Annotated in this window: 44 protein-coding genes, 2 tRNA genes, 1 other RNA gene and 1 pseudogene (1 of these 48 running past the window's edge); 20 read left to right on the forward strand and 28 right to left on the reverse strand. The window is 70.0% G+C overall.

The features are described from left to right. Both QMK34_RS07575 and QMK34_RS07580 read right to left on the reverse strand, forming a co-directional pair. On the reverse strand, positions 1 to 1,122 hold the 5' portion of the coding sequence (locus tag QMK34_RS07575; protein WP_326412944.1) for a DNA polymerase III subunit gamma and tau. The gene continues 921 nt to the left of window position 1, outside the view; 1,122 of the gene's 2,043 nt are visible here — the first part of the coding sequence; its start codon is at positions 1,120 to 1,122; the stop codon falls past the left edge of the window. Between the two features lie 49 nt (positions 1,123 to 1,171). Then, positions 1,172 to 2,758, reverse strand: a complete 1,587-nt coding sequence (locus tag QMK34_RS07580) for an ALF repeat-containing protein (RefSeq protein ID WP_326412946.1) — start codon at positions 2,756 to 2,758, stop codon at positions 1,172 to 1,174. Positions 2,759 to 2,957: 199 nt separating this feature from the next. Here QMK34_RS07580 and QMK34_RS07585 point away from each other — a divergent pair, with 199 nt between their 5' ends. Continuing rightward, positions 2,958 to 3,785, forward strand: coding sequence for a spermidine synthase (locus QMK34_RS07585; RefSeq protein ID WP_326413013.1), 828 nt, complete (start codon positions 2,958 to 2,960; stop codon positions 3,783 to 3,785). Positions 3,786 to 3,798: 13 nt separating this feature from the next. On the opposite strand, the gene ffs is transcribed toward QMK34_RS07585, so the two are convergent. After that, an RNA gene (ffs, locus tag QMK34_RS07590) (signal recognition particle sRNA small type) lies at positions 3,799 to 3,895 on the reverse strand. Positions 3,896 to 3,938: 43 nt separating this feature from the next. Between ffs and QMK34_RS07595 the strand changes: the two genes are divergently transcribed. Then, complete coding sequence (locus tag QMK34_RS07595; protein WP_326412948.1) at positions 3,939 to 4,838, forward strand: threonine/serine dehydratase; 900 nt, start codon at positions 3,939 to 3,941, stop codon at positions 4,836 to 4,838. 17 nt (positions 4,839 to 4,855) lie between these two features. Here the strand turns inward: QMK34_RS07595 and QMK34_RS07600 are convergent, their stop codons facing one another. The 6 genes and pseudogenes from QMK34_RS07600 to QMK34_RS07620 form a co-directional block, all read right to left on the reverse strand. Further along, on the reverse strand, positions 4,856 to 5,848 hold the full coding sequence (locus QMK34_RS07600; RefSeq protein ID WP_326412950.1) for a YncE family protein: 993 nt from the start codon (positions 5,846 to 5,848) through the stop codon (positions 4,856 to 4,858). Positions 5,849 to 5,972: 124 nt separating this feature from the next. Further along, positions 5,973 to 6,472, reverse strand: a pseudogene (locus QMK34_RS07605) (glycosyltransferase family 39 protein); the annotation flags it as partial. Then, the gene (locus tag QMK34_RS47725; RefSeq protein WP_442785110.1) at positions 6,473 to 6,625 is read right to left on the reverse strand and encodes a hypothetical protein; all 153 of its coding nucleotides are present in this window, start codon (positions 6,623 to 6,625) and stop codon (positions 6,473 to 6,475) included. Then, positions 6,622 to 8,118, reverse strand: coding sequence for a sensor histidine kinase (locus QMK34_RS07610; RefSeq protein WP_326412952.1), 1,497 nt, complete (start codon positions 8,116 to 8,118; stop codon positions 6,622 to 6,624). The genes QMK34_RS47725 and QMK34_RS07610 overlap by 4 nt, the downstream gene beginning before the upstream one ends. After that, complete coding sequence (locus QMK34_RS07615) at positions 8,096 to 8,842, reverse strand: response regulator transcription factor (protein ID WP_326412954.1); 747 nt, start codon at positions 8,840 to 8,842, stop codon at positions 8,096 to 8,098. The genes QMK34_RS07610 and QMK34_RS07615 overlap by 23 nt, the downstream gene beginning before the upstream one ends. A gap of 64 nt (positions 8,843 to 8,906) precedes the next feature. Next, positions 8,907 to 9,203, reverse strand: coding sequence for a LysR family transcriptional regulator (locus QMK34_RS07620; protein WP_326412956.1), 297 nt, complete (start codon positions 9,201 to 9,203; stop codon positions 8,907 to 8,909). A gap of 107 nt (positions 9,204 to 9,310) precedes the next feature. Between QMK34_RS07620 and QMK34_RS07625 the strand changes: the two genes are divergently transcribed. The 4 genes from QMK34_RS07625 to QMK34_RS07640 all read left to right on the forward strand — a co-directional run bounded on the left by QMK34_RS07625 (position 9,311) and on the right by QMK34_RS07640 (position 12,184). After that, complete coding sequence (locus QMK34_RS07625; protein WP_326412958.1) at positions 9,311 to 9,940, forward strand: hypothetical protein; 630 nt, start codon at positions 9,311 to 9,313, stop codon at positions 9,938 to 9,940. 127 nt (positions 9,941 to 10,067) lie between these two features. Continuing rightward, a complete protein-coding gene (locus QMK34_RS07630; RefSeq protein ID WP_326412960.1) occupies positions 10,068 to 11,246 on the forward strand; it encodes a sensor histidine kinase in 1,179 nt (392 codons plus the stop codon). After that, positions 11,243 to 11,899 (forward strand): response regulator transcription factor, encoded by a 657-nt coding sequence (locus QMK34_RS07635; RefSeq protein WP_326412962.1) that lies wholly within the window; start codon positions 11,243 to 11,245, stop codon positions 11,897 to 11,899. The genes QMK34_RS07630 and QMK34_RS07635 overlap by 4 nt, the downstream gene beginning before the upstream one ends. Before the next feature lie 81 nt (positions 11,900 to 11,980). Beyond that, positions 11,981 to 12,184: a hypothetical protein gene (locus tag QMK34_RS07640; protein WP_326412964.1), complete on the forward strand. Its 204-nt coding sequence runs from the start codon at positions 11,981 to 11,983 to the stop codon at positions 12,182 to 12,184. Positions 12,185 to 12,186: 2 nt separating this feature from the next. On the opposite strand, the gene QMK34_RS07645 is transcribed toward QMK34_RS07640, so the two are convergent. Next, the gene (locus QMK34_RS07645; RefSeq protein ID WP_326412966.1) at positions 12,187 to 12,645 is read right to left on the reverse strand and encodes a nitroreductase family deazaflavin-dependent oxidoreductase; all 459 of its coding nucleotides are present in this window, start codon (positions 12,643 to 12,645) and stop codon (positions 12,187 to 12,189) included. A 129-nt stretch (positions 12,646 to 12,774) separates the two neighbouring features. On the opposite strand from QMK34_RS07645, the gene QMK34_RS07650 reads away from it, so the two are divergent. Next, positions 12,775 to 13,455, forward strand: a complete 681-nt coding sequence (locus QMK34_RS07650) for a TetR/AcrR family transcriptional regulator (RefSeq protein WP_326412968.1) — start codon at positions 12,775 to 12,777, stop codon at positions 13,453 to 13,455. A 6-nt stretch (positions 13,456 to 13,461) separates the two neighbouring features. On the opposite strand, the gene QMK34_RS07655 is transcribed toward QMK34_RS07650, so the two are convergent. Together QMK34_RS07655 and QMK34_RS07660 are read right to left on the reverse strand one after the other, a co-directional pair. Beyond that, complete coding sequence (locus QMK34_RS07655) at positions 13,462 to 13,692, reverse strand: cold-shock protein (protein ID WP_326412970.1); 231 nt, start codon at positions 13,690 to 13,692, stop codon at positions 13,462 to 13,464. Between the two features lie 10 nt (positions 13,693 to 13,702). Next, positions 13,703 to 14,332, reverse strand: a complete 630-nt coding sequence (locus QMK34_RS07660) for a TetR/AcrR family transcriptional regulator (protein WP_326412972.1) — start codon at positions 14,330 to 14,332, stop codon at positions 13,703 to 13,705. Positions 14,333 to 14,549: 217 nt separating this feature from the next. On the opposite strand from QMK34_RS07660, the gene QMK34_RS07665 reads away from it, so the two are divergent. Beyond that, complete coding sequence (locus tag QMK34_RS07665; protein WP_326412974.1) at positions 14,550 to 16,076, forward strand: 3-hydroxyacyl-CoA dehydrogenase; 1,527 nt, start codon at positions 14,550 to 14,552, stop codon at positions 16,074 to 16,076. 81 nt (positions 16,077 to 16,157) lie between these two features. Here QMK34_RS07665 and QMK34_RS07670 read toward each other — a convergent pair whose 3' ends face one another. The 3 genes from QMK34_RS07670 to QMK34_RS07680 form a co-directional block, all read right to left on the reverse strand. After that, positions 16,158 to 16,733, reverse strand: coding sequence for a L,D-transpeptidase (locus QMK34_RS07670; protein WP_326412976.1), 576 nt, complete (start codon positions 16,731 to 16,733; stop codon positions 16,158 to 16,160). Positions 16,734 to 16,836: 103 nt separating this feature from the next. Further along, a complete protein-coding gene (locus tag QMK34_RS07675) occupies positions 16,837 to 19,662 on the reverse strand; it encodes a PQQ-dependent sugar dehydrogenase (protein WP_326412978.1) in 2,826 nt (941 codons plus the stop codon). A 69-nt stretch (positions 19,663 to 19,731) separates the two neighbouring features. Beyond that, the gene (locus QMK34_RS07680; protein ID WP_326412980.1) at positions 19,732 to 20,367 is read right to left on the reverse strand and encodes a L,D-transpeptidase; all 636 of its coding nucleotides are present in this window, start codon (positions 20,365 to 20,367) and stop codon (positions 19,732 to 19,734) included. A gap of 240 nt (positions 20,368 to 20,607) precedes the next feature. On the opposite strand from QMK34_RS07680, the gene QMK34_RS07685 reads away from it, so the two are divergent. After that, positions 20,608 to 21,123: a hypothetical protein gene (locus QMK34_RS07685; protein WP_326412981.1), complete on the forward strand. Its 516-nt coding sequence runs from the start codon at positions 20,608 to 20,610 to the stop codon at positions 21,121 to 21,123. A 25-nt stretch (positions 21,124 to 21,148) separates the two neighbouring features. Here the strand turns inward: QMK34_RS07685 and QMK34_RS07690 are convergent, their stop codons facing one another. Next, complete coding sequence (locus QMK34_RS07690) at positions 21,149 to 22,042, reverse strand: serine/threonine-protein kinase (protein WP_326412983.1); 894 nt, start codon at positions 22,040 to 22,042, stop codon at positions 21,149 to 21,151. Between the two features lie 15 nt (positions 22,043 to 22,057). Then, entirely contained in the window at positions 22,058 to 23,842 is a 1,785-nt protein-coding gene (locus tag QMK34_RS07695; protein WP_326412985.1) for an N-6 DNA methylase, read from the reverse strand. A 76-nt stretch (positions 23,843 to 23,918) separates the two neighbouring features. Here QMK34_RS07695 and QMK34_RS07700 point away from each other — a divergent pair, with 76 nt between their 5' ends. Both QMK34_RS07700 and QMK34_RS07705 read left to right on the forward strand, forming a co-directional pair. Continuing rightward, positions 23,919 to 24,659: a PP2C family protein-serine/threonine phosphatase gene (locus tag QMK34_RS07700; protein ID WP_326412987.1), complete on the forward strand. Its 741-nt coding sequence runs from the start codon at positions 23,919 to 23,921 to the stop codon at positions 24,657 to 24,659. 53 nt (positions 24,660 to 24,712) lie between these two features. Beyond that, a tRNA-Ser gene (locus QMK34_RS07705) sits at positions 24,713 to 24,797 on the forward strand. 440 nt (positions 24,798 to 25,237) lie between these two features. Here the strand turns inward: QMK34_RS07705 and QMK34_RS07710 are convergent. Further along, the gene (locus tag QMK34_RS07710) at positions 25,238 to 26,362 is read right to left on the reverse strand and encodes an FAD-dependent oxidoreductase (protein WP_326412988.1); all 1,125 of its coding nucleotides are present in this window, start codon (positions 26,360 to 26,362) and stop codon (positions 25,238 to 25,240) included. Positions 26,363 to 26,914: 552 nt separating this feature from the next. On the opposite strand from QMK34_RS07710, the gene QMK34_RS07715 reads away from it, so the two are divergent. Genes QMK34_RS07715 through QMK34_RS07730 form a run of 4 tightly spaced genes read left to right on the forward strand, consistent with a single transcriptional unit; the run spans position 26,915 to position 30,605 of the window. Beyond that, positions 26,915 to 27,175 (forward strand): hypothetical protein, encoded by a 261-nt coding sequence (locus tag QMK34_RS07715; protein WP_326412989.1) that lies wholly within the window; start codon positions 26,915 to 26,917, stop codon positions 27,173 to 27,175. Between the two features lie 5 nt (positions 27,176 to 27,180). After that, entirely contained in the window at positions 27,181 to 27,429 is a 249-nt protein-coding gene (locus QMK34_RS07720) for a hypothetical protein (RefSeq protein WP_326412990.1), read from the forward strand. A 57-nt stretch (positions 27,430 to 27,486) separates the two neighbouring features. Continuing rightward, positions 27,487 to 30,234 (forward strand): FtsK/SpoIIIE domain-containing protein, encoded by a 2,748-nt coding sequence (locus tag QMK34_RS07725; protein WP_326412991.1) that lies wholly within the window; start codon positions 27,487 to 27,489, stop codon positions 30,232 to 30,234. Then, complete coding sequence (locus QMK34_RS07730; RefSeq protein WP_326412992.1) at positions 30,231 to 30,605, forward strand: hypothetical protein; 375 nt, start codon at positions 30,231 to 30,233, stop codon at positions 30,603 to 30,605. The genes QMK34_RS07725 and QMK34_RS07730 overlap by 4 nt, the downstream gene beginning before the upstream one ends. Positions 30,606 to 30,710: 105 nt before the next feature. Here the strand turns inward: QMK34_RS07730 and QMK34_RS07735 are convergent, their stop codons facing one another. The 6 genes from QMK34_RS07735 to QMK34_RS07760 all read right to left on the reverse strand — a co-directional run bounded on the left by QMK34_RS07735 (position 30,711) and on the right by QMK34_RS07760 (position 36,632). Further along, positions 30,711 to 31,166, reverse strand: a complete 456-nt coding sequence (locus tag QMK34_RS07735; protein ID WP_326412993.1) for an SgcJ/EcaC family oxidoreductase — start codon at positions 31,164 to 31,166, stop codon at positions 30,711 to 30,713. Between the two features lie 200 nt (positions 31,167 to 31,366). Next, positions 31,367 to 31,849 carry an SgcJ/EcaC family oxidoreductase gene (locus tag QMK34_RS07740; protein ID WP_326412994.1) on the reverse strand — a complete coding sequence of 161 codons (483 nt, stop codon included), beginning with the start codon at positions 31,847 to 31,849 and terminating at the stop codon, positions 31,367 to 31,369. 28 nt (positions 31,850 to 31,877) lie between these two features. Further along, positions 31,878 to 32,348, reverse strand: coding sequence for an SgcJ/EcaC family oxidoreductase (locus QMK34_RS07745; protein ID WP_326412995.1), 471 nt, complete (start codon positions 32,346 to 32,348; stop codon positions 31,878 to 31,880). Positions 32,349 to 32,443: 95 nt separating this feature from the next. Further along, a complete protein-coding gene (locus QMK34_RS07750; protein WP_326412996.1) occupies positions 32,444 to 34,021 on the reverse strand; it encodes a GMC family oxidoreductase in 1,578 nt (525 codons plus the stop codon). Positions 34,022 to 34,039: 18 nt separating this feature from the next. Continuing rightward, positions 34,040 to 35,221 carry an acyl-CoA dehydrogenase family protein gene (locus QMK34_RS07755; RefSeq protein WP_326412997.1) on the reverse strand — a complete coding sequence of 394 codons (1,182 nt, stop codon included), beginning with the start codon at positions 35,219 to 35,221 and terminating at the stop codon, positions 34,040 to 34,042. Between the two features lie 28 nt (positions 35,222 to 35,249). Next, positions 35,250 to 36,632, reverse strand: coding sequence for an aminotransferase family protein (locus QMK34_RS07760; RefSeq protein WP_326412998.1), 1,383 nt, complete (start codon positions 36,630 to 36,632; stop codon positions 35,250 to 35,252). A 286-nt stretch (positions 36,633 to 36,918) separates the two neighbouring features. Here QMK34_RS07760 and QMK34_RS07765 point away from each other — a divergent pair, with 286 nt between their 5' ends. Continuing rightward, the gene (locus QMK34_RS07765; protein WP_326412999.1) at positions 36,919 to 38,046 is read left to right on the forward strand and encodes a nucleotide disphospho-sugar-binding domain-containing protein; all 1,128 of its coding nucleotides are present in this window, start codon (positions 36,919 to 36,921) and stop codon (positions 38,044 to 38,046) included. Between the two features lie 173 nt (positions 38,047 to 38,219). Here QMK34_RS07765 and QMK34_RS07770 read toward each other — a convergent pair whose 3' ends face one another. Next, positions 38,220 to 39,017 carry a TIGR03084 family metal-binding protein gene (locus tag QMK34_RS07770; RefSeq protein ID WP_326413000.1) on the reverse strand — a complete coding sequence of 266 codons (798 nt, stop codon included), beginning with the start codon at positions 39,015 to 39,017 and terminating at the stop codon, positions 38,220 to 38,222. Positions 39,018 to 39,158: 141 nt separating this feature from the next. On the opposite strand from QMK34_RS07770, the gene QMK34_RS07775 reads away from it, so the two are divergent. Both QMK34_RS07775 and QMK34_RS07780 read left to right on the forward strand, forming a co-directional pair. Continuing rightward, on the forward strand, positions 39,159 to 40,040 hold the full coding sequence (locus tag QMK34_RS07775; protein ID WP_326413001.1) for a class I SAM-dependent methyltransferase: 882 nt from the start codon (positions 39,159 to 39,161) through the stop codon (positions 40,038 to 40,040). 271 nt (positions 40,041 to 40,311) lie between these two features. Continuing rightward, the gene (locus QMK34_RS07780) at positions 40,312 to 40,917 is read left to right on the forward strand and encodes a response regulator transcription factor (protein WP_326413002.1); all 606 of its coding nucleotides are present in this window, start codon (positions 40,312 to 40,314) and stop codon (positions 40,915 to 40,917) included. Between the two features lie 105 nt (positions 40,918 to 41,022). Here the strand turns inward: QMK34_RS07780 and QMK34_RS07785 are convergent, their stop codons facing one another. Continuing rightward, complete coding sequence (locus QMK34_RS07785) at positions 41,023 to 42,501, reverse strand: SagB family peptide dehydrogenase (RefSeq protein ID WP_326413003.1); 1,479 nt, start codon at positions 42,499 to 42,501, stop codon at positions 41,023 to 41,025. Between the two features lie 58 nt (positions 42,502 to 42,559). Next, a complete protein-coding gene (locus QMK34_RS07790) occupies positions 42,560 to 44,830 on the reverse strand; it encodes a TOMM precursor leader peptide-binding protein (RefSeq protein WP_326413004.1) in 2,271 nt (756 codons plus the stop codon). A gap of 252 nt (positions 44,831 to 45,082) precedes the next feature. Between QMK34_RS07790 and QMK34_RS07795 the strand changes: the two genes are divergently transcribed. After that, positions 45,083 to 45,155 (forward strand) — tRNA-Lys (locus QMK34_RS07795). Between the two features lie 582 nt (positions 45,156 to 45,737). Continuing rightward, complete coding sequence (locus QMK34_RS07800; protein ID WP_326413005.1) at positions 45,738 to 45,911, forward strand: hypothetical protein; 174 nt, start codon at positions 45,738 to 45,740, stop codon at positions 45,909 to 45,911. Positions 45,912 to 46,408: 497 nt separating this feature from the next. Here the strand turns inward: QMK34_RS07800 and QMK34_RS07805 are convergent. Then, a partial coding sequence (locus tag QMK34_RS07805; protein ID WP_326413006.1) for a Z1 domain-containing protein occupies positions 46,409 to 47,571 on the reverse strand: 1,163 nt, incomplete at its 5' end.

The raw sequence follows: 47,571 nt of genomic DNA on the forward strand, positions 1-47,571 counted from the left end.
CATGGCAGCTTCACCCTCAGCCACCGACGGCAGCAGCATCCGGGCGCACAGCAACTCCAGCACCAGCCGGGGCGAAGTAGCCCCCCGCATCTCCAGAAGTCCACTGTGGACAATCTCGGCGTACCGGGACAGGGTGCCGAGCCCGATCCGCTCGGCCTGCGCGACCATCCGGTTGAGCTCTTCCTCAGGAGCAGCCACCAGCCCGCGACCAGCCGCATCAGGCACGGAACGGAGAAGCACCAGGTCACGCAGGCGGTCGAGCAGGTCGGTGGCGAACCGACGGGGGTCGTGCCCGGCTTCGGCCAGCCTCTCGACCGTGCCGAACACCGTGGTCGAGTCGTCCGCGGACAGCCCGTCGACCATGTCGTCGATCAGGGCGACGTCGGTGACGCCGAGCAGCGCGACGGCGCGGCTGTAGTCGATGCCGTCGGGCCCGGCGCCGGCGAGCAGCTGGTCGAGCACGGATTGGGTGTCCCGCGCGGAGCCTCCGCCGGCGCGGATGACCAGCGGGTAGACCGCGGCTTCCACCTTGGCGCCCTCGGCGGCGACGTTGCGTTCGAGCAGCGCGCGCATGGCGCCCGGCGGGATCAGCCGGAAGGGGTAGTGGTGGGTACGCGAGCGGATGGTGGCGAGCACCTTGTCCGGCTCGGTGGTGGCGAAGATGAAGATGACGTGCTCGGGCGGCTCTTCCACGATCTTCAGCAGGGCGTTGAAGCCCTGCGTGGTGACCATGTGCGCCTCGTCGATGATGAACACCCGGTAGCGCGCGTCGGCGGGCGCGTAGAACGCCTTGTCACGCAGCTCACGGGCATCGTCGACGCCGCCGTGGCTGGCCGCGTCGAGCTCCGTGACGTCGATGCTGCCGGGCCCTTCGGGGGCGAGCGCCTTGCATGAGTTGCACTCGCCGCAGGGGTCCGGTGTCGGCCCCTTGGCACAGTTGAGCGAGCGCGCCATGATGCGCGCGCTGGAAGTCTTGCCGCAGCCGCGCGGCCCTGAGAACAGGTACGCGTGGTTGATCCGGCCTGCGGTCAGAGCGGTGCGCAGAGGTTCGGTCACATGCTCCTGGCCGACGACCTCGGCGAAGGTCGCCGGACGGTACTTGCGGTACAGCGCGAGAGCCACGCCGCGAGACTACCGGCACCGTCCGACAACCTTCGCCGCTGGGAGCGGGTTACTTCGCCGACGCGGCGGACCGCGCGGCTTGCGCGACGACGCCGTTGACCGTGGCCACGTGCGCGGCCATCACCTCGTCACGCTTCTTCGCCTTGGCGAGCGGGCCCTGCAGCGCGGGTGCCAGACCGGAGTCCGGCCCGTCCAGCACCGCCTGCGCGACGGCGTTCACCTCGGGACCGCCCGCCGACATGGCCTGCCCGACCACGATCCGGTTGTCGATGCCCCGCGCCCAGTACTGGGTGCTCTCGAGGAACGTGCGGACATCGGCCGGGGTGCCCTCGAGCGCCTTCTGCGCCTCACGGTTGAGGACGTTGCCGCCGACGCTCATGAGCTGCCCGACCGCGATGCGGTCGTCGTGGACACGGCCGGGGTAGTTCTTCGTGCGCAGGAACTCGACGACCCCGGCGTACGGACCGGCGAGCGCGTCCTTGGCGGCCTGGCGCAGGCCGGGCTTGCCGTCACCGTTGGCGATGGCCCCGACGGCCGCACGGTCGTCGGTCTCCTGCGCGGTGGGCAGGCCGGTGCGGACGAAGCCGGGCACGGCGTCGTCCGCACCACGGAGGGCGGCCGCGGCGGCGGCCTTGACCGCGGTGCCCGCGTTCTTCACGAAGTAGATCGCGACCTTGCGCCCGTCGGTGAGCGCGACAGCCTGGTCCGTGCCGGGCGCGAGGGCCTCGGCGAGCTGCTGGTCCTTGCTCTCCTTGGCCTTCGCTGCCTGGTCGGCGTCGTATTTGACCCTGGCCGCGGCGTCGGCTTCGGCCTGGTTGGCGGCCCTGGCGTCCTGCGTGGCCTTGTCCATCTGGGCGTCCAGCCGGACCTTGTCCGCGGCGCGAGCGTCGCTCGCGATCTTGGCGGCGGCGTTCGCGGCGGGCAGCGCGACGGACTTGAACTTGTTGCGCGCGACCAGCGCCTTCTGGGCGACGGCCGCGGTCTCGCGGTCGGCGTCCGCGGCGACCTTGTTCCCGATGGCCAGGAAGTATCGGACGTCCTCGGCAGTACCGCCCAGCGCCGCCTTGGCCGCGTTCTTCACCATGGTGCCGCCCGCGGACATGAGCTGCGTGGCGGTGACCTGGTCGTCCTCGGCCTTGGCCTTGGCGAGCCCGGTCGTCAGGAACGCCCTGACGTCCTCGACCGAACCGTCCAGCGCCTTCTGCGCGTCCCGGTTGACGGCCACGCCGCCCGCGGACATCGCCTGGCCGACCCGGATGCGGTCGTCCGACTGCCGTGCCAGCTCCAGGCCGGTGGCCAGGAACTTCCGGATGTCGTCCGGAGTGCCGTCCAGCGCCTTCTGCGCCGCCCGCTTGACCACGGGGCCGCCGGCGGACATCGCCTGGAGAGCCAGGACCCGCTCGTCGACCTCCCTGGCCCGAATCTGGCCGGTCGCCACGAACTCGCGCAGGTCGTCCGCGGACCCCAGGAGTGCCTTCGCCGCCCGGTCCGAGAGCGTCGGCCCCCCGGTTTCCAGCAGCGTGACGGCCTGCGCGCGGTCGGTGAGCACGTCGGCCCCCGCGGGCGGCGTCGCGAACATCCCGGCGGCCAGCGCCAGCGCGGTCGCCGTCGTGGCGACGCGCAGCCTCGTGTTCATCAAGAATTCTCCCCCACACCTGATCTTCGAAGATCCATCCACCGATCCATCGCCGAAGCCGGGAAAACGTTTCCGGTTCCGGCGAGAATTCACGGACAGCCCGCCTGCACGTACGCTCGGTGCGCCCCCGCCGCGAAAGGAACCCCAGGTGAGTCACGCACGATCGGGACGCAAGAGCCCGGCCCGCGCGTCCGGGCCGGTGCCGGGCCGGTATCCGGTGCGGTTCGGCACCGCCGAGCTGCTGCGCGACGCCGACCGGGCCAACGCCTGGATGATCTCGGTGGACGGGGTCGCGCAGTCCTACGTCGATCTCGACGACCCGGAGAACCTGGAATTCGACTACGTCCGCAGGCTCGGCGACGTGCTCGACTGCCTCACTGACGGCCCGCTGGACGCCCTGCACGTCGGCGGCGCGGGCTGCACGCTGCCGCGCTACCTCGCCGTCACCCGGCCGGGTTCGCGCCAGCTGGTGTTCGACGCCGACGGCGAGCTGATCGAGCTCGTGCGCGAGCAGCTCGAGCTACGCGGCGTGCCGAAGCTGCGGGTCCGGGTGTCCGGCGGCCGCGAGGGCGTCGCGAGCAGGCACGACGCGTCGGCCGACCTGATCGTGGTGGACGCGTTCGAGCGCGCCACCATGGCGGGCGGGCTGGCGACCGTGGAGTTCACCGCGGACGCGGCCAGGGTGCTCAAGCCGTCCGGCAGTTACTTGGCGAACATCACCGACGGCCCGGGGTTGCCGTTCGCCCGGCGGTTCTTCGCCACCCTTGCCGAGGTGTTCGAGCACGTCGTCCTGCTGGTCGAGCCGAGTGTGCTGCGGGGACGGCGGTTCGGGAACCTGGTGCTGGCGGCGTCGAAGAACGAGCTGCCGGTGGCCGAGCTGGCTCGCCGGGCGGCTTCCTCGGCCTACCCGGCGCGGTGCGTCTCGGGCGCTGAGCTCACGAAGCTGCGGGGCAAGGCCGAGCCGGTGTACGACGCGGCGCCGATGGCCTCGCCGGAGCCGCCCAAGGACGTGCTCGGCGTGTTCTGAGGTGGCCCGGACAGGAAAGCGGACCCCGCGCACCCGTCAGAGCCTGCTTATCCTTGCTGCCTTCCGGCCCTGGGGAAGTTCACAGGGTGGACGCCGCGCGGGGTCCGTGGACCAGTGTAGCGATACCGCTCCGGTGCGGTGAAAGGTGGAGGCATGACGAACCCGATCGCCACTCCCGGCCCGGCCGACGTGCGGGCCGCGCAGGCCGCGATCCGGCCTTATGCGCGCCGGACGCCGGTGCTGCGCGCCGAGCTCGGCGGCCGCCCGCTCGTGCTCAAACTGGAACATCTGCAGCTCAGCGGCGCCTTCAAACTGCGGGGTGCGCTGAACTCGATGATCGGCGGGCCACGTCCGGCCAGGGTGGTGACGGCGTCCGGCGGCAACCACGGCCTCGGGGTGGCGATGGCGGCGGCGCTGCTCGGGCTGCCCGCGACCGTGTACGTGCCGGAAACGGTCCCCGAGGCGAAGGCTGTCCGGATCGAGGCCGCGGGCGCCGAGCTCATCCGGCACGGACGGACCTACGGCGAAGCGGCCGCGAGGGCGCTGGACGCGGCGGGCGAGCCGGGCACCCGGTACCTGCACGCCTACGACGAGCCGCTGGTGATCGCCGGGCAGGGCACGGTCGGCGCGGAGATCGTCGAGGACGTGCCCGAGGTGGACGCGGTGCTGGTCGCCGTCGGCGGTGGCGGGCTGGCGAGCGGGGTTTCGCTGGGCATCGGCGAGCGGTCAGTGTTCGCCGTCGAGCCGGAGCACTGCCGGGCGCTGAACGCGGCGCTGGAGGCGGGCGAGCCGGTGGACGTCGAGATCGATTCGGTGGCGTCCTCGGCGCTGGGCGCCACCCGGGTGGGTGAGCTCCCGTTCCGGCTGCTGAACTCGCCGCGGGTGACGTCCGTGCTGGTCAGCGACAAGGAACTGCGCACCGCCCAGTACCTTCTGTGGGACGAGTTCAGGCTCGTCGTGGAACCGGCCGCGGCGGTGCCCTTGGCGGCCTGGCTCGCGGGCCGCGTCGACGCTTCGCTGCCCTGTGTCGTGCTCTGCGGGGCGAACGTCTGACAGCAGGATTCCGGGCGTCAGGGGTCGATGAGCTGCAGGACTCCGTCAGCGGTGCCGGTCACGAACAGGCGGCCGGTGCCGGGATCGACAGCGACGGTGTTCGGCTGCCGGACGGTCGGGAACCGCGCGATCTCCTTCGGCGTGCCACCGGACAGATTTAGCCCGACGACCTCGTTACGCGCGGTCAGCGTCACCCACATGTGGTCACGCGCCGGGTCGTAGGTGATCCCGTACGGCGTGCCGGGCAGGTCGAGTTTGGCGATCTGCTTGGTCTCCGGCGAAAGCGTGTAGATCAGCACGGCGTTGCCCCGCGTGTCCGAGACCGCGAGATGCCCGCGCTTGTCGGCCACGACGTGCGTCGGCCCGGCCCCGGCCGGGACGCGCGCGACCTGCTCGAGCCGGTTCGCGTCGTACACGGTGAGGTCGTTCTGCCGGACGTCGACCAGCCCGACGAGGTCACCCACCGGGGCGAGCCCGGCAGGCTGGGTGACGTCGGGGAACGTGTGCACGATCTTGCCGTCGCGTACGACGACGACGCTCTTGCCGAGCTCGTTCGCGACGAAGTACGAGCCGTTGCCCGCCTTGGTCGCGTCGTGCGGGACGACGCCGGTCATCACGGTGGAGGTGACCTCGCCGCCCGGCAAGGTCACGGTCAGCAGCGAGTTCGACGTCTCGTCGGGCACCAGCACCGGGCCGCCGGGCGAGGCGAGCTGGAGGTGACGCAGGAAGCCGGGCAGCGGCACCTTCTTGACGATCGCGCCGGTCCGCCCGTCGACCAGCGCGAGCGCGTTCGGCTCCCGCACGCCGACCGAAACCAGATGCGTGACCCCGTCCGCGACCACTCCTTCGGGTGACGCCGCCAGCGGCACCACCCGGCCCGCCGGGGTCACGGTCAGCGCGGGGGCGGCCGCGGGTTCGGCGGGCGGTGGCAGCTCGGCGGGTTTTTGCGGCGCCGGGCTCGAACAGCCCGCGACCAGCAAAACGACCACGCACCAGCGAAGAACACGCACCAGAGATCCTTCCCGCTCGGTGCGCCCAACCTAGGGCCTCCCGGTTCGCCGACCGTCCATTCGAGACGGGCCGTAAGAGACCCGCAAGATCCCCGACGCGATGAACGGTCCGTTCATCTCAGGCGAACACCGGCAGCACCAGGAACGCCTGCAGCATCTTGTCCAGGAAGCCGAAACCGATCGCGACCCCGGCCAGCAGCAGCCATTTCGTGCTCGCCGTCTCGGTGGCACGCACGACGCAGTAGGCGCCCGCGACCATCAGCAGCACGAGGACGGCGTCCGGGTTGTTGAAGCGGAACACCATCACCGCGACCGGGGTCAGCGCCAGCGCCGCGCCCGCGATCAGCCCGGCCACCGGGCCGGACACCCGCCGCACGGCCGCGTAGAGCAGGCCGACCGACGCCACGCCCGCCAGCACCTCCGGGATCAGCATGCTCCAGCTGGAGAACCCGAAGATCCGCCAGGAAAGCCCCTCAGCCACAGCTACGCGGGCGGTTTGTCGACCCTCACCACGTTGCCGGGGTCGAGCGAGCCGAAGAACCACGCCTGCCAGTTCTCGCTGCCCGCCTGCCCGGCCATCGCGTAGAAACTTTTGCCCCAGCCGGAATCCGCCAGGTTCCACAGCTACAGCGCCGCCGTCGCGAGCAGGAGGACCGCACCCGCATTGACCCTGAGCAGGGTCAATGCGGGTGCGCTCGTCATGGTCACCAGGTTCGCGAACCTGGTTGTGCCGGTGATGCGGTGCCGCTGCGTCCTCGCTGTGAAGCGCCAGGTCACCTGGCGGGCGCCTCGGCGAACCTGACCGCGAACTCCGTTCGCCCCGGACGGCTGGTAACGCCGACGTGGCCGCGGTGCGCGCCGACGACGGCCGCCACGATCGCCAGGCCGAGCCCGGTGCTCCCGGCCGCCCGCGAGCGGGAGTTGTCGCCGCGGGCGAATCGCTCGAACACCTCGGGCAGGATCCCCGGCGGGATGCCGGGCCCGTCGTCGGCGATCGTCAGCGTCACCACTGAGTCCTTTGCAGACAGCGAGGTGGTGACCGTCGTGCCGGGCGGGGTGTGCGTGCGGGCGTTGCCGAGCAGGTTGATCACGACCTGATGCAGCTGGTCGCCGTCGCCGAGCACGCCGATCGGCTCGCCGGGCACGTCGAGGCGCCACTTGTGGCCCAGCCCGGCGACGTGCGCGTCGGCGACGGCGTCGGCCACCAGTCGCGAAAGATCCACGGGCTCGTGCACCACGGCACGCCCGGAATCCAGCCTGGCCAGCAGAAGCAGGTCCTCGACCAGAGTGGTCATCCGCGCCGACTCCGATTCCACCCGGCTCATCGCGAAGGCGATGTCCGGCGGGACCTGCTCGGCGCTGCGCCGGGTCAGCTCCGCGTAGCCGCGGATGGCCGCGAGCGGCGTCCGCAGTTCGTGGCTGGCGTCGGCGACGAACTGGCGCACCCGGCTTTCGCTGGCCTGGCGCGCGGTCAGCGCGCTGGCGATGTGGCCGAGCATCTCGTTGAGCGCGTGGCCGACCTTGCCGACCTCGGTGCGCGAGTCGGTGTCCACATCGGACACTCGTTCGGACAGCGCGACCTCGCCGCGGTCCAGCGGCAGCTCCGCCACCCGCGACGCCGTCGCGGCCAGCCGGTCCAGCGGTTCCATCGTGCGCCGGATGGTCACCGCGCCGACCGCACCCGCCAGCACGATCCCGCCCAGCGCGACGCCGCCGAAGATGAAACCAAGGCTCCACAAGGTGTCCGAGACGTCCTTGGCGGGCAGGCCGGTGATCGAGATCCCGCCACCGGCGCTCGGTTTGGACACCACCCGGTACTCGCCAAGCCCGCTGCCGAGATCCACCGTCCGACGCGTGTTGACGGGCACCGAGAGCAGGGTCTGCGCCTGGGGCTTGGTGATGGCGTCATGGGGAAAGGGTTCGGCGACCTTGGCGTCCTGTGCCGACCTCTGCACCGCACCCAGCACGGTGCCGTCCGGGGTGACGTCGACGAACAGCGAGTCGATGCTCTGTCCCGCCGCCCGCAGGCCCGCGGGCACCCGCCCGCCACCGGGCCTGCCGCCGGGCGGCGGTTTGTTGCCGCGTTCGCTCGTCGCGAGCAGGCGGGAGTCGAGCTGGTTGATGAGGAACTCGCGTAGCGCGAACTCGGTCACCACGCCCACGACCAGGCAGACCAGTGCGAGCAGCGCGGCGAGCTGGACGATCAGCCGACGGCGTAGCGACCACGGGCTCCGGCCGCGGGCACCGTCAGCCGGCGGGCTTGAGGACATACCCGGCGCCACGCATCGTGTGGATCATCGGCTCCCTGTCGGCGTCGATCTTCTTGCGCAGATAGGAGATGTACAGCTCCACGATATTCGCCTGGCCGCCGAAGTCGTAACTCCACACCCGATCGAGGATCTGGGCCTTGCTCAGCACCCGCTTGGGATTGCGCATGAGGTAGCGCAGCAGCTCGAACTCGGTCGCGGTCAGCGGCACGGAAGAGCCGCCGCGGTACACCTCGCGGCTGTCCTCGTCGAGCGTCAGATCGCCCACGACCAGCGTCGAACCGCTCGGCCCGGTCACGCCGCCCGCGCGGCGAAGCAGCGCGCGCAACCGCAGCGCGACCTCCTCCAGGCTGAACGGCTTGGTCACGTAGTCGTCGCCGCCCGCCGTCAGCCCGGCGATGCGATCCTCGACGGCGTCCTTCGCGGTGAGGAACAGCACGGGCAGCTGGGGGACCTCGGCGCGCATGCGGCGCAGGACCTCGATGCCGCTGAAGTCCGGCAGCATGACGTCCAGCACCACCGCGTCCGGCCGGAACTCGCGCGCCAGCCGGATCGCCTCGGTGCCGTTGGGCGCGCTGCGGATGTCCCAGCCCTCCATCCGCAGCGCCATGGACACGAGCTCGGCCAGCGTCACCTCGTCGTCGACCACGAGCACGCGCACGGGAGTCCCGTCCGCGCGGCGGAGATCGACCTTCCCGGAGCCCGAGGTGGCGTTCATACTGGTCATCGTGCCATCTTCACCGGCAGGAGTGGGGCTCCGCTGTGCGGTGGCTGTGCCCTTCCTGTGAATGTCACACGAGTCGGTGACCCCCGTCGACGTGCAGGACGGTGCCGGGATCCACTCCGGCACGCCGTTGAGCAGGCCGAGCCGCAACACCGGGTCGGCGAGCCCGGCGGGTCCCGCGCAGCGCGTCGGCCGCCGCGCGCAGGGTCCTGGCGGCCTCGCCCCGCAACACCTCACCGGCCGCGGTCAGCCGGACACCGCGGCTGTCCCGCAGCAGGAGCGGGGAGCCGACCTCGCGCTCAAGCACCTTGATCTGCTGGCTCAGCGTCGGCGTCGAGAAGTACCGCAGCAGGCGGAGCTCCATCCGGCGATCGTGCCGTGTCCACAGGGTGTGCCCACGCGTCCCACAGCTCCCGCACAGCGACGGCCGCAACGCTCGGAGAGCAACCATCTGCACGACCGGAGGAAGCAATGACGACCGAGCCGACCGACACCCCACCGAGCGGCAGCTGGGGCGATTCCGCTCCCGTTCCCGCCACGGCGCCCGGCAAGAACGCGTGGTCCGGCCGCAAGACCGCGATCGCGGCCGGGGTCGCGGTGGTCATCGCCGCTGGCGGCGGCCTCGCGATCTGGGCGGGCACGAGCTCCGACGCCACCGCGCAGGCCCAGCAGGGCGGCCCCGGCGGACGTGGTTTCGGCGCGCCCCCCGGCATGGGCGGCAACGTCGGCGGTGCCGCGACCATCCTGCGCGACGCGCTGCACGGTGACTTCGTCGTCTCGGACGGCAAAGGCGGGTACACCACAGAGCGGCTGCAGACCGGCGACGTCACCGAAGTCAGCGCCACGTCCATCAGCCTGACCAGCAAGGACGGCTACAAGCAGGTCTACGCGATCGGCACGGCTACCGAGAAGACCACCGAACCGAAGACCGGCGCGAGCGTGACGGTGCTGGCGAAGGTGTCCGGCACGACCGCGACGGCGACGTCGATCAGCACCCCTGGCACGACCGGCACGACCGGCCGCGGCACTGGCCAGGGCCGCAACGGCGGCCAGGTGCCGCCCGGCGGCCGCCAGGGCGCGCCCCCGCCCGCTGGCCCCTGACCCCGGCTCCCTTCCGAACCCGACTGCCCCTGAAGGCCACCATGACGGCGTTAGACGCCGTCATGGTGGGGGCATGCCGGGGCACGGCTCCTTTGCGCCGCACAACGGTTAGGGCAGAGTTGCCCGGGTGCGGGATATCAGCGGGTCACTGGCGCGGCAGGCGATGCTCGTCGCCGCGCTCTGCCTGGTCGCCGACGCCTCGATGTTCCTCATCCGCGGGCCGTCGCTGAGCCAGGGCTGGCCAGTCTGGGTCGTCCTGCTCGGCGGCATCGTGGTCAACACCGCGCTCGCCGGACCCGCCCGGTACGCGGGCTGGGTTTCGCTGGCGCACGCCGTCATGCTCATCACCGCCGCGGTTCTGCTGTGCCCCTGCACCGGCTTCGTCCTGGGCAACAACTCGGGCATCCTCGTCGCCGGCTTCCGCTCCGGGGCGTGGCTGCGCACGACCCCGGCGATCCTCGCGCTGCTGGCCATGGTCACCGGCAGCATCACGAGCGACGCGATCGGGGGCGGCCGCACGGGGCACAACCTGCTGCTGATGCTGCTCGGGGCGTCGGTCACCAGCCTGCTGCCGTGGCTGGTCGGGCGCTACACGACAGCGCGCCGCGCCTACATCGCCGACCTCGAACTCGAGGCAGAGCAACGCCGCCTGCACGAGGCCGAGGCGGTGCGCCGCGCCGTGACCGAGGAACGCACCACCATCGCGCGGGACCTGCACGACGTGATCTCCCACCACGTCAGCGCCATCGGGGTGCACGCGGGCGCCGCGCGGCTCGGTCTGCCCGACGACGGGGACGCGCCCGTCCGCCGCTCGCTGACCGCCGTCGAAACCGCCAGCCGCTCGGCGATGGTCGACCTGCGCCGCCTGCTCGACCTGCTGCACGGCACGGAAAGTACCGGCGCGCAGCGGCAGCCGGGCCTCGACAACGTCGACGAGCTGCTGGAAGGCATCCGGGCCGCCGGGCGGCCCGCCCGGCTGACCACCCACGGCACACCGCACGAGCTGTCCGGCTCACTCGACGTCGCGCTGTACCGGATCGTGCAGGAGTCGCTCACCAACGCGTTGCGGCACGGCGACAGCGGCACGGTCGAGGTCGAGCTGGACTACCGAGAGACCGAGATCGTCCTGAGCGTCACCAACGAGTCCATCCCCGGCGGGCGCGGGTCAGCCGCCGAGTTCCCCCACCGCGGGCTGGCCGGGATCCGGCAGCGGGTGGCGCTGTTCGGCGGCCGGGTCGACCACGGCCACCTCCCGGACGGACAGCACTGGCGAGTCCGCGCGATCTTCCCGCTGGAGAGCACATGATCAGGGTCCTGCTGGCCGACGACCACGCCATGTTCCGCTCGGGGATGCGCGCGGTGCTGGACACGCAGGCCGACTTCGAGTGCGTCGGCGAGGCCGCGGACGGGCACGAGGCGGTGGCCGAGACGGCGCGGCTGCGTCCCGACGTCGCCGTGCTCGACGTCCGGATGCCCAGGATGGACGGTCTCGCGGCCACCGAGGCCATCCTCGCCACCCCCGGCAACGACACCCGGGTGCTGGTGCTCACCACCTACGACTCCGACGAGTACGTCTACCGCGCGCTGCGCGCGGGCGCGAGCGGCTTCCTGCTCAAGAGCCTGGCGCCGGAGGAACTGATCGCCGCGATGCGGGTGGCCGCCCGCGGCGACGCGCTGATCGACCCCTCGGTGACCAGGCGGCTCGTCGCGACGTTCGCCACCAGCATCGAACCGGCGCCCGACGAGCCCGCCGAGCTGGAACGGCTGACCTCCCGGGAACGTGAGGTGCTGCTGCTGATCGCCGCCGCGAGCAGCAACGCCGAGATCGCCGCCCAGCTCCACGTGGGCGAGGAGACGGTCAAAACGCACGTTTCGCGGGTACTGGCGAAGCTCGGCCTGCGCGATCGGGTGCACGCCGTCGTCTTCGCCTACCGCAACGGGTTGACCGGCAAACTCTGACCGGCAAACCCTGACCGGTTCGCCGCCGCGCGGAGGCAGTGCCAGACTGGGCGACAGCACCATCGAAGCGAGGAGCAGCAGATGAAGAAGTGGGTCCTTCTCGCGGTCGGGGTGGTACTGGCCTTGATCGGTGCCGTCTGGGTGCTCCAGGGCATCGGCGTGATCACCGGCAGTTTCATGACCGGGCAGAAGCTGTGGTTCCTGATCGGACTGGTCGCGTTCCTGGTCGGCGTCGTGCTGATCGTCGCGACGCTGACCCGCCGCACCCCGAAGAAAACGACCTAGCCTCAGGCTTTCGTCGCGATCCGGAAGACGGGGAAGCCCGGCGCGATCTCGCGCAGGGTCTCGTCCGTCGCTTTCGCGTCGACACCCTCGAAGAAGGCGCCGACCTCCCAGCCCCAGCGCTTCAGGTAGGAGCGCAGGACGTCGGTCTTCTCGTCGTCGCCCAGCTCGACGTAGGTGAAGGTCTCGACCTTCCTGCCGACGCGCAGCTGCCCTTCGCCCGCGACCCGCAGATTCCGCACCCACTGGGTGTGCCCGCGCGGCGCGACCAGATAGCGCTCACCGTCGTGCGGCAGCAGGTTCACCGGCACCGAGCGCAGCTCGCCACTCGTGCGGCCACGCACCGAAAGCACCCGGCTGCCCATGACGCTGACACCGAGCTTGGTCAGCCGCTGCACTACCGAGTTGAAGAGGGTGGTGGCGCTCTTCGGCTTGAGGTAGCGGGTGTTGTTTTCGCTGGTCATCTCGGTCTCCTCGAAGTCTGGGAGAGCACTGCTCTCGGCTAAGAGCAGTGAACACGACCAGGGCCGGATCTGTCAAGAGCGGTGCTCTCTACTTTGTGCAGCGCTCTCATAACTGGCACACTGCGGGGTATGCCAGCCACCCAGAACGCCCGCGAACGGGCACGCGCGGAACTGACCGGGGAAATCGCCGACGAGGCACGGCGGCAACTCGCCGAGGTCGGCGCGCAGGGCCTGTCCCTGCGGTCTGTCGCGCGCGAACTCGGCATGGTCTCGTCGGCGCTCTACCGCTACTTTCCCAGCAAGGAGCGGCTGCTGACCGCGTTGATCGTGGACGCCTACAACGACATCGGCGAGGCGGCGGAGAACGCCGATCCGGGCCACGGGGAGGACCCGCGCACCCGCTGGGAGGCGATCTGGCACGGCACCCGCGCCTGGGCTAAGGCCCATCCGCACGAATACGCGCTCATCTACGGCTCGCCGATCCCCGGCTACCAGGCACCGGAGGACACGCTCGTCCCCGCCGGCCGGGTCGCCTTCGCGCTGATCGCGACGATCACCGCCGTCGAACTGCGCGAATCACCCCCGCGAGAGATGCCGCCGGGTCTACGGGAGCAGGCCGAAACACTGGTGCGCACTCTCGGGGCCGACGTCAGCGCCGAGACCGCGATCCGCCTCATCATGGCCTGGACCCAGCTGTTCGGCTCGATCAGTTTCGAGCTGTTCGGCCAGTACGTGGGCAGCGTCGACCCCACCGGGGACTACTTCGGCCACGTCGCGCGGCACCTGGCGGATTTCGTCGGCCTCCCGTGACCCGTCTCAGAGCTTGCGCAGGGTGGTGACCCGCATGGGGAAGCCGTCCTGCAGGTAGTCCAGCGCCTCATAGTCGAATTCGACGGACTGGCCGGGCTCCAGGAACCGGAACCGCGTGCCTTCACCCTCGATCATGGAGTAGTGCACGAAAGCCTCGCCCTCGCCGGGCAGGTCCGGCGACTTCACGGCGCCCCAGCCCTCGCCGGCGTTGTAGAACTTGACCGTTCCCCTCAGCATGGGAGCCACCCTACGGGGATTCGGCCGCCGACAACGCCGTCCACGCGCGCATCAGCAACTGCACGGCGTCGACCACGACCTCGTCGCTCGTGCCCTCGGGACTCAGGAAGCGTTGCAGCAGGAGCCCGTCCTCGAGCGCGTGCACGATCAGCGCGAGAAACGCGGGGTCCGCGGGCGGGGTGACCTCGCGTCGGGCGAAGTCGGCGGACACCGCGCTTTCGATCAGCAGGCGGGTCGCGGCTTCGCTCTCCCCGACGATCGGCCTGGCCTCGGGATTGCGCAGCGCGTAGAGGGAAAGCTCGGTCCGCAGGGCGAACCACTGGTCGAGATGCCGCGCACGCTCGGCGTTCCAGACGCGCAGGCGGTCCATCGTCTCGGCGAAAGAACCGGCGCCCGCACGCAGCGCGGCGACCTCTTCGGCCTCCTGACGGGTCCGCTGCCGCAGCAGCGCGGCCACCAGCTCCGGCTTACCCTCGAAGTTGCCGTAGAACGCGCCACGGGTGTATCCGGCGCGTTCGGCGATCTGCTCGACGGACGTGCCGTTCACGCCGCGCTCGGCGAAGAGCTCGGCGGCGGCCACGAGCAGCCTGTCCCGGGTTCGCTCGCGGCTTTCCTCCCGCGTCAGGCGCTTTGCTGCCACGCCGACACGGTACTCAGCGCGGTTCAGAGTTCGCGGCTGCGGGCCATGGTGTCCTCCTTGCGGCTGTGGCTGAAGGTTCTATCGCCGGAGGGACCCTCGAACGCACCACCGCTTACGGGATCCACCGGGAGAAACGCCAATTCTCACCCGTTCGGTCGACAGGTCACCCTCGCGGGATACCTTCGCAGGGAAACGCACCGAGGAAAGGCGGCTCGACGTGGAGCAGTGGGCGAAACAGGTCGGCACCCTCCGGGTGATCGGCACCGGCGTGATGGGCCGGGGGATCATCCAGCTGGCCGCGACGGCCGGGCTCACCGTCGAGCTGGCCGACGCCCAGCCGGACGCGGTGGCCAAGGCCGTCGAGCAGGTCGGCGGCATGCTCGACAAACTCACCGCGAAGGGCCGCATGACGGCCGAAGACGCGAGCGCGGCGAAGGCCAGGCTCAAGCCGGTTGGCGACCCGTTCGCCCCCGCCGGGCACGTCGACCTGATCATCGAGGCCATTCGCGAGGACCTCGAGATCAAGCGGACGCTGTTCGCCGGGCTGGAACGGGTGTCCGGCCCGGACACCGTGCTGGCGACGAACACGAGCTCGCTTTCGGTCACCGGGATCGGCGCCGGGCTGACCGATCCCAGCAGGCTCGTCGGGCTGCACTTCTTCAACCCCGTCCCGCTGATGCGCCTGGTCGAGGTGATCCCCGGCGCCAGGACCGCGCCCTGGCTGCCCGCGGCGGCCGCCGACCTCGTGCGCCGCTGGGGCCACGAGCCCGTGCTCGCGAAGGACGCGCCGGGTTTCCTGGTCAACCACGCGGGACGCGGGCTGGGCACCGAGGCGCTGCAGATCCTCGCCGAGGGCATCGCCGAACCCGCCGAGGTGGACCGGATCGCCCGTGACGTCCTCGGCCTGAAGCTCGGCCCGTTCGAGCTGCTCGACCTCACCGGCCTCGACGTTTCCCACGCCGTGCTGGAGAGCATCTGGAGCGGCTTCCACAGCGAGCCACGGCTCCGGCCGTCCTGGCTGACCAAGCCCCGCGTCGAAGCCGGGCTGTTCGGCCGCAAGAACGGCGAAGGCTTCTACCGCTATGAGGACGGCGTCCAGCAGGCCGACCCCGAGCCCGAAGCACCCGCCGCCCCGCGAACCCCGGTCTGGACCCAGGACGACCGTCTCGGCTCGCTGCTGGCCGCCGCCGGTGTCGACGTCGTGTCCGACGCCTACCCCGACACGGTCCTGCTGGTGAGTCCACTCGGGACGTCCACTGTGGACGCCGCGGCGGCGTCCGGGCTCCCGGCTTCGCGGGTGTGCGGGGTGGACCCGTTCGGCGGGTACGAGCGACGGCTGACGCTGAGCGTGCACCCCGGGCTCGACCCGGCCTCGGGACGCGCCGCCTGGGGCGCGCTGGCCGCCACCGGGCTGCCGGTGACGGTCGTGCGTGACTCCCCCGCCCCGATCGCCCAGCGCCTGCTCGCCTCGATCGTCAACACCGCCTGCTTCATCGCGGGCCAGCGCCTCGCCGCACCCGCCGACATCGACACCGCCGTCCGCCTCGGCCTCGGCTACCCGCACGGCCCGCTGACCTGGGGCGAAGAGGCCGGTGCGGGCGTCGTGCTCCGAATCCTGCGCGGCCTGGAGCACGGCACCGGCGACCCGCGCTACCGCCCGAGCCCCTGGCTGGCCGAGCGGGTCTCCCTCGGGCTGCCGCTCACCTGGACCGGCACGACCCCAGCGGACCTGCTGCGAGGCTGAGGCCCTCCAAAAAGTGTCATGAAAGGGTCTTTCAGGGCAAAAATTGCCCTGAAAGACCCTTTCATGACACTACCGGGAGGGTCAGCGGACGACCTGGACCTCGTCGCCCATGGCGAGCGTGCTGAAGAACTTGAGCGAGGCGGCGGTGGAAAGGTGCACGCAGCCGTTCGAGAAGTTGCTCAGGCTGCCCGCGTGAAAAGCGACGCCGTTGTAGAAGAACACGGAGTTCGGCATCGGCGCGTTGTTGAACTCGCGGCTCAGGTGCAGTTTCTCCTTGGCCAGCACGTGCCAGGTGCCCAGCGGGGTGGTGCTGCCCTTCTTGCCCGGCATGATCGGCACCGGCCCGTAGGTGATCCTGCCGTCGTCGACCAGCCACGCCTTGTGCGCGGACAGGTCCACACAGGCCTTGGCGGTGACCGCACACGGCACACCGGCGGCCTGCTGGGGCTGGACCGCCTTGGCCTTGGCGGGTTTGACCGGGACCGGAGTGTCCGAAGTGGACGGAGCCGGTGCGGTGGACTCCGCGGCCGTGCCGGACGGTGTCCCGGCCGCGAGCCGGACGTCACCGGTCGATCCGGTCGTCCCGGCCGAGCAGGCGGTGAGCACCGCCGCGACGGCGAGAGCGGACAGACCGGCCAGGATGTTCTTGACGCGCACGTGAATCCCCCGAACTTGTTTTCCCTCGGCTTACAAAGTCAAAGACGTGCCGAGTGCCGTCGAGGTTGCGACGGCGGGGGAAAGAATTCCGCGTACGGCGCCGTCAGTAGCGGCGGTCGATCACCTGCCCGGTGGCGCCGTTCCAGGTGATGTAGCCGGACTGGAAACTGCTCTGCCGCCCGATGGTGATGCCGAACTCGTCGGTGGTCGGGAAACCGAGGTACGACCGTTCCCAGCCCAGCCCGGCCCAGCGCTGCAGGATCGACCCGTACACGAGGTGCGCGCCGGTGCCGTTCGTCCAGTAGATCGAGGCGGCCTTGCTGAAGTGGTTGTACCGCCCGACGCCGTTCGGGGTCACGCTTTCGTCGGTCAGCGGGTAGCCCGCCGGGCCGCGTTCCCAGCCCGTGTCCGCCCACTTCTGCCGGATCGCACCCCAGACGCCGTGCGAGTCGGTCGCGTTCGTCCAGTAGATGGAGCCGCCCTTGCTGAAGTGGTTGAAGCGGCCTACGCCGTCCGGAGTGGACAGTTCGTCGGTGAGCGGGTAGCCCATCGGCCCCTTCTCCCAGCCGAGCGCCTCCCAGCGGACCCGGATCCGGCCCGTCACCAGGTGCGCCCCGGTCGCCTGCGTCCAGTAGATCGAGGTCTCCGGGATCCCGGGCGCGGCCGGTAGGTGCACGTACCGGCCGGCGCCGTCCGGCGTCACGGACACGTCGGTCGCGGGGGGCCCGTACTTCTGGTGCCCGCCCATGGCGAGGTACTTGTCAAGCAACGGGCCGCTCAGCCTGCGCACCCCGGTCGTGGCGCTCCAGTACAGCCGCCCGCCCGCGTAGCCGCGGTAATGCACCGTGCCGTCGGTGATCTCCGGGCCGGACGGCGCGCCGAGCAGGTCACGCAACGGGGCGTCGGCGTTGTAGCGCTGGTCGATCGGGGTGGCGTAGTTCGCCGTCAGCGTCTGGTCGGCCGTGCCGACGGTGATGGTCCAGGAGGTCGTCGCCGGGCCGCCGGTCCAGCCGGTGAACGTCGACACCCCGTCGGCCGCGAGCGCGGGGGCGTCGACGTCGAACGTCGCGCCCTCGGCGACCATCGCGGAGCCGACCCCGCCTTCGGCCGGGATGTTCAGCGCCGCCGGGACGTTGCTGGCCAGCGTCAGCCGGTGCTCGCGCGGCAGCGCGACATAGGTGACGCTCGCGGTGACGCCGTCGGTGTCGGTGACCGAAGCGGTGAGCTCGGAGCGCGAGTCGGGATGGTCGGTGAACGGCATCCCGAACGCCGCTCCCGAACCGCCAATGCCCGGATGGGCATGGCAGGTGGCCGTCTGGGGGCAGTGCCGGACCAGCGTCGTCCAAGTCACCGGCAGGGTGCCGTCCTCGACGTCAGTGGTGGACGCCGTCAGGCTGATCAGCTCGTTGACGGTGTACATGTACATACCTGTCTTACCGTCGGCGACGGTGAGCTGGGGCGTGTGGTTGCCCGGGGCCACGGCGACGTCGACGCTCGCGGACGCGCCGAGCGGGTCGGTCACGGTGAGCTTCGCGGTGAACCTGTCCGTACCTGTCCCATAGGTGTGCGCCGCGCGGACGCCGTCGCCGGTGGTGCCGTCGCCGAAGTTCCAGGCGTAGGTCAACTGGTCGTTGTCATAGTCGAATGAGCCGGAGCCGTCGAAGGAGACCGTCCGGGTGTCCGGGTCGGTGTTCGAGGTGGCCGAGGCGACCGGGGTCTTGTTGCCCTGCACGTAGCTGAGCCGACGCAGGTTTCCGCTGTAGATGTCGGCGAAGACGACGTCGCCGTTGGCCGCCGGGGCGAACCTCACCGGGCCGCCGATCGCGGTGAAGGGCGCCGGGCTCGCCGGGTTCTGCATCAGGTTGCCCTGCGCGTCGTAGCGAGCGGTCCAGACCTTCTGGGTGACGTAGTCGCCGAAGAAGTAGGCGCCGCGGTAGGCCGCCGGGTAGCTGGTGCCGGCGTAGACGAATCCGCCGGTGATGCTGTTTCCCTGGTCCAGCCCGTCGCCGTGGTGGTACTCCCAGGCCGGTGGCGTGTTGACCACGCCCGCGCAGCCGGGCAGCGCCGAGTAGCCGGGGGTCTGGTGCTTGCCCTCCCAGCACGGCCACGCCTGGTTCGCGCCCGGCTGGACGACGTCGAGTTCCTCCCAGGTGTTCCAGCCGACGTCGCCGACCACCGGCAGGCCGGTGCTGGCGTCGAGGCTGAAACGGAACGGGCTGCGGAAGCCGCGCGCGAACACCTTGCTCCTGGTCGAGCCGGGGTTCGCGGCGTCGTAGTACGGGTTGCCGGGAACGCCCTTGCCGTCGCCGGTCAGGTGCAGGATCTTGCCCTGCGGCGCGTCGGGATCGAGCGCGCGCAGCGCGGTGGGGTCCATCTTCGTGAAGTCGGCCAGGTCGCCGACGGACACCCACAGGGTGCCGTCAGGCGCCGCGATGATCCCGGTCATGCCGTGCGCAACCGCGTCCTGGGGCATCTCGACCAGCGTCTTTTCGCCGGACAACCCGGTCGGAACGCCGTCACCGTCGACGGTGACCGTCCAGGAGGCGGCGCGAACAGTGCCAGCGGCACCCGGCTGGGGCACCGAGCGTGCCAGGTAGATCCGGTGCGAAGTCGCATAGTCCGGCGCGACGGCGAGCCCGACCAGGCCGAGGTCACCGACACCGACGACCGGCAAGGTGGCGACGAGCCTGGCCTGGCCGGTCGGCGAAACCCAGGCGATCTTGCCGCCCTTGCCGAGCGAGAGGATCGAGTCGTCGGGGAGGTAGGCGAAGTCCGTCAGGTCGAACGCCGCCTGACCGCTCGGCTGGTCCCGCAGGATGAAACCGGCCGGAAGCGCGGGCGCCGCCGAGGCTTCCGGCGCCGGAAGTCCGGGAACCAACATGACGGCGAGTAGTAGTGCGGAGACCGGCACGCGAAGCTTCAAGGACATGAAAAACCCCTTCCGGCGTGCTTTCTTATCGCCGTGAAGGGGCCTTTCGTCTCACCATTTACGCGACCGTTACGGAACGACCTGAACCACGTCGCCCATGCTCAGCGTGCTGAAGAACTTCGACGACGCCGCGGCCGACAGGTGGATGCAGCCGTGGGAATAGACCTTCAGGCTGCCGGTGTGGAACGCGTCGCCGGGGTAGAAGAAGACCGAATTCGGCATCGGCGCGTCGTCGAACTGCTTCGACAGGTGCAGTTTCTCCTTGCCGATGACGTGGAATGTGCCCGTCGGCGTCGCGTTGCCCTTGCGGCCCGGCAGCATCGGAACCGGGCCGTAGACGACCTTGCCCGCCTCCAGGATCCACGCCTTGTGCGCGGAGAGGTCGACACAGGCGGCGGTGCCCGAAGACGCGGCGGCGGCCGCGCAGGGCACGCCGGAGTCGTTCGCGGCGGGCACCACCTTCGGGGCGGGCTTGGGCGTGGTCGGCTTCGGTGTGGTGCTCGTCGTCGGCGGAGACGTGGTGACCGGTGCCGGGCTGCTGCTGGTCGTGACCGGTGCCGCACTGGTGGTCGCGGTGGGCGCGCCGCCACCGGCACCCGCCGCGGGCCCGCCGCCCGCCGAGTTCGCGCCGGAAGCGCCACCCGAGCACGCGGTGAGCACCAGCGCGGCGGACAGCGCCGCAACCCCGGCCAGAATCTTCTTCACGGCCAAACCCCCGAAATTCGACGTCCTTGCTGACAAAGGTTAAGACGGGTGGACCCCCGTCCGGGTTGCACGAGAAGGTCACGATTGGGTGGATCACGGTGCTTTCCCGGCCGTCGTCCACCCTGGGGTGGAAGACGGGTTCAACCCGGTCCAGGTCTGGAAGCCGACGCGGCGAAATGCCCCTTCCGGCGATGCTTTTCGCAGCGAAACACGCCGCATCAGCCCGCAAGGAGACCTCCGATGGACCGCACGCCCACCACCGTCCTGCTCTACATCGCGATCGCGGGCCTGGTCTTCTACAAGGTCATCTATTCGCAGCTGCGGGGCACGCTGCTCAGCGTCCGCGGGCTGGCCTTGACGCCGGTGATCCTGCTCGGCGTCGGCGGCTACTACACGCTCAAAGCCCTCCCGGGCACGTCCGCCGCCGAATTCGGGCTGCTGATCGCCGACGTGGTCGTGCTCACGCTGCTCGGCCTGCTCCGCAGCTCGTCGACGAAGCTGACCAGCCACAACGGCTACGCCTTCCAGAAGGGCTCAGGGGTGACCGTCGCGCTGTGGGTGCTCACCATCGGCGTCCGCGTCGGCTTCGTCGCGGTGGGCGCCGCGACGGGCGTCTCCGGACCGCTCACCTCGGCCTCGATCGCGCTGACGCTGGGCATCAGCATCGGCGCGCAGAACGCGCTCACCTACGTCCGCGCGCGGCAGCGGGACCTTCGCATGGCCGCCGACAAGCGCGAACTCGCCGATGTTCGCTGAACCTGTACAGACCTGTACGGGACTATCAGGACTGGACGCGACCCAGGATGCGCGCGTACATCCGGCCAGGACTCGGCGCCGAAGCAGGCTGCAGGAAGCCCGGCAGCGGCGGCAGGTCACGCGCGAACGGGCCCAGCCGCGCGTACAGGGCGTTCGCGTCGGCGGGACGGTGGTCCGGATCCTTCTCCAGCATCTCGGCCAGCAGCTCGTTGAGCTCGGCGGGCACGCCAGGCACCTCGGCCGGGCTCTCCTTGACCTGCTTCTCGAACACCGCGTACGCCGTCGGCCCGGTGAACAGCTGCCGCCCGGTGAGCATCTCGTGCAGCACGCATCCCAGCGCGTACAGGTCACTGCGCGGCCCGGCGGTGCCACGCTGGATCTGCTCCGGGGCCATGTACGCGGGCGTCCCGAGGATCTGGCCCGCCCTGGTGAACTGCGCGACGTCAGCCTCGCGCAGCATGGCCAGCCCGAAGTCGAGCACCTTGACGCTGCCGTCCGGGCAGAGCATCAGGTTCGTCGGCTTGAGGTCGCGGTGGCAGATCGACAGCGCGTGGGCGGCGGAAAGCACCGCGCAGGCCTGCGCGGCGATCGCGGCCGCCCAGGGCACGGGCAGCGGCCCGTGCTCGGCGGCCAGGTCCGCCACGGTGACCCCGTCGATGAACTGGATGACCTGGAACAGCCGTTCCTCGTAGGTGCCGAAGTCGTACAGCGCGGGCACGCCCGCGTGCTGCAGGGTGGCGAGAATGCGGGCCTCGCGGGTGAAGCGGCTCTCCAGCTCCTCGTCCCGGCCGCCGGGCAGGCGCAGGAACTTGACCGCCACCCGCCTGCCGAGACGCCGGTCGTGACCGCCGTACACCGCGCCCATGCCGCCCTGGCCCAGCGGCAGCTCGTCGAGCTCGTAGCGATCAGCGATCAGCACTCCGGCCTCCCCCGTTCACTCGTTTCCGGGGCGGAGCTGCCCTTCGGTGAGCCCGGTGAAGCCTAGCCGGGTGAGTTCACGGCCCAGTTCCGCCGCCTCACGCACCGCGTCGTCGAACTCGGCGAGCCCGCGAAAGGCCACCCCCAGCTCGCGCTGGGCGTCGAGCGGGTGCATCGGGATCCGCGTGCGGCGGACGTCCACCCTGGTCGACGACGCCCCGCCGGCAGGCTCGGCGGCCCGCAGGCACCCGGCGAGGAACTCCGGATCGATCCGGTCTGGATCGACGCGGTAGCGGGAAAGCGAGGGCCCGAGCACCGCGGCAGGCCCGCGGTGGACCCGCGCCATCCCTGTCACCGAAGCGACGACGTCGCCTTCCTCGGCCAGCAGCTGATCCTCGTCGCCGGTCCGCCCGCTGGGCCCGCGCCCCGCGGCCAGGTCGTCGGCGGTGAGCGTGGCGTGGCGACCCTCCGCGGGCTTGGCGGAAGCGTGGCGCACCTCGACGGCACCGGCCCTGACCAGCTCGCCGACCGTGGTGAAACCCGGCGCGTCCACCGACGGCACCAGCCCGGGCACGGCCAGGCCGAGTGTGTCGAACCGCTTGCGCGCCAAGGAGAATTCGCGCCCCGCGTGTTCCTCCCGCGCCCGGTGCCTGGCCGGGCCGAGGTCGACGTCCTCGTCGAGCAGGTCGATGATCCGGACGCTGCCCGCCGTGTCGAGGTCGCGCAGGTGTGCCGACCATGCCTCGTCCACAGTGGACAGATCCTCGCCGGATTCCAGCAGGAGGAGGCGCGACGGCGGCCGCTCGCCAGGCTCAGGGCGCCGCAGCAGCCACAGGTCGGAGCCGGTCGCTCCGAGCGTGATCACCGCGCGCAGCGCCCCGGCTCGCAGCAGGTTCCCGCGGATGCGCTTGCCGGTCCGGCGGCCCGCCACCGCCGACGGCAGCAGGATCGCGACCAGCCCGCCGGGCCGGACGTGCGCCAGGCAGTGCTGCGCCCAGGCGAGTTCCGGTTCGCCGCGCGGCGGGAGGCCGTACTCCCAGCGCTGGTCGCCGACCAGCTCGTCATAGCCCCATGCCCGTTCGTTGAACGGCGGGTCGCATACCACCGCGTCGGCGAGGAGGCCGTCGAAAGTGTCCTGACGCAGCGCGTCCGAGCCGCCGTGGACCTCGGCGTCGGTGTCGCGCAGCATCAGCCGGAGCGCGGCGATCGTCGCGGTGTACGCGTCGCCGTCCTGACCGAACGCCTCGACGGCCGGGGCGGCGAGCAGCAGCGTGCCGACGCCGCAGGCAGGGTCGAACACCGTGCCCGGCGCGGGGCAGGCAAGCCGGGTCATCAGCCGCGCGATCGGCGCCGGGGTGGGCGTCAGCCGTCGCGAATGGGCCTCGAAGTACCGCTCGCAGAGGAACTCGAAGGCGGCCGGTGCGCCCAGCTCGCCCGCGAGCTGCTCCAGCAGGCCGAGCAGCTCGAGATCGTCCTGGGCGCGATCGAACTCCTGGCCGTCCGGCGCGTGCAGGCTCCAAAGGAACAGACCCGACCGGCTCACCCGCGCGCTGAGCGTCAGGTCGTCACCGAGGCCACGCAAGCGCTGCCAGGCACGGTCGCCGACGGAAAGCTGGAACGTCCTGCCCCTGCGCCGCAACCAGTCCTGGACGTCCGGCAGGGAGAACTGCGGGCTGGACGCCGTCCCGCCGACCGGGGGCGGGAAGTCCTCGTACCGGCGGCGCCAGTTGCTCACCGCGGCGCGGCCGACGTCGGCGAGCCGCGCGATGTCGGCCGCATTCACGGTGGCGTTCTCGTTCATGTGCACACCTTAACCGACTGCTGTGCATTCGACTCCTTTGCTTGTGAACCCAGTACACAAGTGATTCACTGGAGGCATGACACACCAAGTCCTGCGGTACGCGGCTGCCTCCGACGTCGGCCTGCGCAGGGAGATCAACGAGGACGCCGTGTACGCCAGTGACCACCTGCTGCTGGTCGCGGACGGGATCGGCGGCCAGCCGCACGGCGAGGTGGCCAGCGCGGCGGCGGTCTCCGTGCTCGCCGAACTGGACCAGAGCCTGCGGCAGTTCGACCTCGCGACCCTTGATCTCGAGGTCACCCTCGCGGACGGCATCGTCGCGATCGGCAGACGGCTGGCGGAGACGGCCGAGCAGAACCCGGCGACCCACGGCATGGGCACCACGCTGACGGCGCTGCTGTTCGACGGCACGCGCTTCGCCGCGGCCCACGTCGGCGATTCGCGGGGTTACGTTCTGCGCGACGGCACACTCCACCGCTTCACCCGCGACCACACCCTCGTCCAGGCGCTCGTCGAGGAGGGCCGGATCACGCCAGAGGAAGCCGTCAACCACCCGCGCCGCTCGATGATCATGAAGGCCCTGCAGAGCACCGGCTCCTCCGAGCCCGATCTGCAGACCTTCGAGGCGTACCGCGGCGACCGCTACCTGCTCTGTTCCGACGGCCTGACCGCGGGCGCGACAGAGGAAGCCGTGAAAGCCGCGCTCGTCGAATTCGCCGAACCGGCCGACGCCGTCCGTGAGCTGATCGCGCTGGCCAACGGCGGCGGCGGCCCGGACAACATCACTTGCGTGGTCGCCGACGTCGTGCCCGGCTGAGCCGGTCAGACCCAGGTTCGAAGGCGCCAACGGGTTCCGGTATCGTTCCCGACGGAGGATTGGCCGAGCGGCCTAAGGCGCACGCTTGGAAAGCGTGTTGGGTTCACGCCCTCGCAGGTTCGAATCCTGTATCCTCCGCAGCAGTGGCAAGACGAAACGCCGGATGTCCTCTTCGCGAGGCATCCGGCGTTTCTCGTCTCAGCTTCAGGGTCTCAGTGCCGCGTGGCCTGTCAGAACGCGTCTGAGAACTGTCGCAGCAGCCGCCGCTCGAAGCCTCGAGCACCTGGCCTTCGAAGCCGCTTACCCTCCACAAAGGACGAAAAGTCTACCCATTCGCCCGTTTCATACCGCCACGACCGTTTCGCGCGTGCCCCTGAAGGCCACCATGACAGCGTTAAACGCCGTGAAGGCTCCCATCAGGGCACACAGCAAACCTGGGTAGCGACCGAAGGGGACCTTCCCTCGACTCAACCTCGCAAAAGGCCCCTTCACCAGAACAGACCGTGTGAAAGTCCCCGTCAGTCACGCGGCCCTCGGCGCCAAACTGGACGATATGACATCAGTTTCCGGACGCCTTCTCAGGCCGATACCGGCTTCGAGATGATGGCGGGCAGCGCGTCGAGGCTGTGCTGCACGGCCTCGGCTCCGTACCCGAACATCTGCCGTTCGTAGTCGCCGACCGCGCCGAGGAGATCCTGGCGACCCTCGGCGGCCTCGATCAGGCAGCGGCGGAGCAGGTCGGCGTCGCGCAGGGCGGTGTTCGCGCCGTTGCCGCCGGTCGGAGAAGTCGCGTGGATGGCGTCGCCGAGCAGCGTGACCGGACCGGGCGCCCAGCGCTCGCGGGGCTCGACCACCCGGATGGACAGCAGGGTGCTGTTGTCCGGGTCGGCCTGCTCGACGAGCGCCTGAAGATCCGGATGCCAGCCCTCCATCCTGGACAGCGCGGCCTCCTGCGGGGTCGTGGCACCGAGCGAGCCGCCCGACGGCAGCACCATGGCCCAGCGCACGTAGTCACGGACATCGGGGAGGGTCACCTCGGGCGCCAGTTCCTGGGCCGCCTCCATCGGCGGGGTGCGGAAACGCATCGCTCCGAGCAGCAGGTTCCCCCCGTCCCCGGCGATCTTCGAACCGGCGGCCCACGACAGTCCGGCAAAGCGCTCGGTCAGCGGGGTGCGGCCGATGACGAACCGGACGCCGGTGTCGGTCGGGGTGGTCTGCGGTGACAGCACCGCGCGGACCGCGGAGGTGACCCCATCCGCACCGACGAGCAGATCGGCGGTGGCCGAGCCGCCGTGGGCGAACCGGGTTTCGACCTTGCCGTCGTCCAGCACGTCGTAGCCGGTCAGCGCGGCCCCGGTGTGCACGGTGAGTCCGGTCAGCAGCAGGTGCCGGAGCACGTGCCGGTCGATCACGATCCCGGTCCGGCCGGGGCCGAGCTGACCGACCTGGTTCAGCTGCGAGTCCAGGATCAGCCCCGCGCCATAGGCGTCACCGACGATCGCGTCCAGCAGCGGGTGCCAGCGCTGCGGCAGGCAGCCTTGCAGCGCCTCGTACCCCACCGGGCTCAGCATGAGCCGGTAGCCCTGGAAGCGTGCGGTGATCGCCGGGTCCCGCTCGTACACGTCGACGTCGATCCCGGCACCACGCAGGCCCTGGGCCAGGCACAGACCACCAAGACCGGCTCCGGCAATGGAAACTCGCATCACTTACCTCCTGAACAGATATTTCCGGACATTGCTCAGGCAGCTGAGCGGCTTACCCGCGGATCAAGGCCGTAACGAACGTTGTTCCGTGTGTACGATCTATGTTCTACAGGGGGAACTTTGATCGTGTCAAGCCAGAGTGACCAGAGGCGCACCTGCCGTCGGTTCGGCTCGAGGCAACCGGTCAATCGACCCGGCGTCGACGGTCAGCAACAGGCTGAGTTCACCCGGTTGGCCGGTCCGCGCTAGGCTCATTTTCACTCTCGTTCGCACCAGTTCACGGAGGTTCGCAGTGGCACGAATACGCCCCTGAGCTGGGCGGCGGCAGGACGCGCACGCTCGCGAACCAAGATCGTCAAATTTGGAGAGCGTGCTGGTGAAAGCCCTTACAGGTTCGCTTCCTGTATCCTCCGCAGCCCGCAAGGCCCCGGACGTCTCGACGTCCGGGGCCTTGTTGGTTCCCAGGCGCCCCTTCACTTAACAGAGTCACTTGATCACGCTAAGTTTGTACTCTACGTTCCAGCCCCCCACGTTCCCAAGGAGTCCGCCCCCATGGCCGGAGTCGAAGAGATCCGCGCTGGTATCGCGCTCGCGAACGAAAAGGCTTCCGCGGGCATTGCCGCACTTCAGCAGGCCGCGCAGTCTCTCGAAGAAGCCCAGCAGTCCCTCGCCCAGGCGACGCAGGGCAGTAGTCAGCAGGAGGTGAGCCAGGCGCACGGCCTGCTCGCCGAAGCCTTGTCCGGCATCTCCGGCATGCAGAGCACCATCCAGGCCAGCATGTCGTCCGCCGATTCCTACTCCGCTCGCCTCTAGACACGATGTCGGGACTCGCCGAGCTGCATCAGCTGCTGACCGCCGTCCAGAGCGGTCTCGCCGACGGGCGCACCCACACCGAGCGGGCCAAAAGCCTGCTCGAGGAGGCACGACGCGCCATGGTCGACGCGCAGGCACAGGCCGATCCCTGGTTGCCGCCGGAGCTGCCGCGGATCGGCGAGGAACTCGACACCCTGCTCACCCGCCTTTCCGCCGCCGACGAACTCGTGAGCGGCTACCAGTCACGGCTCTAGATTGGCGAATCCCGCAATGGGCATCGTTGCCTCACTCCCCGACAGACGACTCCAGTGATGGCCGGCAGGTCCGGTGAGCAACGCAACCGCGTAGTGGTGGCGCTGGACCGGATACGCCAGCAGATCGGCCTGGTGCTCGGCGCCGCCGCGAGCGCGCGGGCGGCGGCGGAGGCCGAGCTCTCCCGGCTCGAACTGGAGCGCCTCATCGTCGCGGCCGGGATGAACCAGGCGACGGCCGAAAACCAGGCGCGGTGGGCACAACACCCCGCCGCCACCGAGGTGTTCAGCCAGCTGAGCAACGTCCGCACGCAGTTCTACAACGACTGGTCCGAGGGGCCAGGGGTGCTGCGGGATCTGGTCGCCGCCAACGCACCGGGGCCCGCGGGCCTGCCGCCGGGCAGCTGGCTCGGCCGGGTCGGCGGCAATCCGGGCGTCACCGCTCCCGGCCTCTGGCGGATCGGTTCGGCGACCGCGGCGGGGCAGGACATCGCGCGCACCTTCGACGTCGCGGTGCCGCTGCTCGACGAATCCCACCTGTCCATCACCTCCGCGCCGAAGACGCGCACGGCGATCGACTCGATCGTGCAGAACCTGCTGATGCGCGTGTTCAGCACGTTCGAGCCCGGCGCGGTGCGCGTGCACCTGTGGGACGTCGGGCAGCTGACGGCGGTGCTGCCCGACCTGTACCCGCTGAGCCGCACCAGCGCGCTCACGCTGTACGACCCCAGCGGGCTGGAAGACCTGCTCGACGAGCTCGCCGGGCACATCCGCCGGATCCACGCGACCGGGATGCAGTCCGGCCACACGTCCCTGCGAGAACTCCGCCGTGCCACCGGGCAACGGCTGGAGCCGTTCCGGATCGTGGTGCTCTACGGCAACGGCGAGACGCTGGAACCCGAGCGCGCCCGTGAGCTCAAGCGGGTCGCGAGTGGCGCGCTCGCCGCGGGGATCTGCCTGATCCTGATCGACGTGCCGACCACGCTGAGCACGTCGGTGGAGACGGTGAGCCTGCTCGACGAGCGCCGCGCGATCAGCAGCATGACCGGCGCGGACCTGGTCGTCGACCTGGATCCGCCGTTGCCTTCCGGCCAGGTCATCCGGGCGGCGAACCGGATCGCCGAAGCCTTGGCCGCGAAACAGGGTGGCCCGCGCTCGTTCGCCGACCTGCTGCCGCCGGAGTACGGCCAAGAGAGCTCGGCTCGGGAACTCCGTGCCCCTGTTGGGTTCTACGAGGGCGAGACGGTCGAGGTCGTCATCGGCGACGCCAGCCCGCACGCGCTGATCGGCGGGCCCAGCGGCTCCGGCAAGACGAACTTCCTGTACTCGCTGCTGGGCAGTCTCGCCGCCCGGTACTCGCCGGACGAACTGGCGCTGTACCTGCTGGACTTCAAGGAGGGTGTGTCCTTCGCCGGGCTCGCGCCGGGCCGAAAGGACGCGAGCTGGCTGCCGCACGCGAAGCTGATCGGGGTCAACGTCAACACCGACCGCGAGTTCGGGCTGGCGCTGCTGCGGTTCCTCGCCGACGAGCTGCGCCGACGCTCCGCCGCGGCCAAGGAGCACGAGGTCACGAACCTCGCCGACCTGCGTGAACAGGATCCCGGCGGGCACTGGCCGCGGATCGTCGCGGTGATCGACGAGTTCCAATACCTGTTCGCCGGGCGCGACGGCGTCACCGCGACGGCGACCCAGCTGCTGGAGGACATCGCGCGGCGGGGCCGGTCGCAGGGCATCCATTTGGTGCTGGCCAGCCAGGACGTCGCCGGGATCGAGGCGTTCTGGGGCAAGCCCGCGGTGTTCGAGCAGTGCACGCTGCGGATCGCGATGCCGAAGGCGCGCCGGGTGCTGGCCGAAGCGAACAACGCGGCCGTGACGGCGCCGAAGTGGCACGCGGTGCTCAACCACGATTCCGGCGTGGCACATGGGAACCAGCTCGTCCACGTGCCGGACGCGAGCACCAAGAACGTGTTCGTCAAGCTGCAGCACCAGTTGTGGGAGCGCTACGCGGACTCGTTCGCGCGGCCGCGCCTTTTCGACGGCGCGCATTCCCCGGTGCTCGAACAGTTCCCGGCGTTCAACGACCTGAAGCCGACGCCGAAACCCCGCGCGCTGCTGGGCCAGTCGATCGACGTCACCGAGACCGCGTGCGGGGCCGACCTGCCGTCCTCGCCCGGCCGGAACGTCGCGGTGCTCGGTGCGGCGACCGCCGAAGCACTGTCCATTATGGAATCAGCGACCAGGTCGCTGGCCCGCCAGTACCAGCACGGCTCGGTGGAGTTCGTGCTCAGCTGCCCGGTCGAGGCCTGCCTGCCCGCGGTGAACGAGCTGCTGGAACGGCTGCGGGGCGAGGGACACCAGGCCCGGCTCGTCGAGGATCTCGCCGCCACCACGGCCGAGATCGCCGATGGACTGTCCACACTGGAGGGATCGAAGATCCTGCTGCTGTACGGGATCGACGCCGCGCTGCCCAAGCTGGAGACGAAGGCCATCGGCCAGCCGAAGAGCGGCCTCGACCAGCTGCGGATCCTGCTGAAGCAGGGGCCCGGCCACGGCGTGCACACGATCGGCTGGTGGCGGAGCATCGCGCGGCTGAAGGACACGCTGGGCTTCGGCGGCACCGACGACATCGGCACCTGGGCGGCACTGGACGTCCAGGGCAACGAACTCGCGCCGTTCGCCGCCGGGCAGGTGGTGCACTGGTCGCCGCGGCCGGGCCGGGCCCTGTTCTTCGACCGGACCACGCACGGCGCGCCCGAAGTGATCATCCCGTTCCAGCGGCCCGAAACCGAAGGGGCAGGTGTGTCATGACCGAAGAGGACGGCATCACCGCGGCCATGCGCTACAAGGAGATCGTGGGGCTGGCGCGCGCTTCGGCGGAGAACCTGCGGACCTGGGAACTCGCGCGTGCCGACCTGCTGGAGACCGAGCTCGCCGAGGCCCACGCCGCCGTCGCCGCCGCGATCGAACGCCAGGATCGGGCGGCCGAGCGCGCGGGACGCTGGTGGAAAATGGCGCTGCACAACGTCGAACGGCTCACCTGGCTCGACACCGGTGAGGAGCCCCAGCCGGTGCCCACCGCGCGCGGGCAATATCTGGAGCGCTATCTCGAAGAGGTCAAACCGAGCTATCAGGAGCTGGTCCAGGCCGTACTGGCGCTCGGCTGGCGCGCGAAACGCTGAGCAACCCGGTGAACGCGCGACTCGTCGACGAGTCGTGGTCTCTTAGTTGCCAAGAGACCACGACTTGTCGACGAGTTGCGGCGTGTACGGGTGGGGCGTGAGCGGTTAGCCCTTGATCGGGCTGGTTTGGTGTGAGGCGAGCTTCCACTCGCCCTCCTGCTTGACGATGACGTACATCGCCCGGACGACCTCGTCCGGGGAAAGTTCGTCCGCACCCTTGCGCAGGATGCCGCCCTGGGTGATGGCCAGCGCGACGTCGTCGGTGAGGAACCGGATCTCGTTGGTCTCCTCGGTCAGCCGCGAGCCGCCGTAGCCGCCAGCGAACGCCTCGGCCAGGTAGGCCCGGATCTCCTCGCGGCCGTGCAACTGCACGTCCCCGACCAGCATGCTGCCGTTCTCGGTGAAGATCGCGGCGAGCGCGTCGGCGTCGTTGCGCTCCCACTCGCCACGGATGCGCAGCGGGACGCTGAGCACCGCGCCCTCGGCGCCGTTGGGGTAGTCCCCGTAGTAGGTCGCCCACTGCTTGGCCTGTGCGACCAGGGTCGATGCCTTTCCAGACATAAGAATTCCCTCTCGTCCTTCTCCGCCGGCGCTTGGTGGTTGCGATCGGCAGTTCGTTGGGGGTATTCGGCGGATCCAGGTTTTCGCTGGGAGTGCGGCCGGATGACCCTCGTACCGGTGTTGTACTCGGGTCGTCCGGCTGTGCGCCCAGCGGGAAGCTGGGCCGTCGAGACCCCCGACAGACTTCCGATCGTGACCACTTAGCCGGCGATGGGGCTGCTCTGGTGGGAGACGAGCTTCCAGTGGCCGTCCACGAGGGTGATGATCCAGACGGCCCGGATCTCCCGCTGCGGGGCGATCTCGGTCTCGCCGTCGAGGATGATGCCGCCCTGCGTGACCACCAGCGCTACGTCGTCGGCGAGGAACTTCACCGACAGGGGCCAGCCGTCCACACTCGCGCCCCGGTAGATCCCGGCGTAGCCCGCGGTCATGAACGCGCGGATGTCCTCCCGGCTGGTCAGCTGCTCGTCCTGCATGAGCAGGCTGCCGTTCTCCACGAAAATGCTCGCGAAGAAGTCGCCGTCATTGGCCGCCCAGGCGGCCTTGATGAGCTGCGGCACGGTGAGGACGGCCTTTTCGACCTCGCTGGTGAACGAGCGGTAGAAGGCGAAGTCCTCCTCGACACCCGCCTCGGCGAGTGCGGCCGACGCCTTGCTCCCGTTCGGTGACACGGTGGTGGTCATGCTCTCTCCTCGATGTCGGCGGGCATGATCACCAGCGCAGGGTCGCACCTTCGCCACGCGGGCTGTTCTGGTAGCCGGCGAGGAACCACTGGCCGTCACGCTTCACGACCACCCAGGTGGACCGGACGGCCAGCTCGGGGTCGATCTCGGTCTCGCCCGGCGCGAGGATGCCGCCGTGCGTGCGCAGCAGCGCGACCTCGTCGGTCACGAACCGGACGTCGACCGGCGTTCCGGTGACGCCGGTTCCCTTGAACGGGCCGGCGTAGGCAGCGGCCATGAAGGACCGGATCTCTTCCCGGCCCTGCTTGAGCACGTCACCCGGCAGGATCATCACGCCGTCGTCGGTGAAGGCGTCGGCGACACCGTCGGCGTCGTTCTTCGCCCACGCGGCGACCAGGCGAAGGGGGACGCTCAGCGCTTCCTTCTCCTTCTCGCCGGTGAAGGAACCATAGTAGGCGTCGAGCCTGGCCTTCTGCTGGTCGATGGTAGGAGTTGACATTTTCTCTCCTCGTAGTCGGGATCACCCGCGTTCATTTTCACCGCGCGCGCCCGCTCGGCGCGTCTCACGTTTTGCGGCGAATCTCGGGAATAAAGTCAGTGCGCGAGCGCCGCGTCGCGACGAGCGGGCGGCTCGGCGCCGGTCAGCAGATCCGCGGCCTTTTCGCCGATCATGATGGCGTTGGCGTTCGGATTGCCGTGCCCGACCTGTGGCATCACCGAGACGTCGGCGACCCGCAGGCCCTCGACCCCGTTGACCCGCAGGTTCTCGTCCACGACCGTGCCCATCGCGCAGGTGCCCGCGGGATGCCAGATGGAGTGGACGTACCGGCGCGCGTAGTCGCGCAGGTCCGCGTCCGACTCGGACTCCGGCGCGTTGATCCATTCCTCGGCATAGGTGCTCATCGCGTTCTTGCGCCCGATCTCCAGCCCGATCCGCACCGCCGAGACCGCTGTTTCCAGATCCTCTTCGGTGCTGAGGAAATTGGTCTGGATACGCGGTTTGGCCGTCGGATCGTCCGACGCGAGCAACACGCTTCCCCGGCTCCGCAACGTCAGCAGCATCGGCCCGCAGGAAAGCGCGTGCGCGGTCGGAATGCCGAGACCGCCCTCGGTGAACATCACCGGAGCCGCCAGGAACGCCGCGTCGGGCTCCGCCAGCGAGTCACGGGTGCGCGCGTACCCGCCCGCCTCCGGCCCGTTGGAGGTCAGCGGCCCGCGACCCTGTTCCATGAACAGGGCGACGTTCTGCGGCTCGGCCGCGGCCAGCATGCTGATCGGCTGGGAGTGCCGGTAGATCAGCGGCACCAGCGCGTGGTCGGACAGGTTCTGCCCGACCAGCTGCTGATCGACGAGCACGGGAATGTCCAAAGCGGACAGCAGCCCGGCCGGGCCGACGCCGGAGAGCATCAGCAGTTGCGGCGAGTTGTACGTCCCTCCACAAAGGACGACCTCCCGCTCGGCGCGGATGGTCAGCTCCTCTTCCAGCCGGTGCCCGATGACGCCGATCGCGCGGCCGTTCTCGATCAGCACGCGGTGCACCTGCAGGTTCGATTCGAGGGTCAGGTTCGGCCTCGAAAGCACCGGGTGCAGGAAGGCGACGGCCGTGCTGCACCGCTTGCCGTCGCGCTGGGTGAGCTGGAAGGAGCCGAACCCGTCGAGAGTGGGCCCGTTGAAGTCGTCGTTCAGGCCGTAACCGGCCTCCTGCGCTGCTTCGACGAAGGCCAGCGAGCTCGGGTTCTTCGCCCGGCCGTCCGAAACGGACAGTGGGCCGCCGGTGGCGTGGTATTCCGACTCGCCGCGCTCGTTGTCCTCGGACCGTTTGAAGTACGGCAGCACCTCGTCGAAACCCCAGCCGGGCTGGCCCCAGCCGTCGAAGTCCGACCGGATGCCGCGCACGTAGAGCATCGCGTTCATCGAACTGGTCCCGCCGAGCACCCGGCCACGCGGCAGGTACAGCCGCCGCCCGTTGAGCGAAGGCTCCTCGGCGGAGTCGTAGTCCCAGTCGTACCTGGTGCGGAACAGCCGGCTGAAGGTCGCCGGGATGTGGATGTTCTGCGCCGTGTCCGCCGGGCCAGCCTCGACCAGGCAGACCTTGACGTCCGGGTTCTCGGTCAGCCGCGCGGCGAGCGCACAGCCCGCCGAGCCCGCGCCGACAATCACGTAGTCGTACATCGCCGTCTCCAGACTCGGTCAGATGAAGGGCGTGTTGGGCTCGAGCCCGCAGAGGATCCGCCCGTACAGCTCAAGGTTGGTGCTCGTGGTGATCAGCGCGTGCAGGCCGGTGACCTGCACGTCGCGCTGGATCCGCTGGATCGGGACGTCCTCGTACGCCGACGATCCGCCACTCGCCGCGGCGAGGATGCCGACGGCCTCCTTCGCGAGCTGGCTGGCCGCGCCGACGTCGGCACGCGTGCGCGCGCGCTCCTCGAGCGTCCACGGCTCGTTGGCGGGAGCCTTGCGGTCGACCAGTTCCGCGATGCGGTGGCCGTGGAACTCCGCCTGGTCCGCCTTCAGCGCCGCTTCGCCGACCTGCAGGTGCGTGATCGGCGCGTCCAGCTGGCTTTCGTAGGCGGTGTAAGTGATCTTGCGGTTCGGCAGCCGCTCCAGGAAGGCCTCCACCGCCGCCTTCGCCAGCCCGATCAGCGGTCCGACGGTCGCGGCGTTGGCCGCCGCGAGCAGCGGGGTTCGGTACATCAGCGACTCGGCGTTGAGCACCGACGCGGACTGGCCCTGCAGCACCGCGCCCAAGGGCAGGATCCGGTGCTGGGGAACGAAAAGGTCCTTCGCGACGGTCGTCACGCTGCCCGAACCGCGCAGGCCCGCGGTGTGCCAGTCGTCGACGATCTGGACCTCGGACATCGGCACCAATGCCATCAGCGGCTGCATCCCGCCGTCCGGCGTCGGCGAGAGCGTGATGATCTCCTGCCAGTGCGCGTGGTGCGCGCCGCTGATGAAGCCCCAGCGCCCGTTCACCACCATGCCGCCGTCAACCGGTGCGGCCATCGCGCTCGGGCTCAGCGTGCCGCAGACCCGCGCGTCGGGGGTGGCGAACACCTCGTCCTGCGCCTCGTCCGGGAACAGCCCGGCCATCCAGGTCGGGACCCAGTACACCGAGGCGGTCCAGCCCAGCGCGCCGTCGGCCCGGCCCAGTTCGGCACCGACGTCGACGAGCGTGCGGGCGTCGGACTCGTAGCCGCCGTAGCGCGCCGGGGTCCGAAGCTTGAACACGCCCGCGTCGGCCAGTGCCTCGATCGACTCGTCGTGGATGCGGCGGTTCTCCTCCTGCCACAACGCGTGCTTGCGGAACAGGTCGGTGCGCTCGGCGAGGCGGCGCACCAGTTCGGTGCCGGTGGGAGCTTCGGTCGTGGTCACGATTTCCTCCTCGGAAAGGGTCCGGTGCTCATCGCGGGGCGATAACGCCGTCGGTGCCGAGGCGGGACAGGACCTCGACGACGGCGCCGGTGGCGCGGCGGGCCTGCTCCTCGGTGAACACGAGCGGCGGGGCGAGCACCAGGTTGTGGCCGTAGGGCCGGGCGATGACGCCGTGCGCGGTGCGGATCTCGAACGCCGCGGCCTCGGCCTGCGACCATTCCATCGGCTGCCGGGTCTCCCGGTCGACGACCAGTTCCAGCGCGGCCAGCGAACCCTCGACGCGGATGTCGCCCACGACCGGCAGGTCCCGCGCGGGGGCCAGCCCGGCGCGCAGCCAGTCGCTGATGGACAGTGCCTTCGTCAGCAGGCCTTCGCGCTCGATGATGTCGATCGTCGCCAGGCCCAGCGCGCAGGACACGGGGTGGCCCTGGAAGGTGTAACCGTGGAAGAAGCCGCCGGTCTGCAGGAGGGTGTCGGCGATCTCGTCGCTCATCAGGCAGGCGCCGAGCGCGGCGTACCCGCCGGCGATGCCCTTGGCCACGGTGATCATGTCCGGCTCCATGCCGCGCGACTCCGAGTCGAACCAGGAACCGGTGCGCCCGAACGCGGTGACGACCTCGTCGGCGATGAGCAGGATTCCGTTGCGGCGCAACACTTCGCGCACGCGGGGCCAGTAGTCGTCCGGCGGGGTCAGCACGCCGCCGCCCGCCATGACCGGCTCACCGATCATCGCGGCGATGTTGCCCGCGCCGATCCGCTCGATCGTCTGCTCCAGCTCGTTGACCAGGAAGTCGGTCGGGTCCGCGCCGCCGTACATCTCGGCCGCCCGGTAGAGGTAGGGCGGGCTGAGCTTCTCGACGTGCGGCAGGTTCGGGCCGACCCCGGCCTGCATCGGGGGGAACCCGGTGGCGGTGCCGCTGCCGTAGGTCGCGCCGTGGAACGAGTAGTGCCGCGCGAGAATCCACGTGCGGTCGGTGTCGCCGCGGCGGTGGTGATAGAGCCGCGCGGCCTTGATCGCGGTCTCGACGGCCTCGGAACCGCCGTTGCTGAAGGCGACCCGGTTGATGCCCGGCGGCGCGAGCTCGGCGAGCTTCGCGGCGAGCTGGATGGCCTTGTCGTTGGAGAACTCGAGCAGACTGGTGAAGAACTCGAGCTCGCCCATCTGCTTGGCCGCGATCTCGGCGAGCTCCTTGCGCCCATGCCCGATCGGGGAGAGCCAGACCCCGCCACCGGCGGCGTCGAGCAGCTCGTTGCCGTGGGAGTCCCAGACGGAGCAGCCCTCGCCGCGGACGATCACCACCCGGTCGTTGATGTCCCCGCGGTGCATGGACCGGATCAGGTGCCGCCGGTCCAGGTCTTCCAGGCTGGTCGCGGAGGTGGTCGACGAAGGAGACGAAGAGGTGAGTGTCACGGGTGGAGTCCAATCTTGAGTCGCCGGGAACCACCGCGTTTCGGCCGCGCTAATTCGCTTGGCTGTGCTGTCGCCGGCAGTCCGCGGTGTCACGAGGGGCGGGGCCCCAGGCTCCCGTCCTTCGCACTGCCGCAACGGTATTCCTGATCGGCGGCGAACTCTTCTCATTGTGTGCGGGGGCGGATGCCGCGTCACCGCAGGTCAAGATCCGTTGCACGACAGGAGAAGCGGGACGCCCGGCGGTGGGCAGCATGGAGGTGGACCAGCTCAAGCAGGGGAGTGCCGGATGCGGATTCTGTTCACCAGCGTGGCTCTGCCGGGGCATCTGTTCCCCTTGGTGCCGCTCGCCTGGGCGTGCCGGGGGCTGGGCCACGAGGTGCTGGTCGCGACGACGGAGAACTTCGTCCCCACTGTGCTGCGCACCGGCCTGCCCGCGTGTTCCTTCGGCCCCGCCGGCGGAATCCGGGACCTGCTCGCCGCCGAGTCCCCCGGCACGGCCGGGCATTCCGCGGGGAGGCGGTCGGCGCACGGCCGCGCGTTCGCCGGGATCACCCGGCGGAACCTGCCCGGCATGCGGCGGCTCGCCGACGCCTGGCGCCCGGACGTCGTGGTGAGTGAGCGGGCCGAGTTCACCGGGCCGGTCGTCGCGGCCGCCGACGGCGTCGCGCGGGTGGAGCTGCACTGGGGCGTCGCGCCGCTGGTGGAGTACCAGGACGCGCTGCCGGACGTGCTGCGCGGCCATCCGCTGTGGACGGCGCTCGGCGAGGAACTGCCGCCCGCCGACCTGATGGTGAACCCGTGGCCGCCGAGCCTACGGCCCGCGTACTCGGCCGGGCACCAGAGCGTCCGGCACGTGCCCTACAACGGCGACGCGCACCTGCCGGACTGGATGCTCGGCGGCCCGCGGCGGCCGCGGATCTGCCTGACGCTGGGCACCGTGGTGCCGCACCTCGGCACCGGGGGCGGGTTCATGCTCACCCTGCTGCGGCGGCTGGCCGGGCTCGGCGCGGAGGTCGTCGTCGCGGTGGACGACGAGATCGCGGCAGGCTGGCCCGACCTGCCCGCCGCGGTGGTGCACGCCGGGCGGCTGCCGATGGCGCAGACCCTGGGGGCCTGCGGCGTGGTGATCAACCACGGCGGCCAGGGCACCACGCTGACCGCGCTCGCCAGCGGCTGCCCGCAGGTGGTGCTCCCGCAGTTCGACGACCAGTTCGACAACGCGGACGCCGTGGTCAAGGCGGGCGCGGGAGTCCGGCTGCTGCCCGAGGAGGTCACGCCGGACTCGGTGGCGCGCGCTTGCGCGGCCGTGCTGGGTGACGCGACATTCCGCGCGGGGGCGACGGCGGCGACCGAGGAGATCGCGGCCCAGCCGTCCCCCGCCGAGATCGCCACCCTGGTCTCGACCCTCCGCTGAGCCACCCCCGCAACTCGTCGACGAGTTGCGGGAGGTCTGGACCTCTGACACTCGCTGCCGCAGAAGGTCCCTGAAGGCCACTGTGTCCCCAAAGGCCCGTCGCCTCGTCGGCGACGGGCCTGAGGGCGTCTAAGTCCCTCATGGTGGCCTTCAGGGACCGTGGAAACGGGCGGTCAGGGCCGGGCGAACTGGCCAGGGCGCCGGCCTTCTCCGGCGGGCCCGCGGTAGGCCTGCGCGAGGTCCAGCCAGCGGTCGGCCTCGGCTCCCCGTGCGCTGAGGTCGAGGTCGTCGCGGTGACGGCGGCGAGTGACCAGCAGGCAGAAGTCGGCGGCCTTGCCGGTGACGCGCTGTTCCGCGTCCTCCGGCCCGAAGGCCCAGAGCGCACCGGACGGCGAGGTGAGCTCGAACCGGAACTCCTGCTCGGGAGGGGTCAGGTTCCGCGCCTCGTAACCGAAGTCCCGCACGCGGACGGCGAAGCCCACGAGATGCGCGATCCGGTCGGTGTACTCGCGGCGCACGCCGAGCGCGTCCGCGATGTCCTGGCCGTGGCCGAACAGCTCCATCATCCCGGCGCAGGCCAGCACGGCCGGCGGCAGCGGGTTGACCAGCCACGGCACCAGCTGGTCCGCCGGGACCGCCGCCAGGGCCTTGATCCCGGCGTCGCGCTCGGCACGCCAGCGCGTGAGCAGCACCTCGGGCGGGTCGTTGACGTAGGCGGCCAGCGCGCCGTTGACCGCGGCGTCGAAGCCCGCGCTGAGGGACTTCGTCATCGCGACGAACGCCTCGGGCTCGCCCGCCGACATCCCGGCGATCTTGAAGATGAACGCGAGGTGGCCGATCTGGTGCGTGACGGACCAGCCCGGCGCCGGCGTCGGTGTGGCCCATTCCCCGGGTTCGAGCCCGGCGACCAGCCGATCGACCTCTTCGGCGTCTGCGGTCAGGTCGTCGATCGTCTCCTGCAGAGCTTTCACCGTCGGTCCTCTCACCAGTGCCGCGCGCCGGTCGGCGGCTCCCCTGATGCTCCCCGGCACGGGCCCCGCGGTCTTCTTCCTGCGCGCCTTCCTGACCGGTCACCGGTGCCGGACGCGGGCGGGCGGTGGTGGAATGAGCCGATGGAGCGAACGACGGAAGCGGCAGCTGAGAGCCACCGCCGCTGGGCGGGCACGGCCAACGCCGAGCAGGCCGCGGTGTGGGACGGCCCGGCGGGCGCGCACCGGGTCAAGCACGCCGAGCAGGACGACGCCGAGGTCGCCCGGCACCACGAACTGTTCCGCGCCGCCACGGCCATCGGCACTGGCGACAGGGTGCTCGACGTCGGCTGCGGGAGCGGCCGGTCCGCTCGTGACGCGGCCCGCGCCGCCGCCCCTGGCGAGGTGCTGGCCGTGGACCTGTCCGCCCGGATGCTGGAGCGCGCCCGGCGCCTCAGCGACGCGGAGGGCCTGCGGAACCTCGCCTACGAGCAGGTGGACGCCCAGGTGCACGCCTTCCCCGCCGCCCGGTTCGACCTCGCGATCAGCCGGTTCGGCGCGATGTTCTTCGCCGATCCGGCCGCGGCGTTCGCCAATATCGGCCGCGCGCTGCGGCCTGCGGGGCGCCTGGTCCTGCTGACCTGGCAGAGCCGCGAGCGCAACGAGTGGGCCTCCGCCGTCCGCACGGCCTTGGTCCCCGGCGAAGGCTTGCCCCCACTCGCGACCGGCCCGAATCCGTTCTCCCTCGCCGACGAAATCGCCGTGACCGAGGTGCTGGGACGTGCGGGATTCGAGGTCGAAAGCTTCGCCGACGTGCACGAACCCGTGTACTACGGCCGGGACGCCGACGACGCCTGCTCGGTCGTTCTCGGGCTGCGCAGCACGAACACCCTCCTGACCGGAATGGACGCGGCCGGAGCGGAGCGGGCACGCGAACGGTTGCGCGACATGCTCCGCGCGCACGACACCGGAGAGGGCGTCTTCTTCGATTCGAGGGCGTGGATCATCACCGCCCACCGCCGCTGACGGGCACGAACCGAATGGGCGGCACGAATTGTCCGTCAGGTCGCCCCGAAGTTCGCTGACACCATTTGCATAAACACATACCCTGTGCCTGACCAAGAGTGACCGTAGCGTTTCGATCACGTTCCGTGAAGTCGCCCGAACTGCTGGTCAGCAGGAGATTTCAGCCGTATCGTCAGTAAGAGACCGGCTGGGGGGCCATTCGGAACGAAGCTCGCGCATTCGCGTGATCAGCGGGCTGAGTGTCATCCTGGGGGAATGAGGGGAGCACGGCTTGATCCGAGTCCTTCTTGCCGAAGATATGCACATGGTCCGTGGCGCTCTCGTCGCACTCCTGAATCTGGAAAACGACATCGAGGTCGTCGCCGAGGTGGCCGAAGGCGACCGTATCCTCCCCACCGCTCGCGAATGTCTCCCGGACGTCGCGGTGATCGATATCGACCTGCCAGGCAAAGACGGTCTCACCGCCGCGATCGAGCTCTACCAGCACATGCCCAAGTGCCACACCCTCATCCTGACCTCGCTCGGCAGGCCGGGCACCGTGCGCCGCGCCCTGGACGCCAAGGTCAACGGCTTCCTGCTCAAGGACGCCCCTGCCAACAAACTCGCGAACGCGGTGCGCTCCGTGGCGATCGGCCGCCGGGTGATCGACAGCGACCTCGCGCTTTCGGCGTGGGAAACCGACGACTGCCCGCTCACCCCGCGGGAAATCGAGATCCTCCGGCTCGCCGCCCACGGTCGGAATGTCTCCGACATCGCCGCGGAGCTGTTCCTGTCACCCGGCACCGTACGCAATTATCTGGCCACCGTCGTCACCAAGCTGAACGCGCGCAACCGGGTGGACGCGATCCGTATCGCCACCGACGCCGAATGGCTGTGAATCGAGAACCGCGCTATCGGTCAGATTACCGTCACCCGCATGGAGCAATGCGTCCGAACGGCGTAGAAAAATTGATCATTGTGCCGTTTTCCAGCCAGTAAGCGCTTACTGAATCACGTCGAGTACGCACTCCCCGACACCGACCTCGGCGGGCCAGCGCAGTTTCAGCGCCCGGTCGACCTGGTCACTGGCGTCCACCGGCACCGCGTGCGCGGCCAGCCCCATCGCCTTGGCAGCCAGGTAGAGCGTCTGCTGCAGCGCGCCGAGGTGCAACAGGACGGTCGCGTACGCCGCACCGCCGAGCGCCCAGGCGATCCGTTCCATCCGGACGGTCACCGTGACGAGCGCGGGCGGGCGCCGGTGCCCGCCACCAGCGACCATCGCCATGTCCAGCATCGTCGCGAGGTCGTCGGCGTCGTCGTTGACCATGGTGAGCGCGTGCCCGGCCGGGTCGTAGTGGTAGATCGCCCGCGGCAGCCCGGCGCAGCGGTTCGCGGCGACGTAGAGCTCCAGCTCGTAGATGCCGGCGATGTTGAAGTAGGGCCGCTGGGACGCCTGGTGATCGGTCCCCGCCGGGAGGTGCGCCGGGCCGACGGACCGGATACGCGCGCTGCGGAACAGCAGTTCCCCCAGCTTCTCCGCCGAGATCTCGCGTTCGGAGAAGACCGGACATTCGTGGTCGGTCTCCAGCAGCCTGGTCAGCGTCGGATCGGTCGTGGCGGCGTCGGCCAGGTCGGGACGGAACAGCGGGACGCGGAGCCCGGCGGGCACCGGCTTGACCACCGGTGCGGGCTCGCTCCCCGGCTGGCCAGCCGGTGTCTCGGCGGGGACCGTGAGCGGCCGGGTGCGGCTGAAAACGTGGAACAAGAGTTCGTGCGGCGCCCACTGCCGCAGTTCCGGGTCGAAGTCCTCAGCGAACCGGCCGAGCGGGTCGCCGACCAGGACGAGCCCGGCGGCGACCAGGTAGGCCACGATGTCGGCGACCACCGCGGGCGCGATCTCGCCCTCGCTCGCCATCTCCGCGATCGACATCGGCACGGCCAGCGAAGACGCGACGCGGATGCCATGGCGCCTGCTCAGCAGGGCCTGGAACCGGGTGCACGGCGATTCCAGCATCAGCCCGCCCGCCGCGGACCGCATCGTGGCGAACCGCGACAGCCGGATCCGCGCGCCCGGCGGCACCGCCCGCGGCGCGAACGGCGGCGCGAACCCGACCGGCATCACCGACAGCACCGGCGTCTTCCCGTCGTTGAGGCCGAGGGAGTGCACGACCGAACCGCTCAGTTTGTCCAGCACCCGCCGCAGCGAGGCGAAGTCGGGGAAGTCCGCGTCGGCCCAGCCCGCGGTGAGGCCGCGCCCGCGCCGCGGCGAGCCGGACGGGATCACGTTGCGGAGGCTCACCGGACCGAGCGCCATCCTGCGCAGCGACTCGAGGACCACGGCGTCCGCGTCGTCGATCTCGAACTCGCCCAGCCGGGTGATGACCAGGACCAAGCCATCCGGGCCGACCTCGACCAGGGTGTCCTCGGTGAGCGACCACAGTGGAACCGACTCCACCGCGCCGTCTCCGGACTCGACCGTCAAAGTGTTCGCGCTCCTCATCAACCTTGCGAAAGTGCTTCACGGACCGCCCGCCGGGCTGTCACAGAAACAGGGGGAAGGGGTTGAGCCCCTCGTAGCCGGTCGGGCGATCGAGCCTGCCGAGCCGCACCGGCACGTCGAAGAGCCTGCCGGGCGCGAAACGAGCCCAGAACGAGCGCAGCCCCGGCACGAGCACCTTCACCACGGGCAGCGCGACGTCCGGCCGCGTCTGGTCGAGCACCAGCGTCTCCATCCCGCGTTCGGCCAGTGCGCTCACGAGCGCTCGCACGTCGTCGGAGACGTCCGCCCGGTGCGTGAACCGGAAGTCCGCCGGGGTGCGGGCGGGCACGCCGCCGACCGGCAGCACGTACGGCTGGCTGGCCACGGTGGCTCCTTCGAGCCAGCGGACCGCGTCAGGATCGTCGAGCGAGCAGTGGTCGTCGAGGACGACGGGCAGCATCTGGTTCAGCTCGCTCACCGCGCGCCGCAGGGCCAGCCGCGGGTCGAGGTGCGCACCGAAACCGAACATGATCCGTTCCCGCTCGCCGGTGACCGACCGCGAAACCGCGACCATCACCGGGACGCCGAGATCGGAGGTCACGTCGAGCGCCCACAACTCACGGCCGAGCTCCGCGTACTGCCCGATGGTCTCCTCGAGCCAGTGGTCACCGAACGAGCGCAGGTCGACGCCGGGAACGGGCGTGCGGTTGTACCACCAGAGCGCGACAGCGTCCCGCTCGACGAGCTCCAGCAGGCCCTGCAGGATCGCGTCCTCCAGGCTGCTGCCCGCCGCGGTGCCATTGGAATCGGCCCGCAGGCCGCGCGCCTGGTCTCCGGGCACCCCGTAGTAGAGCAGGCCGGTCGGAAGCAGACGCTGCCGTTGCGAGGTGAGCGACCACATCGGGGTCCAGTCGAGCTCCGCGTCCTCGTCGAACGGCTCGCACACGTGCTGGAAAGCGGCGTGCGCGGCGTTCCAGGCACGCCGGTCCCGGTACTGCTGCCCGGCGTAGAGCATGCACTCGTTCGGATGAACCGCGTCGGCCCCGAGGCCGCGAAGGGAACCTCGGACGCGAAGTTCGTCGCCCTGGTAGTCGCCGGAGTAGCGCTCGACGGCTTCACAGAGCGCCCCGACCTCGGCGTCGAGCGGGGTGGCGCCCTTGCCGCCGTTCTCGCCGCGCAGGCTCGCGCGCAGTTCCGCCATCCCCGTGACGCTCCGGGCGATGTTCACCCCCGAGCGGTAGACGTTGACGAACGCCGGGCTGCGCGGGTCCCGCGTGACCTCGCCGACGATGCCGGTGACCGGGCTGATCAGATGCCGATACCGCTCCAGCACCTGGCTGGGCGTGAGCGTCCGGTGCCCGCCCCCACCGCAGCTGGTCTTCCTGGCCTCGAGCAGCACCACCGGTTCACGCGTGCGGGCGGCCACGAGCGACGGATCGCCGCAGTCGGGGCATTGCGGACGGCGGCGCAGCTCGTGCAGCTTGCCCTGCAGGTCGAGCGAATCGAGGACCCACACACAGCTCTGGCCCGGATACCGGTACCCGGCCAGCCACTTGGTGACCTCGAGCGCGATCAGGTTGGCGGCGGCCGAGGTGAGCGCCGGGATGGCCGACACCGGCGCACTGGCCGGGCCGACTCGCCCCAGTGTCGCCTGCACACACGCTTCCGGATGCCGATGCCCCCACAGGCGGTTGCTCAAGCAGTGCCAGCAGGCGGAGTCGCCGGGCCGCAGGATCGGGCCGAGCCACACCTGCGAGCCGGTGGGCTTGGCCAGCAACCACGGCGTCCGGCTTGCCCGATGCGCGGCGTCGATCTCCCCGAGCCGCAGGTCGAGGTAGTCGTCGCACAGCACGACGGTGAGGTCCGCGGAATCGTCGTCGCCGATCTCCAGCCCCGCGTCCCGCAGCGCCCGCTCGACCTGCGCGGTCTCAGTCCCTTCACCGACGGCGACGACCTGGACACGACTGGTCCTCTCACGCGCCGCGACGGTGTCCACCCCACAGGCGTCCCAGTACGCGAGTTCACGTTCGTCGGCCCCGGCGTCCTCCGCCGTGCGCAGCGTGACCAGATCGGCCTCGACCAGCTGGGCCAGCAACCCGGCGATCTGCTCCTCGCTCATGCCCGCGGGCCGCGCCCGGAGCACACCAGCCAGGTCGTGCGTACCGTCGAGCAACGCGGCCAGCGCGGCGATCTGCGCCCCCCGCATCGCGATGACCCCACGTTCGGAGAACAGATAGGCCCCGTCACCGTCGTTGATCTCGGCCCGCAGATGCCGCTTGAAGTCCAGAAACCGGGCACTGCCGCCTTCGGTGACTTCTCCGCGCTCGCGCATGAGACCCCCTGTCGTGACGGCCCACCGGACGTTCAGTCCCCGAATACTGCTGCCGCACCGACCCCGAAACCAGTGCCCCGCACACGGAACACCCATGAATTTCTCACGTCCCCGCGCGGGCAGCCCGATCTCCCGGCCAACTGCCCTTCCCCGCCGCCACTTGCCGTAACGCGGACTGCTCCGGCAAGCCCCCGCGCCCCAACCGGATATCGGGTCGATCCCCGCCAAAGGCATCCACTAAGCTGATCTCGCGGGCCGCTAGCTCAGTTGGTAGAGCAAGGGACTTTTAATCCCTGGGTCCAGGGTTCGAGCCCCTGGCGGCCCACTCACGCAAGGCGTTGAAGTGCAGTTTTACGCTCAGATGAATGTCGATGGTTTAGACCAACCTGGCCCGGGCTCCTTCCGGGCTCCGTTTGCTCCGGCGCGCCGACGGGGCCAGGTAACAGATCAGCAACGGCCAGCGGAGGTAGGCCCGTGCGGGCCGAATTGCCCAGAATCGCCTACACACTGATACGCCAGTCAACACTGTCAGATGGGAGTACCACTCCTCCCTGCAATGTGGTGCACCCGGCCGTATCCGTGGGCGTTGCAAGAATCCAGGAGATGATGCGGGCACGCCTCCTTGCGGCGTACGGCGGCGCTGGCCCCTTTGCCCGGAGTGATCTCGGGTGTCGAGCGAGTTGCGCCCACTGATCATGGCGAAGACCTCAAGAAGCCGACCTGCGAGGCTCCTACGGTCGCAACTCAACATCCTTCCCATATCCCGGTCAGCCAGCAAGGCTGACCGATATGCCGCTCTTCGGGTTGACCGCCGACACCCTCGAATCTGTGCCGTCGCCAACCTTCGCTGCGGAGCAGATCCACGAACGCGCTGAGCTGCAACGGCTGCTACGCGCAGATCGACACCATGGTCGAGGACGTGCTCATCGTGAGCGAAAAGTTCGCCGGCGCCCGCAGACGCATCGACCGGCTCGGCACCGACAGAGAAGGTCATCCGGTAATCATCGAACTCAAACGCACCGCCGACGGTGGCCACCTCGAGCCTGAAGCCTGCGCTACGCGGCGATGGTCTCCGCACTGACGTTCGACGACGTCTGCGAGGCCTACGAGCGGTATCGCGCAGCGGGGTTAAGTGCTCAGGTGCCGCGGCATGGCCTCGAAGGCAAAGGCTTGCCCCGCTGGAGCCGCTGCCCTGTCTGGCGTTCACCGGCAGCCGACGTTTCATGGCGCACCTCGCTGCCAGCTCCGAGCTGCCAAGGCGCCCAACTCCCTGTCACCTCGGAATGTCCACCGATCTGACCAAACTAGTCGCCATCAGACATATCGCTCAGCAGCTGGCGGGCAAGGCTTGCCGGGGCTAGCGGCCACGTGTGCGTCTCGCCACATAGCAACAGTCCTTGTCCGGCAGGAAAGGAACCTGCCGGACAACAGGCTCCCAGCCACAGGCACCACAACTAAGCAGCGACACACTACTAGCCGAACACGCCGAAACACCGTTCGCGAGACAGACCCGAAACCGCACCGACTGCGATGACTCAAGAGTCGCGTACCGCAGGAACGGCGGCAGGAGTGTTGCCACTACCTGTCAACGATCGGGTCTTCGGGACGTCCGTGGTTCCTGGTGACGAAAGTCAACAGGCGCCGGTCGCTGGGCTGCGCAGCTGCGGGTGCGACGATCCGAAAAGCCATGACCACGAGTCCGGGATCGATTGCGTCGCCGTCGCCCCCGGGGACCTCGCGGTGTTCGATCAGCGGGTAGACGAGCATCGCACCACGCCGTGGTTTGCGCAAAGCCTCGGCTTCAGAGTCGGCGAAAGTCCAGGGTTTACCTGCGATCCGGTCGACCGCGGGGCGGTGTTTGGGATCACTCATCGCGCCGAAGTACGGTGGGCGCCTGCGGACGCGGTAGTGAAGACTGAACGGGCCGCAGCCCAGGATCGTCCGCGACGGGAACGAAGGGCCGAGTTGTGGCAGAGATATCGCCCAATCGTCTACATCGCCGGAGTCGAGGCTTCGAAGCCAGGCGAGATCGGGACTGAACTGGCCTGTCCCGATCCAATGCAGCTCGCCCAGCACGCCCAACAGCGTCGCATGCGAGACAGCGCCGATCCGCGCCTCGTAACTCTTGCTCTCGGAGGACCGGAAGGTCACCGTACGACCGTTGACCACGGTCAACAGGGGGCAGAACAGCTCGGTGTTCTTGGCGATCAGATCGCGTCGGTCGGGATAGTCGATCGGCTCGACACCGATGCCCGGCGATCGGCGCTCCGTGAGTTGGGCGTTGTACATCTTGTTCGGCGCAGACGGCTTCAGCCATGGCAGATGTTGAGCCACAAGCGGTGGGACCTGCGCGGGCGTGATCTGTGGCTTGCCGTCGACGAACTCAGAATACCGGTCGAGCTGGTCACGGAAGTAATGCTCATCGAGACAGATCGCCCCGAATGCCTCGTTCAGCTCGTCGGTGACGAACAGTCGGACCAGGTCACGATAGCCCTTGCGGTAACCGAACCAACGTCCCATTTGCATGAGGGTGTCGGCCTGTTTCGTCAGTCTGCGGTAATAGGCGACGGTGAGGCCTTCGACGGTGAATCCTCGGGCAAGTTTGTTCCCGCCGACTAGTACTACAGAGCTAGATCTTTGCGTGTCGGTTCGTGATATCGGCTGCTGGTTGTGCGAGTGTTTGCGTGTGACCATTCCTTCTGCTGGGCGGGCTGGCGTCGCGGGCGGTGCGACTCGGGAAG

The organism is Amycolatopsis sp. H20-H5 (assembly GCF_035828755.1).
Lineage (GTDB): Bacteria > Actinomycetota > Actinomycetes > Mycobacteriales > Pseudonocardiaceae > Amycolatopsis.

Bases quoted from the DNA above. Each gene is read 5' to 3' on its own strand.
- QMK34_RS07720 (WP_326412990.1), top strand. From the start codon at position 27,181: ATGTCGGGACTCGCCGAGCTGCATCAGCTGCTGACCGCCGTCCAGAGC.
- QMK34_RS07735 (WP_326412993.1), bottom strand. From the start codon at position 31,166: ATGTCTGGAAAGGCATCGACCCTGGTCGCACAGGCCAAGCAGTGGGCG.
- QMK34_RS07800 (WP_326413005.1), top strand. From the start codon at position 45,738: ATGGTCGAGGACGTGCTCATCGTGAGCGAAAAGTTCGCCGGCGCCCGC.
- QMK34_RS07675 (WP_326412978.1), bottom strand. From the start codon at position 19,662: ATGTCCTTGAAGCTTCGCGTGCCGGTCTCCGCACTACTACTCGCCGTC.
- QMK34_RS07685 (WP_326412981.1), top strand. From the start codon at position 20,608: ATGGACCGCACGCCCACCACCGTCCTGCTCTACATCGCGATCGCGGGC.
- QMK34_RS07650 (WP_326412968.1), top strand. From the start codon at position 12,775: ATGCCAGCCACCCAGAACGCCCGCGAACGGGCACGCGCGGAACTGACC.
- QMK34_RS07635 (WP_326412962.1), top strand. From the start codon at position 11,243: ATGATCAGGGTCCTGCTGGCCGACGACCACGCCATGTTCCGCTCGGGG.
- QMK34_RS07595 (WP_326412948.1), top strand. From the start codon at position 3,939: ATGACGAACCCGATCGCCACTCCCGGCCCGGCCGACGTGCGGGCCGCG.
- QMK34_RS07695 (WP_326412985.1), bottom strand. From the start codon at position 23,842: ATGAACGAGAACGCCACCGTGAATGCGGCCGACATCGCGCGGCTCGCC.
- QMK34_RS07715 (WP_326412989.1), top strand. From the start codon at position 26,915: ATGGCCGGAGTCGAAGAGATCCGCGCTGGTATCGCGCTCGCGAACGAA.
- QMK34_RS07765 (WP_326412999.1), top strand. From the start codon at position 36,919: ATGCGGATTCTGTTCACCAGCGTGGCTCTGCCGGGGCATCTGTTCCCC.
- QMK34_RS07615 (WP_326412954.1), bottom strand. From the start codon at position 8,842: ATGACCAGTATGAACGCCACCTCGGGCTCCGGGAAGGTCGATCTCCGC.
- QMK34_RS07730 (WP_326412992.1), top strand. From the start codon at position 30,231: ATGACCGAAGAGGACGGCATCACCGCGGCCATGCGCTACAAGGAGATC.
- QMK34_RS07775 (WP_326413001.1), top strand. From the start codon at position 39,159: ATGGAGCGAACGACGGAAGCGGCAGCTGAGAGCCACCGCCGCTGGGCG.
- QMK34_RS07790 (WP_326413004.1), bottom strand. From the start codon at position 44,830: ATGCGCGAGCGCGGAGAAGTCACCGAAGGCGGCAGTGCCCGGTTTCTG.
- QMK34_RS07580 (WP_326412946.1), bottom strand. From the start codon at position 2,758: ATGAACACGAGGCTGCGCGTCGCCACGACGGCGACCGCGCTGGCGCTG.
- QMK34_RS07655 (WP_326412970.1), bottom strand. From the start codon at position 13,692: ATGCTGAGGGGAACGGTCAAGTTCTACAACGCCGGCGAGGGCTGGGGC.
- QMK34_RS07625 (WP_326412958.1), top strand. From the start codon at position 9,311: ATGACGACCGAGCCGACCGACACCCCACCGAGCGGCAGCTGGGGCGAT.
- QMK34_RS07740 (WP_326412994.1), bottom strand. From the start codon at position 31,849: ATGACCACCACCGTGTCACCGAACGGGAGCAAGGCGTCGGCCGCACTC.
- QMK34_RS07750 (WP_326412996.1), bottom strand. From the start codon at position 34,021: ATGTACGACTACGTGATTGTCGGCGCGGGCTCGGCGGGCTGTGCGCTC.
- QMK34_RS07645 (WP_326412966.1), bottom strand. From the start codon at position 12,645: ATGACCAGCGAAAACAACACCCGCTACCTCAAGCCGAAGAGCGCCACC.
- QMK34_RS07620 (WP_326412956.1), bottom strand. From the start codon at position 9,203: ATGGAGCTCCGCCTGCTGCGGTACTTCTCGACGCCGACGCTGAGCCAG.
- QMK34_RS07745 (WP_326412995.1), bottom strand. From the start codon at position 32,348: ATGTCAACTCCTACCATCGACCAGCAGAAGGCCAGGCTCGACGCCTAC.
- QMK34_RS07610 (WP_326412952.1), bottom strand. From the start codon at position 8,118: ATGTCCTCAAGCCCGCCGGCTGACGGTGCCCGCGGCCGGAGCCCGTGG.
- QMK34_RS07700 (WP_326412987.1), top strand. From the start codon at position 23,919: ATGACACACCAAGTCCTGCGGTACGCGGCTGCCTCCGACGTCGGCCTG.
- QMK34_RS07640 (WP_326412964.1), top strand. From the start codon at position 11,981: ATGAAGAAGTGGGTCCTTCTCGCGGTCGGGGTGGTACTGGCCTTGATC.
- QMK34_RS07710 (WP_326412988.1), bottom strand. From the start codon at position 26,362: ATGCGAGTTTCCATTGCCGGAGCCGGTCTTGGTGGTCTGTGCCTGGCC.
- QMK34_RS07725 (WP_326412991.1), top strand. From the start codon at position 27,487: ATGGCCGGCAGGTCCGGTGAGCAACGCAACCGCGTAGTGGTGGCGCTG.